The following is a 54,672-nucleotide window of genomic DNA, read 5'->3' as shown; positions in this document are numbered from 1 at the left end:
CATCACGCCGCCCTCCGGTCATCGATTTCCATCAGCGCATCGAGCGGCACGCGGTAGGGCTGCATCGCGTCGAAATCCTCGCAATTGCCGCAGTTCTGCACGATCGCGAAGGTGTCGCAGGCATCCTTGAGGATGACCCGGAAGGTGCCGCCGAGGCCCGAGGGCACTTCGTAGGTCCCGCCGATGAGATAATCCGAGGCCCGGCGCACGAAGACGCGGATGCTGTGGCCATCGGTGGCGAGCCGGATGGCCCCTCGCCCCCGGTCGATGAGCACCTGCACGTCATCCAGGATGTCGGTGTAGAACTGGCCGGTCAGATCGCGAAACGCCATGCGGCGCTGCGCCATCCAGTCGGTGTCTCGAAACGGGTTCATGCCATCGGCGAAGGCGAAGGAGGGATCGGCCTGCTCGGTGGTGACGATGCGGGTGGTCGTGCCATCGATGCCGTTCGAGCGCAGATGCACCCCGTTGCCCACGATGAGGATCAGGGCGGGACCGCCCACGGGTCCGTTCCATTTGGGCAGGAAGGTCTTGCAGGCGCGCGCATGTGCGATTTGCGCCGCAACGGCGGAGGCAGAGAACTTGAGAATAGCCATGGGGATGTCTTTCTGTTGGGTGTGGGAGGGTCAACCCGCGCGGGTGGCATGGCCCACGCGCGGGTCGCGTGATGGCTCAGGCCGCTTGGGCGACCTCGCTGTCAGGCTCCGGGGTTGCCTCACTGGGCTCCGCCTCATCGCAGGCGACACCGGCGGTCTGCATCATCGGCGGGCACCAGGCAGCCACGGCAGCGCGCTGCGCGTCCGTGAGTGTGGCGAAGGGCTCTGCGAAGAGCTTGTCACAAAAGGCGACGATCTCCTTCTTGCTCGACGAGGCCAGCGTCACCGCCTCCTGGGCCAGACCCAGATCCTCGCCGAGGATCTTCAGGAGCCAGGCCTTCTTGAAGCGGTTGAAGAGCGCCGCGTTCGGCGTCCAATGCGCGCGGATATCGGGCATGATCTCGATCTCGAACGCATGCATCAGGCTGTCGCGCCGAGGATCCCGCACGAAGCAGGACTGCGTGGTGCTGGCCGTGGCATAGGCCACGAGCTTGGCCTTCTCGCCGGCCTTCAGCGCGCGAAACGCCGCAAACTGATCGGCGGGCGCGCGGGCGTCATCGAGCCAGGACAAATCGAGCGCATCATGCGCCGCCGCCACCTGCTCGAGCGAGGTCTCGTCGATCTCGTCCATCTTGGCATGGCTGCGGTATTCCTTGCGGGCATCGATCTTGATCGCCTGCGTGACACTCATGCCGCTGGCCAGAACGTCACTGACCAGCTTGAAGAGCGTCAGATCCAGCGTGGCCTCGGGATGCAGCGCCATCGCGGCCCCCAGTGCCATGGCCCGCTCGGTCTTGAGATCCTCGGCCAGCGAGGCCGGGTAGCTGATCTCGCCAGCGTCGGGGGCCTCCTCTCCGGTGGTGTTGGTCGAGGAACTGGGCGCGCCCTCTTCTTTCACGATGTCCTCCGGGCGGACGAGGCCCACATGGAGCGTGATCTGCCCGTTCGACCAAGACGCAATCACGCCTGCACGGGCGAGGTCCTCGGCGCTGTAGGCCTCCTGCAGATCGCGGGCTTCCTCTTCCAGAGCGTCCACCCGGTCGTAGAGCGCATTATAAGCGTCGTCTTCGAGCCCCTCATCCTCCATCTCGAGCTGCAGTTTCTCAAGCTCGGCGGTGATCTCGTCGATGCGCTTCTGGGCCGCCTCATCTGGCTCGATCGGGCCGGGATAGACGCGGCCATAGTCGGCCATGGCCGCGTAATCATAGCGGACCATCGCATCGGCCCAGGCAAAGCCCAGCCTCATACGGGCCTCTTCGGCGGCGGCCCCAAGCTTCTCGAGCAGGATGGTCTCGACCAGCGCGGCGTCTTCCAGCACGGAATGCTCTTCCAGCAGATCGGCCGCAACCGCGCCGCCGCGGGCCTCATAGTCTTCACGCACAAAAGCCCCGATATCGTCACTTACCTGCACGCCGCGAGTCTTGAGCGCCTGTCGGACGGTATAGGCTTGCAGATAGCCGCCGTCTTTCGTGAGCGCCTCGAAGACCTCGCGTTGCGCCTCCTGACTAGGGTGCTCGGCAAAGGCTTTCATCGTGTCGAGCGTGATCGTCTTGGCCCGGGCCGCGGCGCGGATATCGGGGTGGATCAGACCGTAGCGCAACCGGCCTTTCACGGCCGCCACCGTGATGCCGAATGTCTTGGCGATCGTCTCGGGCGTCTGGCCATCGATCTCCATCATCCGGGCGAAGGCCTCGAACTCGTCGATGGCGTTCATCGGCGCCTGGGTGATGTTCTCGGCGAGCGACAGCGCCGTGGTCACGTCACAGTCCTCCGGCACAAGGCGGCAGTCTACCTTGGTCTTCGCGGTGAACCCCTTGGCGGCATTGTCTGCGACCAGCTCGCTCAGCGCGGCATGGCGACGGCCACCGGCGAGCACGGCATATTTCCCGTCGAGCTTCTGGACGAGGAGCGGCTGGAGCAGGCCCAGCACTGCGATGCTGGCTTTCAGATGTGCGATGTTCTCGGGATCATAGGTTTCTGGCGAGTTGCTGCGCACATTGGCGGGGTGAGCTGTCAGATCGCCGATAGCGACAGAGACGGGTTTGAAACTTGCGGTCATGGGATGTCCTTTTCGATGGGTATGGTGCGGCCCGCGCTCGTGCGTGACCAATCCCCGGCTTCGGGGATCACCACGACAAAAGGCCCACTCTCCCTTTGAAGGGTCAGTGGGCCTTCATCGGCTGCGATGTCAGGAGGAGGCGTCCCCTGCCCTTCTACCAGTCGCGCGCCAGCATGATGGTCAGCACGCGCGTGGTGGTCGTGGGGTTGTCCGGGGTCTCGGCCCCGTAGCGAAAGTCGGAATCCGCTTCATAGAGATCGATTTTCCAGAACACGGTCTCGCCCCGGATCTCGACCGCCCCGAAATCATGCCATCCCTCAGGGTCGTTTTCGGGTTCGAAAGTGGCAAACTCCCCGGCGGCTTTCACCGCCTCGGCCATGAAACCGTCGCCGGCCTCCATGAGCGAGCGGGTGACATGCATGCGGCCCTGAATGGGCTGCGCGGGCGGCACACCGAGACATGCGAGCTTGCGAAACGCGTCGTTCTGCGCCGCGATCACACTCGGATCTGGGCAGTCTGGCTGGGCTTGAACAGTCATGGACATGGGGATCTCCTTTGAGAAGTTGAAACACCCTTCCCAAAGCCCGCTTTTCCTTTTCCGCTTGGCGGATGAATCGAGGCCGAAGGCGCCCTACCCGAACAGCCCTTTGGGTCTGTAATTCGGGTTGGGGATGGTTTCGATCCAGCCGCCCTGGTCCGTGAAGCTCTCGAGCGCTGCCGAGAGCGGATAAGCGCCCTCGGACGGGCTCCACCAATAAGCCCCGCGTTTGAAGGTGATGATCTTGCGGCGGCCACCTTCGAAGCAGGCCACCCGCAGCGTCTTGGGTTCCTGACCTGACATGTGGGTTTCCGTTCTCCGTGTGTTCAGGCGGCCTCGGCACTGCGCCCTGCCCTACCCGCCTCTGATCTGGCGATCAGATAGTCGCAGGCGCGCTGCGCATCGGCGGCATGGCGGAAGATCGCAGTCTTGTCCGAACGCAAAACGCGCAACCAGTTGTGGAGATAGGCTGCGTTCAACTCGAGCGTATGCGCCGTGAAGCCAAGTTCCTGCCCCAAAAACACCGACGTCAACTCCGCCACGATTTCCTCGCGCGCGTAAGAGGTATTGCCGAACTTCGAGAGCCCGAAATCGCGGTTCAGTCGATGCCGGGCTTTTGTGGCATGGGCCAGCTCGTGCGCCCAGACCCCGTAAAAATTCTGCGGGTTCTCAAACTGCGTGATCGACGGCATGAAGACCTTATCCACGGGCGGCAGGTAGTAGGCTTCCGTCCCCGTGAAGACGGTTGTGATGTCGATGGCATCGAAAAACGCCTGCATGTGCGGGATGGGCTCGGAAGGCGGATGTTCAGGCACTGGCTCCGGGTCCGGATAGAAGCTATCAGGCAAGCCCTCGATCTGGCAGGCATTGAACACGCGGTAGGATTTCTGGAAGCGAAAGACGCGGGTTTCCTCGGAGCGATCATCGCCATCGCTGCGGTCGTCCTCGCCGCCCGCGTCTTTCCGGCTTTGGCCGTAATATACGACTACAGAGGATTTCTCTCCCTTGCGAACCTTTGCGTCCAACGCATTGGCCTGCGGCAACGTCATCCAGAAGGGAGAGCTGTGGCCCGCCATCACGGTGCGCATGGTCAGCAGGAAATTGTTCACGCCCTGGTAGGGCTCACCCCCCACGCGCAGAGGACGCGAGCTGCCACCTGCCGTCCAGGGTTTGCGCCACGGCAAAACGCCGCGCTCGATGATGCGGATGATTTCGTTTGTGATGGCCTCGGAGGCATCGAATTTGGGCGTGCGTGATCGGGCCATGGCTGACCTCCTTTCGAGTGTTGGTGAGAGAGAATGGTGATCAGGTTGACTGGCGGGGGCGCGGATCGTTGGCGATCCTGGCACCGAGAGCTTCGACCATGTCGATGTAGGTGTTCAGCGAGACGCACTTGCCAGCACCCGAATGCTCAGGGTCGAGCGATCCGTCCCGCGTCACCCGCGGCAGGTTGGCGAAGGCGATAACATCCGTGACGGGTCGGATATCGATGAACGGGGTCCCTCGTGCGACCGCAAGAGCGGCCAGGGGGAAGCGCTCGATAGGCGCGAGAGTCGACACGGTGGTCCAACCGAGATGGAGGAATGTCCCACCCTCCCCGCAGATCACATGCGCGTTTGGCAATGACGCCGCCTGTCTGAGATGGCCGAGATCACGCAGGACAGTCTCACGCTCGAGCCGTTGTGCCTGCCCCGTCTGGCCGGTTCGGCGTAGTTCCTTGTGTCGCCACCACGAGGCAGCGGTGGCGCGCAATACGCGCAAGACACCTGTTTGCATGGGAATGCCCTTCATCAGGAACGGCAGACCGGAACCCGGCCCGGACGCATCTGAGGGACCCCAAAGGCCCTCATTCGTCAGTCACAAAAACCGAAGGACACTTTCTCTTTTTCCGGCCCTTTTGGGCACACAACAAAACCGAAAAGCCCGGCACATCTGCCGAAGCCATTGATTTCATGCAGCAATTCAAGATCGGCAACGCATATCGGCAGAACCCTGCCCTTAATCAAGTAAAATGTCGAAATTTCAATTACTTAGAAAGCGCAGAAGATCGGCAAAAGGCTAGAAACGCCCGCCAGGATCGAACCCTGCTTCTTCGAGGAGCATATTCCTACAGAACTGGCAGACCTTTCGGTCGACATCCAGAGGGAAGCCACCGGGCTGGGACTTGGGTTGCATCCTGACAGCGCAGCCGAACTTGAGGAAGAAACCCGCCCTCTCGCCCTTGAGGCCCGGGCGCAGGTCATCGTTCAACGGGCCATCGATGAGATGCATCGCATAGGCACCCTGCCCCGCCCCACATCTGTGGAATTCCTGACTTGGGTCCATAAGAGCTTCTACGACGAGATGCCGGATGAGTTTCGGGTCATCGAACATCCCGACGGCACACAGAAGCCCATCGCTCCGGGACGCATGCGCCAGGATGACGATCGGGAAGCCGCAGTCGGGCGCCACCTACCTCCATCATCGTCGTGCGTTGCGGCGTTCATGGATCACTTTGACAAACGGTTTCAAATTGCGGCGCGGTCTTCGAGCGGACGGATCATCGCGATCGCGTCTGCACATCACCGGTTGAACTACATCCACCCTTTCCCGGATGGCAACGGTCGTGTCAGCAGACTGATGTCTCATGCCATGGCCCTTATCACGTGGGCTGGCCCGCAGGTTAACCGATCGGGGCGAGTACAAACGGATGACGAATCTGGCTGACAGTTCACGCCGCGGAGGCCGCGACGGACGGGGAATTTTTCAAAGGCGGCACTGAAGACGTTCAATGAATGACTCCTAAAGGTGACGCTCGACCAGATCACCCTCTCAGCAAGATTGTTCGATCTCTGTGGATTGGACCAAAGGTATCGACGTCTTGTTGCTGATACCATCGATGACAAGCGCGCTCCGGAGCTGATCTCGGCGGTTCTCCGGCATGGCTCATTGGAACGAGGAGACGCGCAGATTATGCTCAAGACGTCCGAGCGAACGGCACGCAATTCGCTCCGCAAACTCACCGCCGCCGGTTAACTGACCTCCGCGTCTCCGAAAACGCCGCTGGGGTTAGCGTTTCCACTGGACTATCGAGAGAGGCTCTTTCTAAACCTTTTTTGGTGATGGTGACCTTCCCGTGTGACTGGTAACTGCAGCACCCTGTTTCGGGCCAAGTCCGCAAGCGCAGCCTCTTTCCGTGTTGGAAATAAGTTCACAGCTGTGAACCATCCCGAGCTATCCTTCTTGTCAGCCAAGTTCACAGCTGTGAACTCATCATGCAGCATCCCGCCGCATCAAGGCCATGATCATCGGGCCACAGGAGAATTCCCCAATCGCCGCCTTTGAAGATAGGGTTCTCAAGTAGCCTCCAGGTGATCGGATATCTGCAAAGCGTTCAAGCATTGCAACAACGACAACAGACGCCTCTTCGGGCCCCATATAGCGTTTTGCCTCGTCCCAGGCGGAAGGCGAAATACCCATCATGGGTCTGACCACGTCAGCCACCCGGACCAAATCGTGCCAATGGCGCACAGGCTGCTCGGAATACGCTTTGAATTCCTGACAAGAGGCGAGGACCAAACCAAGCGGTATGTTCGGCATCAGTTGGTCGTCAGTAGTCGAGGTTGAGTTAGCCTCATCGTCAGAACACAGAGGGCTATCGGCGACTTCTCGGTTTTCACGCACAGCGTCTCCGCCCCGCGCTTTTTCTAAGCGAGGTTCAAGATCATAAGAGTCTTTATTTGAATTCTGATAGTGCTGCTCAAAAGTAGCGTCATTGGTGCTCATATCTTCTGCTTCACGGCCATCTAGAAGGTTTCGGGCGTGGTCCAAAGCCACCCCCAAAGCGTCTTCGATGCGCCTAAGGTCTTCCATTTCTAGTTTTCTACGAAGATCTCGAGCCGTTAGGGCCGCAAGATCAGAGAATTGGTCCCAGACGCCCTGATCCGGACGAAGTGCGCGCCCGTACTCGGCCAGCCCCGCTAGGTCACGCCGCATGAGGCTCACAGTGGCACGTAGGCGCTTGTAACGCTCCTCAGCGGCCCGGACGGCCTCGGCGGCCTCACAGACCTCCTGGAAGCGTCGAACAAGCGGAGAGAGGTCGAACCCGAACGCAACCTTTTCGTCGCCGTAGCGGCGGGCATAGCGCTTCCCATTGGGGCTATCGCGCCGGACGACAAAGCCAGTCTGGACAAGGTTGGAAAGGTGGCGCCGCATCGTCGAGCAGGGCATGCCGTTCAGGCGCTCGCAAATCGCCTTGTTGGACGGATGTACAATCAACTCGCAGTCATTGCCTCCGAGAATCGTCGCTTGGTGAAAGCTGACCAGTGCCTGAAGCACCGTCAAATCCCGATCGGACAAGCCGAATGCGACTCGAGCGGTAGCTAGCTCCCTCAGGACCTCCCACTTGTTGGCGCCGGCTGGGGGCAGGCCTTCCTGCGCCGCTGCCTGATGTTTTAGAATGGCAGCATCTATCGTTCGCCGAAACGGCGTTACGGGCGTGTAGTCCATTTTATCATTCACGAAGACAAAAATTTCCCGGCCCGCGAATCACTTTGGACTTGCGGAAAATGACTCCGGACACTACCTTGAAGGTGCTAGAAACAAGTTAGGGTCTCGTGGAGTGGTCGCTTTGCGGGACCTTTTCTTTTGCCTTTTCGTGCCTCCTTCTTTGATTTCTGCTCTTCCTCAGTCTTCCGACCGCTGCTTCCAGCGATCGTGAAGGTCTTCAATCATGTCATGCACTTGCGTCTCAACCCAATCGGCGAAGTCTCCGCTTGCCAGCTCGATCGACAGGCCCTTGGCAGTGCGTTTGACCGTGCCGCCGCGCTTGCCACCGATCTTCAGCGGGACACTGGAGGACGGAGCAGGGGAGGGAGCCTTCTCAGGTTTGAGTGCCTTCGCTACGGCTTTAGCCACCGCTTCAAACGCCTGGACGGATGGGTCATCAGTGGATACGGAATCATCCACAACTGTAGACTCGACACCCTTTCCACGCGCCTCCTCTGCAATCTGACTGAGGCGCTCGCGATCGAGGCCGTTCTCGTCGATGGCGCGGCCCAGAGCGTCCCAGCGAGGCCGACCTATGCCGTGGGCTGGCCCAATGGCGCGAACTAAATCTGAGCCGACGATGTCTACGATGGCGATGGCCATGGAGACCGCAGATTTCGTGACGGTCAAGATTTCTGCCACCTGTGATTGTGTTCCGAAGCCGGATGCCACGAGATCCTTGGCGAAAAGCGCCTTCTCAATGTAGGACAGATCACGTCGACCCATATTTTCGGAAATCTGCGCGCGCAAAGCACTGTCATCATCCAGATTGGCGACGAGAGCGCGGATCTTGGTCACCTTGTCGGACTGGCGTATCGCCTCCAACCGCCTACGTCCGTAGACCAGCAGGTAGCGGTCGGGGTCATCGGGGGCACGGCGCACAAGGATCGGAACGGTTTGACCGTTCGCCTCGATCGCATCGCGCAGGTCCAGAACATCCGCCGGGTCGAGGCGATCCTCCATGCGGTCATCCACGATGTTCGTCGGATCCAGCTCCCAAACGTGATGACCATCGACAGCATCGCGCGCGGATCGTAGCGCGCGGTTAGAGCTCATCATTGGCGTGACGGCGCTGGACTGCGGGGCAGGGGAGGGGGCTCCGGCCGACGCGAGACTGTCGAGCATGGACATCCGTTTCTTCTTGCTGCTGCTCATAGGCGCCCCCAAGTCTTCTGGATCAGGTCGGCGATCTCGTCATTCAGCGTGTTCAAGCTCTCGAGTGCGCGATCATAGGTGGAACGGGTGAACGCGCTGCGTTCCACCTCGTAGAGCGTCTGCTTGGTCAGGCCTGCATCGGAGATGGCTGTAGACTTCAACATGGGCGAATTCAGCACGGCTTCGCCGTACATTGTTCGCAGGAAAGCCACGATGCGGTTCTGCGGCGCATCCTGCGGCTCGTAGCGGGTCAAAACATAGCGCATCCAGTCATGAGACATGTCGGCGCCGCTCTCAGCGATCACGTCCATGAGGTCGGCTGTCATGCGGAGGAATTGCGACATGGACATCACATCAAGCATTTCCGGGTGGATCGTCACCAAAACGCCCGTGGCCGCGGACAGTGCGGACATGGTCAGAAATCCTAGCTGCGGTGGGCAATCAATGACGACCACGTCGTAGTCCTCGTCGACCTGGGCCAACGCCTCTTTCACGCGGAAGAAGAAAAGTCCTGCATTGCCCTGAGCCAGCGCGCGCGGGGTATCGTGCTCGAACTCCATCAGTTCGAGGTTTCCGGGAATCAGGTCCAGATTGGGGATATAGGTCTTGCGAATGACCGACCGGATCGGCTCTGGGTCCTCATAGCGGATCGCATCGTAGAGAGTGCCGCCATCTTCGAGGTCCAATTCCGGCTGAACGCCGTGCAGCGCGGTGAAGGAAGCTTGTGGGTCGAGATCAATGCCCAGCACACGATATCCGCGCAGGGCAAGCCGTTGAGCGAGATGGGCAGAGGTTGTTGTTTTTCCCGAACCGCCCTTGAAATTCATCACGCCGATGACCTGAAGATGATCACCTTCTCGTCGTCCGGGAACGTAATCACCCGGCTTGCGAGCGGTTTTTTCAAGGAGCACACGCAGCGCCTGGATGTCCTGCGCCGAGTAAAGACGACGGTTGCCGGCGGTCAGCTCGGGAGAAGGCCCTTTGCCATCTAGATTGAGTTTGCGAAGATAGGAATCGTTGACGCCGAGCAGCGCCGCAGCCTCACCAGAGGTGAATTTGCGCATGGTCTTCTCGGCATCGGGTGGAAACAGGCTCTCACGTTGCGAATGCAACTGGTTCGCCAGCCATTCCGAATGCTGGCGGATCACCGCGTTGAGATCCTCATGCTCAAAGGTATTATCCATCTGCCCTCTCGCTTCCGAGACATCGCGTCTTTGGCGTGTTCACGGAAATTGACGTTTTTCGCCTCGCTTCCGTGACTATTGGCGCAAGAGTCGGATTCGCGCAAGGTTTTTCCACATCTAGTGGGCGAGTCCTCACCGAACACAAGGTTGTTTGGTGTCCTACTGCATGGTGTAACGTACCGCATCTCACTAAAAGGGACAGGGCAGAACTCTTTTCAGAGGTGTCCAAAATGGCTTTTGAACGCACCAAGGCTTGCCTTTTGGTAGTTTTGGATATACATACGTGGATGTTTATCCATGCCTGAGAGGACAAGATGCAAGTTGCCAAATGGGGAAACTCCCTTGCCGTCCGGCTACCCGCGGATCTTGTGCGGGAACTCGGCTTAAAGGAAGGCGATCAGGTCGACCTGGTAAAGGACGATGGAACCATTCTTGTGAGACGCCAACCTCGCGCTGATGAAGTCCTACAGGGGCTAAGGCGTTTTCGCGGAAAACTGCCCAAGGACGCGCGTCTAAGCCGCGACGCCGCGCATGAGCGCTGAATTCGCAGATACGAATGTTGTGCTCTACCTGCTCGACGATGGTCCAAAGGCTGAGAGGGCAGAGGAAATTCTGGGGCAGGGACCCCGGATCAGCGTCCAAGTCCTGAACGAAGCGATGGTAAATTGCCGGCGGAAAGCTGGTCTCAGTTGGGAAGATACCGGAGCGTTTCTTGAGGGTATTAAGTCCTTATGCCCTGTCGAGGACCTCACGATTCAAACCCATCAAGTGGGTCGCGCGTTGGCGGAGAAATACCAGTTATCGGTCTATGACGCGATGATCGTGTCTGCCGCGCTGCTCGCTGGGTGCACGACGTTATGGACTGAGGACATGCACGACGGATTGCTAGTCGAAGATCGGCTGCGCGTCGTCAATCCATTTGCCTGACCAGCAACCCAAGTCGCTCCGCCCGTTCCAACAGCATTCTGACTGAGGAAGGCTGCCAGCTGGTGCGACCGCGAGGGGTGCGCTCACGCATGGATTCCAGTTGGTAGCAGATTGCCTGCAAGGTGATCTCGGGGTCAGCACCTTTGATTGCCGCGACAATCGCGGGCAGGCGATCGTCGGTTTCGCGACGTCCAGCGCGTCCAAGCACTTCAGCGGGCAGAAAGCCGTCGCGCACATATGCTTTCACGGCGCGGAGCAGGCGGCTTTGGGTCCAATGGCGATCTGGGGGCAGGGGGCCATTGATAATCCGCAGGACGTCTTCCCAAGCCATATCGGGGCGCAAGCGGCGCACATGGGGCACCCAATCTTGCGCGGTCTCGTTCAGGCGCTCCATGTAGCCGTCCTGTCGCGCCAGCCGCACCTTGCGCAGCGCGGCGGGATCCTTGGCGCTTAGCCCAGGATTGCCACCAACGCGACCTTTGGCGCGCGCAGAGGCCAGCCCGGCCTTGGTGCGCTCGCGGATCAGGGCGCGTTCGAATTCGGCAGCAGCGCCCAAAACCTGCAACGTAAACTTGCCTTGCGGCGATGCAGTGTCGATCGGGTCTTGGAGGGAGCGGAAGAAGGCTCCTTTGCCCTCCAGCCGCTCAATCACCTCCAGCAAGTGCGACAAAGACCGCGCAAGCCGGTCGATCCGTACGACAACCAGCGTGTCGCCGCTCTGGACGCGCTCGAGCACCCGCGCAAGCACCGGACGCGCGCGATTGCCGCCAGACGCGTGTTCTTCGAAGATTTCGACGCATCCTGCGGCTTGTAGGGCCTCAGACTGGGGCAGGGGGGTCTGTTCCTCTGTGGAAACGCGGGCATAGCCAATCAGGGGCATGAAAACGGGCCTTTTGCAATTTAAGATATCGCTAATAAACGACCGTTTGTCAACAAATGCAAGTAGGTGCTCTCTCTCGTCGTGCTCGTCCAAAAACCTTTGGTTTCCTTGCGCTGAAAGCGATCTGAGAGGTTTCACCTGCAGTCGCGCGCGCGTACTATATTAAGGGCGCAGGCAGCGGCCACAAAAACGCTTGGGCAATGTGCAAAAAATCAGTATTTTGCACACATGATGACGCAAGCCTCTTCTTTGACTGATGATTACGACGACCCCCTTATCACCATCGAGGAGGATGAAGAGGCTCACGAAGACGATCTCTGGTTTCTACCTAGGTCACTTGAAGAAGAACCGGATGATTTGCCTACAGGGCCACGGGCGGAACCGCCCGACACTGCTGTCGTCGAAGACTGGGCAAAAGCAGAAGGCGTTCACGCTGCGCGACTGGCAAGAGTGGCTGGACGCCTGGGAGCTCTGGATGACCGGCTGCTGCGTGGCCCGGAAGGCTGGCGGCATCGCCTCGCTCTTATCGAGGCAGCGGATCTCAGCTGGTTCGCAGGGGATCGGGTGAGTTCTGATCGTCTGGCGCTCTGGATATCGATGCGGCTGTCAGGTGCACAGGATGACCCAAATGCACTGGCAAGCGTTGGATGGGCTGTTCGGCGCCTAACAGGCGGTCCTGGACCGAAAGCTGACTTGGCCGCCTTCCTGGATCGCCGCGATCCCGAGAACATTGAAGACAGCGCTGAGCGTTTCGAGGATCGCGCGGGTGGGTGGCTGGACGTCATGGCAGCCGCAAAGGGTCTCCACCCGATCACGCGGGCGTGCATGGGGTATCACCTGTGGAGCTTGGCGGGCCTCGGACGCCACGGCGACCAGATCGAAGCTGCCGTCACCGCGTCTAGGATCGCGACCAGCGATGGAAGCGGTGCCATCTTCGCGCCGCTCGCTATGGCTGGGGCCGGGGGGCTGCGCGTTTCGGGCTTGCCACCCGAACGCTTGGCCCGCTGGTTGGATGGGATGAACAGCGCAATTCTAACGGCGATGCGAACACTTGATGATATTGAAGTGTGGATCGGGCGGGCAGAAAACGTCATGGCGCAATTATCTGGCCGCACGCCGGTTGCCTTGCGAAAGGTTTTCACGGAATGGCCCTTGGTCTCCGCCCCGATGGCTGAGGCCATGACCGGAGCCAGCCGCGCCGCCGTTCAGCGCAATCTCGCATGGATGGAGGCAAGCGGTTTGATCCGCGAGGTGACGGGCCACGGGAGGTATCGCATGTGGAAAGCTGACCTAGTATAGGTCATTTGTCGAGGCTGACACAGGCTTGACCTGGCACGCTTTAGTGCCGCCCCAGATGATCGTTTAAGCCACTTTCCGTTCGAATGCGACAGGGCTTTTCCAGCCCAAAGCGTTCGTTCGCCATTCGTCTCACGTTTTTGTGACAATTGATCGCTTGAAGCTCCAGTGGGTGAAGGTTGTAAACAGACGGAGGCACAACCGAAGGATTGATCATGAAGCTAATTAAGGACTCATCTATCTCACGTCGCGGAGCGCTGCTCGGTGCGGCCGCAAGTGGGGTGTTCCTAGGAGCAGGCGTTGCAACCGCGCAAACCACAGCACCACTTGGTACACCACCAGTGCGCCGCAATATTTCATCCTTCAGCACCTCAAACTGGCGGGATCACTTCGATAATCTAAACCACGGTGCAATCCTGTGCGACATTGATTCCCGAGCGGTGCAATATTGGTCAGAGGATGAAAGTGTCTATAAGCTGTATCCGTCGAGCGTTCCGGAATCCGAAGAACTGACAAAACGCGGATACACTAGCGTTATCAAGAAAGTGGAAGGACCAAGCTGGCGCCCCACGCCTTCGATGAAGATCCGCAATCCGGATTGGCCAGACTATTTTCCACCCGGTCCAGACAACCCCTTGGGCACACACGCCCTCTACCTTTCATGGCAATATTACCGCGTCCACGGAACGGGCGACACGCGGAAAATTGGCCGCCAATCGTCGAACGGATGCATCGGCCTTTACAACGAACATATCAAAGAACTGTTCGCTTTGGCTGAGGTAGGAACACAAGTGAAATTGTTCTGATCGCGCACCCAGCATGACTTGTTGAAGTCTTTTCTCGTGTACCGGCGTTCATTCAACGTTCACCGTTCGAAAGCCACAGCTTCATGAATCGAAGAAAATTCCTCCTTGCCGCCGGGGCTGTTGGCACTTTGGCCAGTCAGCCAGTTTCAGCCCATGTAGTGCTGCCAAAGTATGATTTACCGCCGGAGTATTTACCTCAAGTAGTGAGCATTCCAGAGGGCTCCGCTCCATACGAAATCCATGTTGTTCCAAGCCAGTTTGCCCTGTTCTGGACCCAACCCGATAACACTGCAATTCGCTACGCTGTCGGGATCGGTCGCCCGGGCCTTTACGAGGCAGGCGAATTCTATGTGGGGGCAAAGAAGGAATGGCCCAGCTGGACACCGACCCCGGGCATGTTGCGTCGTGAACCGAAGAAGTATGGACCGTTTCGGAATGGAATGCCTGGCGGTCTGAGCAACCCTCTAGGTGCGCGGGCCCTCTACCTTTTTCAACCGGGACGCGGGGATACCTTTTTACGTGTGCATGGCACAAATGACCCAAGCACTATTGGCAGTGCCGTTTCAAACGGATGCGCCAGATTGGTGAACGATCAGATTGTCCAGTTGTATGATATGGTTCCGCTGGACACGCGTGTGATCCTGTACCCCGCAACTTTCTAGGAAGTATTTAAGATGTTATCAGCGCGACGCGACCTTTCAAAAATTGTTCTTGCAACAGTCTTCACTGCATTTTCTTTCACTACTGTGGCCGCACAAGAACTCAATGAGGCAGATATTAAGCGTCTGGCGCTTGAAGCGATCTTGGAAAAACCCGAAATCTTGATCGAAGCGCTCTCAATCCTACAAGAACGTGAAAATGCAGCACTTGCTGAAGCGCAGTCTACAGCTTTAACTGAATTGCGCGACGACTTCGAACAGAACGCTCCCATCTTCGGAAATCTGGGTGGTAGCGTCACGCTAGTCGAATTTTTTGACTATAACTGTGGATATTGCCGCCGCGCAGCACCTGAAGTCAAAGCCGTGCTGGAGACAAGCAAGGATGTCCGCATTATTTATCGTGAATTTCCGATCCTAGGGCCCGGTTCCGAAATTGCGGCGCGCGCGTCACTTGCCGCGAGAAACCAAGGTAAATATCAGCAGTTTCACGAGGCAATGATGGCATTGAACGGGCAAGCCGTTGAAGCAAGCGTTATGAAAGTTGCAGGCGATGTGGGGCTCGATCTCGAAGTTTTGAAAACAGACATGCAATCAGACCTAGTGAACGATCACATTGCTGGCTCTCTGCGTCTGGCAGAAGCTTTGGGTATAACTGGAACGCCGACGTTCGTATTGGGTGATGAAATAATCCCCGGTGTGATCGAGCGCGGCACCTTTCTTGAAAAGATTGCAGCCCTCGTCCCCGAGTGAAACGGACGACGATTGTGAAATCGCACCTTAAAGTCCTTGACCTTCCGCCTGCTGGACCCTCTATCTCTGAAGTTGTCCGGAGCAAGAGGTCTCAATATCGAAAACGAAAAATCATTCACGTACGGCACTCAAAAGATGAGTTGTTCATCTTGTGTTGGCCGTGTGGAAAAGGCTTTGAGCGCGGTATTGGGTGTCTCTGAGACGCACGTAAATCTGGTGTCGCGTAGCCCTTAACTGTGAGATGAGAAATCCAACAAGATCAACGGCTGTCCTTTGCCCCTGAATATGAGATTTTGCTTTTTGCTCCGATATTCTTGCCCTTAATCCTGAGACAGAGTTCACAGACTTGTGCGGCAGATATCGATGGAGAATGATGGCGACGACTCTGTTGCCGATGGTGATGAGGAAGCGCGCGGGGCGGCCGTTTTGCGTCCGCTTGTTCAGGTATATCTCAAAAGAACTGGCACCAATTGGGCGGCCTTGGGTCACGCTGGCGATTGACGTCGCAACGCCGATATGGAAATAGCATGCCTGACCGCGATGCGGCACCTCGACGATATCCAGGCATGGTCAGCGCGGGCGGAAACCATGATGGCCCCGCTTTCTGGCAAGACACCACCAGCATTGCGCGCGGTGCTGACCGAATGGCCCGTCGTCTCCGCTCCAATGGCCGAGACCCTGACCGGTGCCAGCCGGGGCGCCGTCCAGCGCAACCTTGCTTGGATGGAAGCACAAGGTCTAATCTGCGAGGTGACCGGAAAGGAATGTTTCCGCATGTGGCGGGCGATGCCATGAAACACCTCTAAAGAAGCACTCGTTTTGGTGTGTAGCATCTGTTGATAGTTCAACGGAGGCCCAGAATCGTGACAGAACAAAAATATCAGACAGTCGATTTCGACGGCGGCTCAGCAATAGTGGTCAGATGGATTTGCAGTGTTTTCACCTATCTGTGATATCTAGGTGGATCCTCTAGTCGCTCTAGCCTCAAATTCTTCATTTCGAAATCACGAAAGAATAAGTCTCTTGGGCGCACAAACTGGGGCACGAAAATTGCGATTTCCCCGTGGACAAAACGGGGTCAGTTTATGGTGCTGGGCGACCGCCCCATGAGGCCGAAACAGCCGATCACCGCTCAGATCTTGATCAATGCCGCCGTCGCATACATGAAGGCGATGCCGCCCAGAAACCCGACCAGTACGGCTGGTGACATCAGCGCCGCCTGCCTGTCGGCGTTTTGACGTACAAGGTAGGCGCTGACCTCGACCATGACTTGCAGAATGGCACCGGCTCCGACAGCGAGCGCCAGTGCCGACCATTGCGGCGCATAGGCGAGGCTGCCCGCCCACATTCCGAGGATGGCCGGGCCACCGGCGAGCAGGGTAAGGGCGGCAAACGTCCAAAGCGTTGGCCGGGCACGAAGCATCGGGGCGGCGATGCCGATGCCCTCGGTGACATTGTGCAAGGCAAAGCCTAGGACGAGGAAAGTGCCAAGCCCGGCCGACCCGGCAGCGAATGCGCCGCCGATTGCCAGCCCTTCGCCGAAGTTGTGAAGCCCGATCCCGAGGGCAATGTAGAACGCAAGCGCGATGCCTTCCGGATTGCCGCGCCAGCGCCCGATAGCCATCAATAGAAGAAAGCTTGTAAGCGCCGCCAGCCAGACCATGGCAGAACCTTGGAATATCGCGGCCGCTTCTGCCGATAGCTCCAGTGCCTCGGATATGGTGTCGATCAGCAGGAAGGCCAGCAACCCGACCGTCAGCGCCAGCAGAAAGTTCATCCCCCTTCGCCCGACGCCCTTCATGGCCGGATAGAACATCAGGCCAAGCGCTACCGGCAAAAGGCCGACGATCGCCCCGATCACCGCCTGGAGCCGAAGTTGCCCCCAGGTGGGGCTTGGCGTCGAAACAGCAACCGCGATCTCGTGCCCAAAGGTCGCGCCTGTGTTCGTCAGCAGGTTGACATGGTGGGCCTCGCCAATAACCCACGGATAGGGAATACGCAGCCAGACCGCGTCGCCTCGGGCAATCGGCCCCGCCGGTTCCTGCGTGAAGGTCCAGTAGGCATCGTCGACTGCGACCTGCGCGACCACCATCGGCTCCGATCCGCCGGCGCGCGCCCTGAGCGATATCCCCGACCCATCGAGGATCGTCCGTTCGACGGTCAGCGCCTCGACCGGGGGGGCGCCGTTGTTGAAGCCGCGCAAGGGATCGAGCGAGGCGATCCAGACAAAGGCGCCCAGCATGACGGCCAGCGGCACGAGGACGAGAAGCAGACGGGTCATTGGCGGGCGGCTGCGTTGAATATGATCGGTCATGCTCCGGCCTCCCGCACGTCGAAAAAGCCCATCCAGCCAAGTTCGGTGAACTCGGCCTGGTGCGCATGGAACATATACATCCCGTCCTCGTGATCGGCGAAGCTGAACTCGAGGATGCCGCGCTGCGCCTGACACTGCATGATCACATCGACCGTGCGCAGGGTCGGCGTGAGCTGGGTGCCGGTGTCGTAATAGTCGAAGAAATTCCCATGCAGGTGGAACGAGTTGATCGGATCGAACTCGGTCGCATTCATGAGGTAGATACGTACCGGGCGCGACTTGTCGATCCGGATCGGCGCGTTCATGTAAGCTTGGCCGACCGTGTTTACGGCATAGACCTCGTTCTCACCATCGAAATTGGTGTCAAAGCCGTTCATCACCATCGCCAGTTCCTGCCATTCGGCGTTTTCCGGGCTGCCCAGCACACGCGACGCCGCAACGGCCGCAAATTCGGGGTGGCGCGCCGGATCCGGATCGACCACGAAAAGGCCGTACATGCCCTTGTGCATGTGCCGTTTCAGTGGCAGGGCATGGCAATGGTAGAGGTGGCAGCCGAAGGGCTTGGCATCGAATTCGTAAACGAACTCCTCGCCCGGATCGATCAGCCCGGCGCCTTGAACGCCGTCCATCCGCGCCGAGTGAATGCCGTGAAAATGCATGGAATGCGGGTGTGACCCGAGGTTGCGAAAGACGATCCTCAGTCGTTCGCCCTCCTTCGCTCGCAGGGCGGGGCCTGGCACGCGGCCGTTGAACGTCCAGGCGGGAAAGAAAACGCCGGGAGCGATCTCGATCTCCACGTCGATGGCGTCCACCTCGAACGTTCGCAACGTGCGCCCATCCGGCAGGACTTCGGTGCGACCGGTCTCCCAGTCGGTCAGCATGGCCGTCGGGTCGAACCCGTTCCGGGCGTGGTCGACCTGGCCGACCATCGTCATGTTGCCATGCGCCATGCCACTGTCATGGGCCGAATACGGATCGACCGCCCCGCCGGGCATAGCATGCCCCGCCATCGGGTCGGGCGTTGCCTGGGATTGCGCGCGGCTCGCGGCCACGGCCGCTCCGCCGGCAGCCACCAGACCGCCGACCAACAACGCGCGTCGCGACGCCGATACTGGCTCCGTGACCATCGCAGGTGGCGCTGTGGGCCGAGATGTCTCCACGGCGGACGACACATCGCGCCCTCGCTTGCTGGTATCGACAGGCATGGACGTTGTCCCCTCAGATGACACGCAGGCCAAAGTCCCGGCGCAAAAAGTTAGCTTCGGCTAATAATCATCGCTTAGGCTTTACGAGTCAATCCCGATCGTGCGAGGGTGACGGCATGACGGATGATGAGAACCTTGATTCAACCGAGGCAGAGGCACGTGCGGTCGAATCCCGCGCCGAGGCCTTCATCGGTGTGCGCGAAGCGCGGCGCAGCGAAGTGGCGGAAGATTATGTCGAACTGATCGCCGAACTCATCCACGAGAACGGCGAGGCCCGGCCGGTCGATATCGCGACACGGATGGGCGTGACTGCGCCGACGGTCGCAAAAACACTTGGCCGTCTGGCGCGGGACGGCTTGATCACCCGTGCGAAGTATCGCTCGGTCTTCCTGACCGAGGAAGGCCGGGCGCTCGCCAAGGAATGCAGGCACCGCCACGAGATCGTCTTGCGGTTTCTCCTGAGCCTCGGGCTCGACCCCGAGACGGCTGAACGCGATGCCGAAGGCATCGAGCACCATGTCAGCGAACGGACGCTTGCGCTGTTCGCGGCGTTTTCCCAGCGGTCATAGTCGGGTGGTTGCCGTTGAAGTAAGCGGGTTGACCTTAGACTTTAACTTACCAATCGAGGGGTCCTCGATGCAATGTTCTACAAATAGGCTGATAGGCGGTGTTAACCATTCTCCGGACGGACTTATTCCAAAGCTTCTGTGACGGGGATGCCAAGGGCGGTGTAGCTGTTGACGACTGCTAAGCGGAACTGAAGCTTCGCACCATGGCGGCCAAAGTCCGACGCGATGAGCGGCTGACCAAGCAGTTTCACACATTGCATCTTCGTCTCGGCGCGGCTTCGGCGGGGATATCCGCTCCATTGTCGCCAGAGCGCACAGCCCAGATACTGCGATGCCCGTATGGCCTAATTACGAGCCGCCGCTACAGCTATGATCTCCATCCAAGCTTTGCGTTCTTACGGGGTGAAATAACGGAATGAGAGCCGGAGCCAGAGATGGCATCGTAGTATTTGCGAGTGGCGTAAGTTCCGTGTGCCGTGACGCTCCCGATCTCATGGTCGCGATATCGAAGCCGCTGTGCCTAAATTTCCAGACAATCTGCGATTTCACGAAGTGTCGCTGCGCAACTTCGGACCAGGTATCGTGCGAGCAGTTTTCTCCTCCCAAGCAAACTGGAAACTGCCAGGATCGCATGTTTGCTCACGAAAATTTGCCCTTGAACCTCTAGCCACTAGAAGTCCTATCTATTCAATGAGAACACATACCGTTCTTGCCATCAATCGCCGGCGGGAACCGAAAGGGTACAAAATGCTGACAAGACGACACTTCATTCAGACAACAACGGCGCTTTTTTCGGTGACCGGTCCCGGTATGGCTTTTGCCGACACTTGGCCCACCGAGGCTCAGAAGGCTGAATGGGACGCACAGGTGACGCCTCAGGATTATGTTGCCGAGACTTCCAACCCATGGGGATTGCACCCGCGGTTCCTACCGCAACGTGTGGTCGCGAAGGCCGGTCTCGTGCCGGGAGATATCCATGTCGACGCGGTCGCACGATATCTCTACCACATTGAAGAGGGTGGAACCGCGATGCGCTACGGCGTGGCCATCGCGCGGGGGAACCTCTATGAGCCGGGTGTCTATATCATCAAGCGCAAGGTCAGGTGGCCGCACTGGCAACCGACACAGAGCATGATCAATCGCGACCCCGAACTTTATGCTGACATTGCCGATGGCATGGAACCCGGACCGGAAAACGCGCTTGGTTCAAGGGCGCTGTATCTCTACGTCGGGGATCGCGATACCCTTCTGCGCATCCATGGCACTCCGAGCCCACGGAGTATCGGTGGCCGCGCAAGTTCGGGCTGCGTACGGATGGTTATGGCCCATATCAATGACCTTTACCTGAACGTCGAAACCGGCTCTACGGCCTATCTTTACTCGGCAGAGGACAGCGTCACTGCCCGCAGCTAAGCCAAGCAGCGGTCGGCAAACGTAGCTAAGTTTCGCGAGGGGTGCAGATACGATTGCCGTTCGCCGTGCGCAGCGGCAGCAAGGTCGTTTCGACGGGGCCGCTGTGTTCGTACCAATAGCAGCCGTCTTCCGGCACCAAGCGCGCGGTCGCAACATTCTGATCCGGGGCAGCCATCGCAATCACGGCTTCGGGAACGTTGCCCGGCTGGTCTGCCGCGTCGCCCGGTCCAGTCGGCTGGACTGCGCACCCGGCCGTAAGCGACAGCGCCACTGCGACCATCATTTTTTGCTTCAGCATCAAAACCCGCATCAAGCTTCCTTTCATGTCTGTTTTTCTTTGCAGCGGCTGTTCATGCCTCAAGGCGTGATGGAGCCGGTCACCGCATCCTCTAGCAATAAATCAAACTGAATTACCACCGTATTTTGCTCTTGAAGCTCTAGCTACTGTAGGGGCTATGTCATGGTAAAGCACCCGAATCCAGAGGTCCATTCATGCCGTCCGACACCCATCGTCACGACCACGATCACGCCGAAGATGCCCAGACAAGCGGCGGCAGCTGCTGCGGGAGCGCCGGAACGTGCGGCGACACCGTTCCGGCGACCCCCGCGCCAGCGGGCGGGCGCAGTTTTCAGGTGTCCGGCCTCGATTGCGCCGAGGAGGTAGCAATCCTGAACAAGGTGGTCGGCCCGAAGATCGGCGGGGCCGAACATCTTGCGTTCGACGTGATCAATGGACGGATGACTATTCTCGACAGCGCCAAGAGTGTATCGAACGGCGAAATTGCAGAACTGGTCGCAAGCACCGGCATGACCGCCAAGCCTTGGGATGCCGAAAACGCGTCGGTCGACCAGGCGGCCCATCTTGCACGCCAGCGGCTGTTTACGGCGCTCAGCGGCGGCTTCTGGGCCGCGGGATTTCTGTGGCACATCATCGAGACCGGCATGGGGGGGGCACTCGGCCTCTTCGCAGGGCACGGCGAAGCGCCGATGCCACTGGTCGAGGCAGGGTTATTCGCGGTTGCGATCCTGTTCGGTGTTTGGCTCGTGGCGCCCAAGGCATGGTCGTCCGCACGGCGGCTGTCGCCCGACATGAACCTGCTCATGGTCATCGCAGTCGCGGGTGCAATTAGCCTCGGCGAATTTTTCGAGGCGGCGACGGTTGCGTTCTTCTTCTCGCTCTCGCTTTTCCTCGAAAGCTGGAGCGTCGGGCGTGCGAGGAATGCGGTTTCAGCTCTGCTGGACCTGGCGCCGCCGACGGCAAGAATTCTTTATGATGACGGTTCGGAAGCGGACGTACCGGCTTCCGCGGTTGCTATCAACGCACGTTTCGTCGTGCGCGGCGGAGACCGCATCCCATTGGATGGTGAGGTTGTCGATGGGGCAGGGGCCGTCGATCAGGCGCCAATCACCGGAGAGAGTGCGCTGGTCCCAAAGGAACGGGGCGACGAAGTCTATGCCGGTACGATCAACGGCGAAGGCACACTGACGGTGCGCGCCACGAAGGCCGCCTCGGACACCGTATTGGCCAAGATCATCCGCATGGTCGGTGACGCCCATGCCCGCCGCGCGCCGGTGGAGCAGTGGGTGGCGAAATTCGCCCGCATCTATACGCCTATCGTCATGGCTCTCGCCATTGCAATTGCCCTGCTGCCGCCGCTCATTTTCGGGGGGGCCTGGGATTATTGGTTCTACAATGCACTCGTGCTGCTGGTGATCGCTTGCCCATGCGCTCTGGTCATCTCGACACCGGTCTCCATCGTCGCTGCACTCACCGCCTCAGCGCGGGCCGGGGTGCTGATCAAGGGCGGTGCATATGTTGAGGCACCGGGCAAGACCACTGCACTGGCCATGGACAAGACCGGCACGATCACCATGGGCGAGCCCGAGGTGGCGGCGGTGCATCCGCTGGGCAAAGCATCGGCGCAAGATCTGATGACCCTCGCCGCTGGGCTGGAGGCACGTTCCTCGCATCCCTTGGCGCGCGCCATTCTTGCGCGGGCAGAAGCCGACGGCATCAAGGTATCCGCCGCGGAAGATACCCGAACCGTTCCGGGCAGGGGACTTGAAGGACGCACAGACGGCCGGTCGATCTGGCTGGGGTCGGACCGGTTTGCCGAGGAGAAGGGTTTCGGCGACGCCATTCCGAAGGATTTGCGCGACCGCATCGAAGGGGCTGGCAGCACCCTTGTTGCCGTGGGCGACGACACCGGTGTCACCGGCATCTTGGAATTGCGCGACCGTATCCGCCCGGATGCCAAAGGCATCGTGGCGCAGCTTCACGCGCAGGGTGTGAAGACCATCGTCATGCTGACCGGTGATAACGAGCGGACAGCGCGCGCTGTTGCAGCCGAGGTCGGCATCGACGAGGTCCGTGCCGAGCTTCTGCCCGAAGACAAGGTGACTGCCATCGAAGAACTGGTCGAAACGCATGACATGGTGGCCATGATCGGCGACGGGGTCAACGACGCCCCGGCCATGGCGCGCGCGCATTACGCCATCGCAATGGGTGCCGTTGGTTCGGACGCGGCAATCGAGACGGCGGATATAGCCCTGATGACCGACGATCTCGGCAAGGTGCCTTGGCTGATCGGTCATTCGCGCCGGACAATGTCGATTATCCATCAGAACATCGGTATTTCCTTGGCGACCAAGGGCGTTTTCGTCGTCGCTACTGCGTTCGGAGTGGCATCGATGTGGGGCGCTATTGCAGCCGATGTAGGAGTGTCATTGCTGGTGGTGGCCAACGCCCTGCGCCTGCTGAACAGCCAAGAGGCCAAGGCACCGCCGTCCGGCGGTGAGCAGGTTGGCGAAGGCTTGGCCAAAGGGGCGCTGGCACATGGTCATTGAACTGGGAGAACCCGGAAAGGAGCCGAGACGAGACATGAGCGTGAAGGGCAGGATGATGTGTCCGGTTTGCGAGGTGCCCTTGAGCATGACCGACCGCCAGGGGATCGAGATCGACTTCTGTCCCGATTGCCGGGGTGTCTGGCTAGACCGGGGCGAACTGGACAAGATCATCGAGCGTTCGGCACCCGATGTGGCGCCTCAGCGGGTGCCTGAGCCGCGCGGCTACGACGATGATCGCGGCTACCGGCGCGGAAAGCACGGCGGCGGCGACGGCAAGCACGGCTATCGCCGCAAATCCTGGCTTCACGAGTTGTTCGATTAAGGCTTGCCGTGGCCTCCCTGCCGGTCGCCCTCAAGGCGCTGCGGTAGGCCCGCAAGGCATTCAGCGGTGAGCAGGTTGGTCCAGAGATGGCAAAGGCCGCGCTTGCCCACGGACATTGATCACGCAGCATTTGCAAGGTAACGTAATGTCCATATCAGACCTCACGAAAGAGGCATCGAGCAGTGAAAACCATCCGATTTCCCCGCCGCGCCGTCCTGTTGGGCGGGTTGGCAGCGTTTTTGTCTGGCTGTGCCAGCAAGTTCCGCAGCTATGGCGGACCCGAGGTGACCCGTGTTCGGCTTTACAAGGGGCAGCGTTTGCTTGTTCTGGACGGAGCCGATCGCGTATTGCAAACCTATCCGGTCGGGCTGGGTTTCGCTCCTGAGGGTCACAAGCAATTCGAGGGAGACGGCCGGACCCCTGAGGGCGCTTACGTAGTCGATAAGCGCAACCCCGAAAGTACGTATCATCTTTCGGTTGGCATCTCCTATCCGAATGAGGCCGACATCGCCTTTGCTGAAGCGCAGGGCCTTTCCCCCGGCGGCGACATCTTCATCCATGGTGGTCCACGCCCAGGCATCGACCCAACGGACGTCCGCGACTGGACAGCTGGCTGCATCGCGGTCACAGATCGGCAGATCGAGGACATCTATGCAATGGTGAAAGACGGAACACCGATCGACATCTACGCCTGATGGGAGGAGATGATCTTCCGTCAGATCAGGCAAATCGTCGGCACAGGGCCACGTTGATCGCTTCGATGGCGATCACGGCCAAAGTGACGCTCGCCGCCGTGGGCCAGCGCAAGCACCCGGTACGCGTAAGGACACTACAATATGTGTCCAGCCGTGGCAGTGGCGAAACAGGCGGGCCCTAGCGGGGAAGAATACGTCTGGTATCATGTCGAATTCAATCTATCCGAGGGCATAGACGATGGTCACGACGGTAATCATGACAACCATGAACATGGCGAATGCGCCAAGGGCGAGGGTACGGCCCATGTCCCGGTTCGGCTTCTCTACTTTCAGACGCAGTTCCTCCGCGGTTTCCGGAAACTCGAGCGCCGCCGCATTCGATTGGCGCATCAGGTCGTAGCGGGACGTCCAGCGCCGTTCCTCCGCTGCGTTCCAGCCGTTCAGCACCAGGATGATTGCCACGATGAGAACCATCGACGACGGGACCCAGATTACGTAACCGCCGATTGTCTCGTCAGCCAGGGCGCGAAGTCGACCACCGCTCGCTGCGATGATTTCTGATCCATAGAGGGGCACCTCCTTGAGCGTTGTCAGGGAGCCCAGAAAGATGTTGGAAACGATCACCACGAACCCTGACATCAGTCGAGCACCGCGCCGCGCTCCTTCAGGCGGATCACGCGGATCGAACAGCATAGCAAAGTACCAAAGCCCCGCCAGCACCATAGACAGATGTGCCAGCGCTTCCATCGCCGCAATACGTTGTGTAAGGGCGTAGATCATCGGGATCTGCCAGACGAAAAGCGCGCCAATCAACAGGGAGGTGGCAGATGCAGGAAGCGCCAAGAATCGCGGGATGCGCGCACGCCCAATCGCGGCAAGGCGTCGGCGCCATTCCCTTTTCAATCCGGCTTGAAGGCCAAGCCAGGGCTGAGAAACCGCGATAAGAAGCGGTCCTACCAGTCGCAGAAGAAGATGCTCGACCTGATGTACAGAAAACAGACTGTGCCCCAATGGCGGGAGCGGCCCATTCGTCGCGACGAGGACGACCGCGAGGCCGACAAAGAAGACGGTTCGACGCCAGCCAGAAACCCTTCCGAGACAGCGAACGTGTATTTTGAGCCCACGCAAAAACAGCCATGCTGTAAGGCCGACAACAATGAGCGACACCGGTGACAGCGCATCGCCGAAAGGGTCGTAAAGAAAGAAGAGGTTCGTGATCATTCGCTCTGGCCCTCGCTCATCCGAGGACTGTCCGAGGTAGCCGGTGTGAGTCGCGAGATCCCGGAAGCGCCGCCACGGGCCAGTGACAGATCGGTCGACATGGCCAGGTATTCGCCTCGTATCCAGGAGGGAAAGAGATTGTCGTAGAATCGAGATAGCGGATGTCCCGACTGTCCGGTGGGCGAGATGTAGTATGATCCCGCTGCTTCCGATATCGACATGACCGCCTGAAAATTGCTTCCGGCACTCACAAGGAATGGACGGTCTTCTTCGACACCAAATGATGTCAAGAATAGCGTATACGGATCGCCTGAAATCGGCGCTTGAAGGGACAGCAGGTCGGTCAGCAACCCACGTGAACTGATTGGCGACCACTGCATGTCCAATCTATGCTCCTCCCCCCAGGTCCACGTCGAGGGATCGCGCCCATATCGATCGACCAGCCAGCCAAGGGCATCATCCAGGGCCACGCGAACCTGCTCCTCACATGTCTCGCGAGGTGAGGATAGGCGGATGTCGCACCAGATCGCGCTACCGCGACGATCGCTGAGTACCGCATAAAGAAAGTTTGGGTTCGGACGGGTCCAGAGTTGCTCCGCTGTCGGAAACTCGTCCTTCAAAATGCGCTGCTGCAAAGCCCGGACCCAGGTCCAGAACAGCAGAGGTTCCGGTGAATAGCGATCCATTTCGCCATTCCACGAGGCAAGCCTGTCCAGAAGCTCACGACGAAGGCTGTCCGCATCGGTGCCTTCGATGCTGTCTCTGGACTGCACGAACCAAAGCTCTTTCGCCATCAGGGGCAGGAGGGTTCGCGCCACGGAACTTACGGTGTCCCTTTGAACACCGATGGCGCCTTCCGTCGAGAAGATCGATTGCCGCGCTTCAAGCTCCGCCAGTCGAATGTCGCGAAAAGACGACGCCCGTACGGCCTCCGCTCTTGGCCATCGGGCAACGGTCTCTCGGTCAATGGCCAATGCCTCCATGCCCTTCGGCAACATGTCTGCGGCAACTCCGATGGCATCGATCGCGTCGGCCGAACGCGCGAACAGCTCCAGCATCGTCAGGAAACCTGCCGCCCGCACGGGTGACGGCCCCCTTGGTGCCTCCTCGTCTGGCACGGGAAATGACCGGAAGGCCCAGGCGACGCGCGCATTGCGACCGACAATAACGAAAGGTACGCCCGGTATTGTGGCCCCTATGGCCGGCCCTGTCGAAAATTGAAGATCTGCGAGATACCATTCCGAGGGAAGCGACAGGGAACCGCTGATATCGGCGGCTAGAATTGGCGTTCCGGTCGCTGTTCGGTCGCCGTCGATCGCCCATGCATCAAGGCGCTGCTCCGGATCAGTCGCAAACAGTTCGGGCACTCTCAGGCGATCCGCCGGTATAATGGCACCTGATATACTCGGCATTCCTTCCCGTGCGCTTCCCGGTCGCAGGCCATTCAGGAAAGACCGGGCAATCCTCAGGCTATCGCCGGGTGTCCAGGCCGCGATCGACCGTTCGTCTGCGATCAGCAGCTCCGGAGAGCCTCGGCCACGCCCGCCTTCCGACACTAGCTCCAGCCACGCATTAACGCCGGCGGCATAGGATGCGAGCGCGTCTGAGACCGCTGGCTCAAGGTCCAAGATCTCATCCGATGGCCACGAAGCTTCCGCTTTTCGCCTTGCCCTTAACAGTTGACCGAGCCTGTCTTGGGCGTGAACGAAGCCGGTCGCGAAGTAAACATCCGCAGCGGAAGCTGCGGAGATGTGCGGGACTGCCGAAGAATCTCGCAGAATGTCGACCGGTCCGCCTAAGCCTGCGACCGTGAAGTCCTCGTCGTAATCGGGAACGGATGCGCTCAGCAGAAAATAGACCAACCCGGAACCAACCGATACCGTGATGCAGATTGCCAGAAACCCGTACAGCAATATGTTGAAAAGCCGTCTCATGTCGGTGCTGTTTCGAAACCCTTCTTAAAAAAAGATGCGCAAGAGGACCACCGATATGAAATAGGTGAGAAGACCGAAGGCGATCGCCGAACTCGCCGCATACTGGAGGATATCCAGCCGGTTTCCTTTTCGGCGTCGCGCCAGATATCCACCCCAGATCGCACCCGCGACAATGCCCGCGATTACCAGCATGACTTTTTCTCCGTTCTTGTTCTCTTGTTGCACCGGTGTGTGCCGACCAGACCTGCAGCCAGTCCCACGGCCCAAGTAGTGAAGATGAGAGCCAGCAGCGCCCAGTCGCCGAAGCGCGCATAGAGCGTTGACGGATGAGCAGAGGGCAGAGCCGCATCTATGACACCGGTTTCTCCGTTGCCGAGCCGCGCGACGAGGTCACCGTTTGCGTCGATGATCGCGGAGATCCCTGTGTTTGCGGCCCGGACGATGGGAAGCCCTTCCTCGACAGCGCGCATGCGTGCGGAGGCGAGATGCTGCTCCGGTCCAATGCTGGTTCCGAACCAAGCATCGTTGGTCGCATTGAAAATCCAGTCCGGCCGGAACAGGTCGTCGACCACATGCCCTGGGAAGATGATCTCATAGCAGATCGCCACGGCGACCAGCGGCACACCCGGAAGCGCAAGCGTTCGCGGGCCCGGTCCGGGCGTAAAATCGCCCAGACCCGCCGTGAGCCGCTCGATGGGCAACCAGCCGCGGAATGGCACATATTCGCCGAAGGGTACGAGATGGTGTTTCGCGTATCCGGTCAGGATTTTGCCGGTATCGCCAAAAGCCTGGACCGTGTTGAAATATCGGGTGCCATCCTCGCTCGGTACACGGTCCGGCACTCCGGTGAGCAGCACGCTGCCTTCCGGTAGCGCAGTGGCAATCCGGGCCCGCGCCCTCTTATCCTCATCGAGGAAACCCGGAAAGGCGGTTTCCGGCCAGAGAAGAACGTCGAAATTGCCGGGGCGGGAAGAAAGTTCGAGATAGCGCGCGAAGGTCGCCTCGCGGTTCTCGGGCGCCCATTTCTCTTCTTGTGGAATGTTGCCCTGGACGATGCGCAGGTCGACACCGGGTGGCTGTTGTGCATCCGACTGGAGGCGAAGCGTGCCGACAGCCCACATCGTCGCGATGCCCGCCAGTGCCATGAGCGAAACGGTCAATCGTTGCCGCCCGGACGTCATGACAGCCGCGCCGGGAAGTGCCGCGACGAACACGCTGAGAAAGCTTAACCCATAGCTTCCGACCCAGGCGGCGGTCTGGCGAAGGGCGGCGTAGTCTACAAGTGCGTAACCGGCCAAGTTCCACGGAAACCCTGTCAGAACGTGACCACGCAACCACTCTGCCACGGTCCAGGAGGTCGCGAACGCGAGGCAGGCCAAGAGACTGCCCATGGTTCCGCGCCGCGCGATTTCGGCGAAGAGCGCTGCGGCAATGGCCGGGAAAATCGCGAGACCTGCGGACAATCCCCCGACGGCCGGGATTGCCATCGCCCCAAACCGCTCGGCCTCGACGTAGAAACTCTCTGCAATCCACGAAATCCCGAAACCGAACTGGCCGAGACCAAATGCCCAGCCGACGAGGAAAGCACGCCCGAAGGAGAGATCGCGAAGACCGACAAACAACGCGGAATAGGCAACGGGAACAAGAAGGAGAAGCGAGAAAGGCGGGAAAGTCAGAACCGTCAGCGCACCGGCGGCGAAACCAAGCGTCATCCGCGAAAGCAGAGGTTTGCGCAGAGCGATGCGGTTCAGAATTTCCATCTTCACGACTTGATCGGACGCCGCGCGCTGATCCATGGCGCGGCGAGCAAGAGCCCCACGCCACTGACGACAAATACATCGGCCATGTTGAAGGCAGGCCAATGTGTTGTGCCAATGTAGAAATCGAGAAAGTCTGTCACAGCCCGATACCGCACACGGTCGATGACATTGCCCAGGGCTCCGCCAATGATCGCGCCATAGGCAAGTGTTTCGACCGCATTTTCGGCGCGAATCAGCATAACCCCCAGCCAAACACAGATGGCAAGAGCGAGAGCGATGAGGCTCCACAACGGCGCGCCGCCCAGCATCCCGAAAGTCACGCCATCATTACGATAAAAGACGAGGTTGAATCCCGGAAACACGGAAATCCCGGCGCTTAAAGTGACGGCATTCGCAACGACAATGGCTTTGGTGATCTGATCGATCGCGAACGCAGCAAGCGCTGCAAAGACGCCGATCATCGGAGATACTTTGTATGATGACATTGCCTCATCCCAACCAGACATCAAGGAACAGCATCAGAACGAGCCCGACTGCGAGTCCGAGCGTTGCCCTGTTCTTATGGCCGCTGCGATGCGTTTCGGGGATAATCTCGTGGCTGATGACGTAGAGCATTGCGCCCGCGGCAAAGGCCAGTCCCCATGGAAGCAGCGGTTCCGACAGTGTGATGATGCCGGCCCCGAGCAGACCGCCAATCGGCTCGACCATGCCCGTTAGCGCCGCAATGCCCCAGGCGCGCAGCTTCGGATATCCCTCGCCCAGCAGAGATACAGCGACGGCCAATCCTTCGGGCGCATTCTGAAGCCCGATGCCGACAGCAAGCGGCAGACCGCCCTCCATACCTCCGGATCCGAAGCCGACCCCGACCGCGAGGCCTTCGGGGAAGTTGTGGATCGTGATCGCGATGATGAACAGCCAGACCCGCCGCAAAGACGCCGCTTCGGGCCCTTCGCGTCCCGTCTTGAAATGCTCGTGCGGCAGCTTTTCGTTCATCAGGGCGACAGCGCCCATGCCCAGAAGGATCGAGACGCATACGATGGCCGCAGGCATCGCGCCGTTTTCGAACATCGGCTCTGCCGCATCCAGTGCCGGGATAATCAGCGAAAAGAAGGAAGCGGCCAGCATGACACCGGCAGCGAAGCCGAGCGACAGATCGCGCGTGGCCCGGGACGGGATGCGCCCAAACAGCACGGGAGCTGCTCCGACTGCCGTGAGCGAACCGGCGGCGAGACTTCCGAGAAAGCCGAGCATTATCGGAGACAGATTTTCCATGGGCGGGCCAGATTATCCTTCGGCGTAGCTCGAAAAGACTTCCGTCGACCCGTCCTTGCGGATGAGGAAGACATCATAGGCCTCGCGGTCGTCTTCTGGCCCCATGCCGGGCGAGCCATAGGGCATCCCCGGAACGGCGAGGCCGACGGCGTCCGGGCGCTCCTCGAGAATGCGGCGGATGTCAGCGGCCGGGACATGGCCTTCGATCACGTAGCCATCAATGAGCGCGGTGTGGCAGGAGACCATGCGCTGCGGCACGCCGTTGTCGAGCTTGAAGCGAACCAGCGACCCACCGAACATGTTCTCGCCCGTCGGCGCAAACCCGTTTTCTTCGAGATGGTTCATCCAAGACAGGCAACAGCCGCAACCGTTCGTCTTGCGGACGTCGATCGCCGTTGCCTCTGCGAGGGCCTTTGCCGCTGGTAACAGGGCGAGGGTGATTGCCAGAGCTTGGGTCATGCGTTTCATGGGTCAGAGCCTTTCGGTTGTCGTTTCGGCAATCTCGCTGCCGAGGTTTTGATTCAGAAGCGCGCGCGCCTCGGCCAGACGCGAGAGCGCGGCGGTATCATCCGCTTCGCTCTCAGCTGCTTCGGCGAGCCGGTCGTCAGCGAGGGGGTCAGTCGGGCGCCCATCCACGAGGACTTCGTAGTGTAGGTTCGGACCTGTCGCCGTGCCAGTCGCGCCGACGCGGCCGATCACATCTCCCGCCGCAACGCGTTGGCCTTGTGCCAGGCCATCCGGCACGGCGCTCAGATGCGCATAGCGCGTCATGGTGTCGGAGCCGTGGGCGATTTCGACCACTCGACCATAGCCGCCTCGCCAGCCGATGAAACTGACCCGCCCCGGTGCCGTCGATTGAACCGGTGTCCCACGTGCCGCTGCGAAATCGACGCCGGTGTGCATCCGGACGTTGCCAAAGACCGGATGCGTGCGGCGTCCGAACACCGAGCTGAGGCGCGCACCCTCGACCGGCTGTGCGAAGACGCGCAGCACCTCGCCATCGACGTAGATCGTCGCCTGACCGCTGCCGTCGTCCGGCCATACGATCTCGTAAAGCGAACCGCCGATCTCCAATGCGGCAAAGGCAAGATCGGGTTGTCCGATCCTGTCCTCGCCCACACGCGCCTCGCGCCAAAGAAGCCTTAGTGTCTCGCCACCGGCCAACTCGCGGCGGAAATCCACGGTCCCACCCAGCATCTGCGCAAGGTCCACGGAAAAACGGGCGGGTATGCCGGCTTCGTCGAGTGCCGCGAAGATAGAGCTGTCGATCACGGCTTCGCCGGCAAGGGTTACGATCTCCGGATCCGGAGCCACTACCTGCGTAGACAACTGCTCGCCGAAAACCACCTCGATCCGAACCCCGTCCTCGACGGCGAGTGAGACGGTGCGGGGGCTGCCGTCCACGGTCGAAGCGACAGTGACCGAGTGCCCCGGCCGCAGCCGTCGCAGATCGTATTCCGCGCCAAGCGCGAGGGCAACTTCGGCTCTGTCAGGTGCCGCAAGTCCAGCTTCGGACAGCAAGAAATCGAGCGTCTCGCCAGGTGCAATGTCGCGCGACCACGTCGACAGCGGTGGCTCGATCGCCCTTACCGGCCTGTCGGCAAACGCGACCTGCAGAAGGGGCAGGGGGCCGAGGTCGGGTGCATCCTCTGCCCATGCCGTCGCGGGCAGCGTCACCAGGATGTCAACGTTTCTAGGGGCTTCAGGACCTTGGGGCATCCAGCTACCTGCCTGGGCAAGTTCCGGCGGCACGGGTTCTTTCGACATGAAATCAGAGATGGCGATAGCCGCTCCCGAAACCGTCCCCGCAATTGCGACACCCGCCGCCAAAGTTCTGAGCCTCATGTCGCCCCCTCCATTTCTTCTGCCAGCGCGCGGCGAATTTTCGGCACCGCGTATTCTCTGGCTTCGTGATAGTCGATCATGGTGACGAACCGCCCAGAGGCTGCGAACAGGAAGACGCTCGCGGTGTGGTTCATCGTGTAATCGCCGCTCTCCGTCGGTACTTGCTCGTAGGTGGCGCGGAAGCCGTCCGCGACGCGCGCTATCTGCTCCTCCGGCCCCGTCCAGCCGCGGATCGCCGGATGAAAGTAGCTGACATATTCGGCCATCGCCGCGACGGTATCGCGCTCAGGATCGACCGTGATGAAAACCACGTTCATCTTGTCGGCCTCGTCTCCCAGATCGTCGAGCCATCCCGAAATGTCCGAGAGCGTGGTCGGGCAGACATCGGGACAGTAGGTGAAGCCGAAGAACGCCATCGTCGGTCGCCCGATCAGGGTTTCCCGCCCGACCGCGTTGCCCTCATGATCCGTCAGACGAAAATCCATCTCGGTCAGGGCCACAGGCCGCTGCCCGACAGGTTCGGGTCCACCGGGTCCATCGACCTGCCACCAACCGACGAAGAGCATCAGGGCGACCGCCCCGACACCAGCCGCCCCGTACCCCAGGATCGCCCGTCGCCGCATCAGTCCTCAGGCCCCCGCGCGGCGATTCCGAGGATCGGCACCTCGACCGTCACTTCGCCTCCGTCGTCGAAAAGCAGGGTCAGCGGAAAGGTGTCCCCTTCCGTCATCAGTTCTTGCAGCCGCATCAGCATTGCGTGCAGGCCCCCCGGTTCGAGCGCGACGCTCTCGCCCGGGGCGATCGCGATCTCCCCCGCCGGGCTCATGGAACTCACACCTTCGGCATTTGTCTTCGTCTCGTGAATTTCGGGCATCATCGCGAGCGGTGTTGTAAGACCGATCAGCGTCACCGGCTCGTCGCCAGTGTTGCGGATCGTCATGTAGGCGGCCCCGGGACGGTTCATCCCGATGGAGGCGCGGGACCACGCGTTCACGACGACAACATCCTCGGGTCCGGCCAGCGCGGGCACCGAGAGCCCTCCAAGGGCAAAAAGCGCCGCCAGTGTGCTGGTCAAAATATACTTTCTCATCGTTCTGATCCTGCCCTTTCCATTCAGCTTTGCACTGCAGCGACTTCGGCGGCCACTAGGCGACGCAATTCTGCCTCTCCGAATGGATCGAGCGGCGTGCCGTTCACGAAGAATGTGGGCGTCTGGCGAATTCCCACGGTCTCGACGTCGGCACGATCCTGGTTCAGAATTGCTACGACATCCGGTGCCAGCATTTGCGTGCGCGCGGCGTCTGCATCGAGCCCGGCCGTGGCGGCGATCTGAAGGATTAGGCCGGGCTCCGGGGCACCGTGCGCCGCCCATCTCGGCTGTTCCCGCAGAACGGCCTCGAGCACCGGCACGTAAACGTCCTGCATACGCGCCGTCTCGAGCACGCGGATCGCTTCCTCGGATGCCGCGCCGTGGAAGGGCGTGTAGCGGATCACGACGCGGACAGCATCCCCATGCTCGGCCATGATGTCCTTCACGATGGGATGAAAGGCGCGACAGGCCTCGCAGGCCGGATCGAAGAATTCGACGATCGTGACGGGCGCTTCCGCAGGCCCGAGGATGGGCGAGTAGGGGCGGATCATCGCGTCCGCGAGTTCCGGCGCAACGGGCTCGGCTTCGGCCAACGGGCCGGGGCGGGTTGCAAACCAGGTCGCTCCGCCGAAACCGGCGACGCCGAGGGCGAGAACGGACAGGATCAGGCCGCGTCGGTTCATGTTCGTGTGTCCTTCAATGAAAGGGCCGACAGCGCTCCGATCAGCGCGAAGGCGGCGAGCGCCATCAGCGGGATCGGGATGCCGAAGACCAGTTGGTTGTCATCGGTGCAAGAGGGGCCGGTGGCCGTGCAGGGCTGGATGCGTTCGGGAACAAGACCGACGTACAGCCCCATGTGCCAGAGGGCGACTGCGCCGCCGCCAAGCGCCAATGCGATGCCGTAGCGCCCCACACGGCCGTCCCGCCACCAAAGGCCGAGCCCGAGGACAATGGCCAAGGGGAACATGAAGGCGCGCTGGAACCAGCACAGCACACAGGGCGTCTGCCCCAGCACCTCGCCGATGAAAAGCACGGCAAGTGAGGCGACGAGCGCGATGATCCACGCCAGCCCGAGGGCTGTTTCTCCGGATATGCGGTTCATGTCGGTCAGATCCTCTCTTCCAGATCGGCGAGGATCTCTTCGGCGGAGGTGCCGTAGGGCCAGGAGTCGGCGAAGCCCGCGTCGGGATCGAAGAGGAACAAATGCGACGTGTGGCCCATCGTGTAACCATCCGGCGCTGCGGCCTCTTCGACGCGCTCAAAGAAGATTGGAAACGTCTCGGACGTGGCGGCGATCTGTTCCGGCGTGCCCGTCAGCCCGATGATGCCCGCATCGAACAGCGGGACGTATTCGGCGAGTGCGGCGGGCGTGTCCCGTTCGGGATCGATGGTGATGAAAATCGGCTGGACCTTGGCGGCATCGTCGCCCAGACCGTCCATCACTGCCGCGACCTCAGACAGTGTCGTCGGGCAGACGTCGGGGCAGTTGGTAAAGCCGAAAAAAACCAGCATCCAGCGCCCTGCAAAGCCCTCCTCGGTTTGAACCATACCCTGGTGGTCCGTCAGTTCGAACTCAGCGAAAAAAGGCGGCTCGGCGTCAGTTCGGGCGCTATCGGCACGATAATCGGACCAGAGCAAAAGCCATACGAAGGCAAGCGCTGCCACGCCTGCCAAAACCCAAAGAAACTTCTGTGCTGATGTAAGGGACAATCCTGTTCGCCTGCTTTTGATTCTTATTGCATGTGCGGATACATCCTCTAGCAGCTAGAGGTTCAAGCGCGAAATCATGGTATAGCTTGAACTCACGCGTCTGTGAATCCGACACTTGTTTATTCCGACGGCAAAACCTACACAGACTGTATCTTTTTCATGGAGGCTAAAATGCTCACGATCGGTACTCTGTCAAAGAAGACTGGCACAAAAGTGCAGACCATCCGGTACTACGAACAGATCGGACTCATGCCCGAACCTGGCAGAACCGAAGGCGGACAGAGGCGCTACGACAATGCACAGCTCGATCGACTGTCCTTCATCCGCCACTCGCGACAACTCGGTTTCTCGCTCGATGCGATCCGCGAGCTGCTCGACCTCAGCGACCATCCCAACCGGTCCTGCCACGAGGCCGATGCCATCGCGCGTCGCCAGCTCAAACAGGTGGACCAGCGCATGGCGCGCCTGAAGGCGCTGCGCACCGAACTGAAACGCATGGTTCACGAATGCAGCGGCGGGCGGACGGGAGACTGCAAGGTGCTTGAGGTGTTGCGGGACCATTCGGAATGCCTGACCGAGCACGAGGAAATCGGGGCCTGAAGGAATTCAGCCAACATTCCGGCTGGAACGCAGATCAGCCGCAGAAGTTAATGTGTCGTACAACACAGGCTGGAACCACAAAATGGCTGCTAGACAAAATTCAATGGAGAGACGGACGCTTTGGATCGTTCTGGCGCTCAATATCGGTTTGGCCGTGGCCTTTTTCGCAACAGGCGCCTTCGGCGACTCAAGTGCCCTGATCGCCAACGGGCTCGATAACCTCTCCGACAGCTTCGTCTACGCGATCAGCCTTTTCGCTTTGTCCCGATCCGACAAATGGAAACGCGGGGCGGCGAACGTTTCCGGCGGGCTGCTGATCCTGTTCGCCGCTGGTATCCTCTACGATGCATGGCGCCGCTACATCGGCGGGTCAGATCCGCTCGGGACGATCATGATCGCCATGGCCCTGTTTGCGGCGGCGATCAACGCAGTCTGCGTCTGGCTGCTCGCTAAACTCAAAAATCCGGACGTCAACATCCGCGCGGCCAACACCTTCAGTTACAACGATTTCGCCGCGAACCTCGGAATCGTCTTGGCTGGCGGCCTCGTCGCCTGGCTGGGAACCAACTGGCCGGACCTCGTCGTCGGCGTGATTGTCGCCGGGATCGCGGCCTGGGGCGGTATCGATATTCTACGCGACGCCCACGGCGAACACCACAAAGCGGTTCACACGGGCAAATAGTTGCGGGAGATTCTTTCTAAAGTAAGGGTTGAAGCTATAGTGACTATAGCAATTAGGTTTGTTCCAAGACGATTCGAGGAGCGACTCCGTTGCAGATGACCGACCCTTTACTTGCACCCACCAAACTACTGGATTTTGAGGCCGCGCCTCTTGCGCATCTAATTGAGACCCGCGGCTGGCGCGGCTTATCCGAATACGATCGGACCGGAGCTGCCTATGATTTCGTTCGGAATGAAATCGCGTTCGGATACAATCGAGCCGACGACATCCCCGCCTCGGATGTGCTTTCCGACGGCTATGGGCAGTGCAATACCAAAGGGACGCTCTTGATGGCGCTGCTGCGTGGTGTTGGCATTCGTTGCCGGTTGCATGGCTTCACGATCCACAAAGGCTTGCAGCGCGGTGTTGTCCCTGAGCTGGTGTATCCGCTTGCTCCGCAGGAAATTCTCCACTCATGGGTCGAGATCGAATTTCAAGGTGCCTGGATCAACCTTGAAGGCTTCATCCTGGATGACGCTTTCCTCGATGTCCTGCAAACGTCATTCTCGAACACAGAAAGTCTCTGCGGTTATGGCGCGGGCACGGATTGCCTTGGCGCGCCTCCCGTCGCCTGGAACGGAGAAGATACCTACATTCAGAAAACCGGCATTGTGCAAGATTTTGGCGTGTACGATACGCCGGACGCCTTCTATTTGTCCCATGAGCAATCCTTTGGATGGCTGCGTGGCGCCCTTTACCGTCATATAATACGCCACTGGATGAATGCGCGCGTACGTGGTTTCCGCAGCGGCCGCCTGAAGACTGACCGACGCGCGACACACGCGCACGCGGAGCCTGCCAATGCCACATGACCACGGGCACGCGCATATCGATCCGAATTCTGGGGACCGGCGGGTTGCCATCGCCATCTGGGCAAACGGGCTACTTACCGTTGCGCAAGTCGTCGGGGGCATATTCTCGGGCAGTCTGGCACTGATCGCCGATGCGCTGCACAACTTTTCCGATATGGCCTCGCTTGTCATTGCCTTCGCCGCACGCAAGATCGCGCGCCGCCCGGCCGATGAGCGCATGACCTTCGGCTATGGCCGGGTCGAAATCGTCGCAGCCCTGATCAACTACACCACCCTCATCGTGATCGGCTTCTATCTGATCTACGAAGGTGGCATGCGCATGATTGATCCACCCGAAGTCATGGGGTGGACCGTCGTCATTCTCGGTGGAATCGCGCTTGTGGTCGACACGCTGACCGCAATGCTGACCTACTCGATGCAGAAGGGGAGCGTGAACATCCGTGCGCTTTTTCTCCACAACCTTTCGGATGCGTTGGCTTCAGTGGCCGTGATAGTCGGCGGGACGCTCATTATACTCTATGAAATGCGTTGGGTTGATCCGGCCATCACCATCGGCATCGCGCTCTACATCCTGTATCTGTCCTTCACCGAAATAGGCGGCCCAATCCGAACCCTGATGCTCGGGAGCCCGCCGGACATCGACAACGAGGCCGTCGTCGAAGCGATGCGGAAAGTCGAAGGCGTCGCCGACGTCCACCACGTCCATCTCTGGCAAATGCAAGAGCACGAGGCTGCGCTCGACTGCCATGTCGTCGTGGCAACCGAGGGCTGGTCGAAGATCGAAGAGATCAAGAGCGCGATCAAGAAGCGGCTGAAGGAAGAGTTCGGCATCAGCCATTCCAGTCTCGAATTTGAGCATGAGGATCGCGCTCATCAGAACGCCGATCTCTACGGCCACGGCAACGCAAGTGAAAAGGAGAAGACCAATGTTCAAGGAAACGCTGACCGAGCATGATGATGTCATCGGGCTCGTCTGCGAAGGCAAGTTGACAGAGGCAGACTTCAAGAAAATGCACGCGCTGCTTCATGAACGTCTTGGAACAACCGATAATCCGGGTCTGGTTCTCGACCTTACAAGTTTCGAGGGCTACGAAGAGCCTTCGGCGATCCTGGAAGTTCTGAAGATCGACACTACACGTGAACGATTTCTGTCGCATAGCGGTTGTCGGAGAACGCAGATGGATGGAATGGGGCGCACGGGTGGTCAACCTACTGACGGGCTCCGAGATGCAGTGGTTCGAATCCAGCGATACCGAGTCCGCACTTGCGTGGGCGCGTGACGGGTAGCCAACGATTCTGCAAGAAAAGGACTAACTGAATTGGATATGGAATAATGCTTCTGGCGAATCCGGACCTACTACGTAGCGACTTTAACCGGGTACTGTGCGCCGATGTGCGATTCGAGTGAAATGACATCCGCCTCAAGATCGTGAGGCTACAGGGACATCACGTCCAAGTTACAGAATATCGCTTGACCTCCCCTTACTGGAAGGTTGTAAAAACTGTTTATGTTCCGCGTTTTTCGCCTTGTTTTGATTCTCATGCTGACCTTCGGTGCAGTGACTGCGCCGGATGTGTCGTCGGCCAGGATGTCGGTCACGGCTATGGCGCAGATGGACCCCTCCGAGAGCGCGGATGGCCGTTGCGGCGGGTGCTATCCCACCGGATTTGCTGAGGGCACTGCCTGTGAAGGTGGGTGTCCTGTTCCTTGCGGCTCCAGCGGTACTTCTGGCCTCCTTGTCAATATGCCGTCAGCGCGGCTCACGAGGCCTTTTGGTACTGCCGTCCTGGGTGCCGAACCTCTGATCTCACTCGGCACGAATCCGTCGCTTGATCCATTCCCTCCCAAACTGCCTGTCTGAACCTGAAACCGGCCTCGCCTGCTGCGAGGCCTGATTGTTGCCTTGGCCGAAGCTGGCTGAGTGCGACCCTTTCAGATCAAGGCAGTTGCGATGATTCTCCACAGACCGACTTCACGAAGGCGCGTGCTTCGCACAGGTGCCGCATTCACAGCCCTATCCGCTCTGTCACCTGCACGAATGGCGATGGCCGATCCAACTGGGGACCCATTCGTCCTACGCGCGGCATCCGGACAGGCCGCCCTGCGCCCGTCACCATACGGCCCGACTAATGTCTGGAGCTATAACGGGTCCGTCCCCGGTCCTGAAATCAGGGTCCGGCAGGGCGACCGATTGCTGGTTTTGGCTCAGAATGGGTTAGATGAAGGGACCACAATCCACTGGCATGGCATCCGCACGCCCAATGCGATGGACGGAGTGCCGTTCCTCACGCAGGACCCGATCCCGGTTAATGGCAATTTCCTGTACGAATTCGATGCACTGGATGCGGGCACGTTCTGGTATCACCCGCACCAGCGCAGTTCGGAACAGGTCGGACGTGGACTCTACGGGCCGCTGATCGTCGAGGAGGTGGACCCGATCCGCGTGGATCGTGACCTGACCTGGATGCTGGACGACTGGCGCATGACGCGGGCGGGGCAGTTGTCGGATGACTTCGGCAACCGCCATGACGCGATGCACGGCGGTCGTATTGGCAATTCCGTGACCATCGACGGTGAGATCCCCGAACGGATCTCGGTGCAATCCGGTGAGCGCATCCGCTTGCGGCTAATCAACGCGGCGAACGCGCGGATATTCGGGCTGGATTTTGGAGATTTTGAACCAGTCGTGGTCGCGCTGGACGGTCAACCCGTGACGCCCCATGCCCCTGACGGCGGGGTCGTGGTGATCGGCCCGGCGATGCGTGTCGATCTGGCAATCGAAATGACCGGCAAACCCGGAGAGGCCGTCACGGTCACCGATGTCTTTTACGAAGGCCTCGAATACCGTCTGGTCGATCTCGTCTACGGGCCTGACAGGCTGCGGGACAGTGTGCCGGATTGGTCGATGGACCTGCCGCCCAACCCGCTGGCCGAACCGGACATGGCGTCGGCCGCGCGGCACCAGATCGTCTTCAATGGCGGAATGATGGGGCAGATGATGATGGGTGGCGACATGGGGTCGATGATGGATCAGATGCGCGAGGGCAACATGTGGTTCATCAACGGCGAAGCCGCGACGGGGCATATGATGGATCCCTTGCTCGTCCTGCCGCAGGGCACGTCGCACGTGTTCGAGATGGATAATCGCACCGCTTGGCACCATCCGATCCATTTTCATGGGCATTCGTTCCGTGTGATCGCGCGCAACGGGCAACCGACACAATATCGGGAGTGGCAGGACACCGTCCTGATGGCACCCGAAGAACGGGTCGAGATCGCCTTCGTGGCGGACAACCCCGGCGACTGGATGTTCCACTGCCACATCCTGGAACACCAGGCGGCGGGCATGATGGGCGTCATCCGCGTCGATCCCGGCACGACCAAAACCTGAAATCTCACAAACCAATGACCACGAAAAGGAACGAACCGATGGAAAAGATACTTGGATTTGCCAGCCTCGGCACAGCTGGAGTCGCCGCCGTCCTTGCGATGAGCCTGCATGCAGCCCCAGCCTCAGCGCAGGAGGCCACGCTCTACAAGAACCCGCAATGCGGATGCTGCGAAAGCTACGCGGATTATCTGCGCGAGAACGGTTTCACGGTGGAGGTGAAGCCGACCCACGATCTGGCGCAGATCAGCCGCGATGCGGGCATCCCGGATGACTTCCAAGGCTGCCATACAGGCTTTTTGGACGATTACGTCATCAGCGGCCACGTGCCGATTGATGTCGTCAACAGGCTGCTGGAAGAGCGCCCGGAAATTGCCGGCGTGACTCTTCCCGGCATGCCATTGGGGTCGCCGGGTATGGGCGGCGCGAAACAGGAGCCCTTCAAGATTTACACCGTCGAGGAAGGTGTGAGCCCGACCGTATATTCGGTCGAATGATCAATCGCGCGGTCTGGTGCGAACCCGTGCCAGACCGGTTTCAAGGGAAAACAAAGGATGGAATGCATGATGATGGACGGTGGAATGATGGGCGGCGGCATGATGATTGCGATGGGCCTCGTCTGGTTGCTGATCGTGGGTGTGCTGGTGCTCGCGGCGATCGCCTTGGTCAAATACATCCGCTCGGACAGCGGAAAATAGAAATGTGCCAGAATGCGGATTGAGGGTGCCAGCAGCGGCGATAGCCTGTTGTCGATGGGGTTGGTCTGGGCGCTTTGCGTCCTGCTCGTCCTGTCGTCGCTCGCGGCACTAATCGTCCTCTGTAGGTGGCTCGTAACAAGAAGGCGGAAACTTAGTGAAAAACACGATTAGGCTCTCGGCTGTCCTGCTCGCCACGACGGTTTTGCCCGTAGCGGCGCAGAGCGACGTGCTCATGGGCGAGCGCCTTTATCAAGAGAATTGTGCCAGTTGCCATGGGGCAAACCTGGAGGGGCAATCAGATTGGCGCACACGATTGCCGAACGGCAGGTTGCCTGCCCCGCCGCACGACGCCTCCGGCCATACCTGGCATCACCCCGACCGCGTATTGCTCGACATCGTGAAACGCGGACCGGCGGCGATTGTCGGGAACGGGTACGAAAGCGACATGCCCGGATATGAGGATGTGCTGACAGACGATGAGATCACGGCGATCATTGACTACATCAAGAGCACATGGCCCAACCGGATCCGCGCGTCGCAGGAAAGCCGATCCCTTGCCGATGAGCAGGCGCAGCCATGACGGAAGAGGTCGAGGGAAATGCCGACCCTGTGTCGCGACGCAGTATCTCCGGGTTCGTGCTGGTTCCGCTGATAGCTTTTGCCCTCATGGTCCTGTTCGGTTGGGGGCTTTTCAGGGGTGGCGACGACTTGCCGTCGGCACTTCTCGGCAAACCCGTGCCCGACTTCGCGCTGCCCCCGGTGCTCGGCCGAGAAGAAGGTCTTTCGACGCAGGACCTGATCGGACACGTGTCACTGGTGAACGTCTTCGCCTCGTGGTGTGTGCCCTGCCGTGCCGAACACCCGTTGTTCATGGAGTTGAGTGCAACCGGTGAGGTGCCGCTCTACGGAATCAACTACAAGGACCCGCCCGATCAGGCGCGCGCCTGGCTCGACGAGTTGGGTGATCCCTACGCGCGCATCGGGGCCGACATCAACGGACGCGCCGGTATCGAATGGGGCGTCTATGGCGTGCCCGAAACCTACGTCATCGCCGATGGCACCATCGCCTACCGCCATGTCGGTCCGATCACGCGAGCGATCCTGCAGGATACGCTGCTGCCGATCGTCCGTGACCTCAAAACCCAATCCGCCAAGGAGACAACGCCATGAAAATTCTGAAACCGGTGCTAATCGCCTGGGCACTGTCCGTCGGCGCGGCGTTTGCCGGGCCGCAGGGGTTTGCACTGCATGACACCCCGCAGCCTGTCGCCAATGTGCGCTACGAGAAAGAAGACGGCAACCGGGGAGACATGGAAGATTTTCGCGGCAAGGTGATCCTCGTGAATGTCTGGGCAACCTGGTGCGTCCCCTGCCGCGAAGAGATGCCGACGCTGGATGCGCTTCAGGCGGAACTTGGCGGCGACGACTTCGAAGTGGTCGCCCTTTCCATCGACCGGGCCGGATCACAAGTGGTTCGGCGCTTCTACGACGAAATCGGTGTTACCAACCTCAATATGTATGTCGATCAGACCATGCTCTCGATGACCGCGCTGCGCACCGTTGGCCTGCCGACGACAATCCTGATCGACGCGCAGGGGCGGGAGCTCGGGCGACTGGTCGGACCAGCCGAGTGGGACGACCCCGAAATGGTGTCCTTTCTGCGCGGATTTATCGAATGAGTTCCCCAGAAGACGTTCCCTCACCCTTGACCTTCCAGTTACTGGAATGACTATCTCACTAACATCGAAAGGATTTTTCGGATGACCGACATATCACCTTCCAGCATTGCGGGTGCCACCGACATTGAAAGCGCAGGCAACTGGCCCCGGTGGCTGACGCGCAGACGATTGCTGTTCGTCGGTGCGGCAACCGTGATGGGGGGCGGCATGGCCCTGAACTGGGGATGGCTCACCGCGATCGGGCTCGCGCCCGTTCTGGTCTCGCTGGCCCCCTGTGCCGCGATGTGCGGCCTGGGTCTGTGCATGAAGGGCGGGTCTGGAAAGGGCTGCTCCAAATCGCCGGACGGGGCGTCTCCCGACTGAGTTCTTTCGATAACCACACGATCAACCCAAGGAGAAAACCATGAGAAAAACACTTACAACTTTCGTCGTTGCGATGGCCCTTACCGCAAGTGCATTTGCCGCCAGCGCCCAGGAACAGACCACCCTGGAAACGGGCGAAATGATGCAGAATGATGATGCCATGCAAAGCGGCATGATGGACGGCGACATGGCGGGCATGATGAAGATGATGGCCGAAATGAAGCCCATGATGGAAGCCTGCACCGAGATGATGGCGTCCATGACCGAGAAAATGGACGGTGGCATGATGCCGTCGGAAAAATCGGACGGCTAGAGTTGCTAATGATGCCTGTTGGTCCACGGATCGGCAGGCATTTATTGTAAGGATATAAGAATTGACAGCACTGACACGGCGCGCCGCCTTGGCGACCATCGCGGCCACGATCTCCTCGCCGGCCTTCGCCAATCATCCGGGGCAAAACCTGGATGCGCGCATGTTCGAGATGGAGCCATACTTCCAGGCTATCGATGCAGCGCAGGCTCCGGGTTTCGAGTTGCAGGATTCCGAGGGGAATCCTGTGCGCCTGTCGGATTTCAGCGACAAGGTCGTCATCCTTCATTTCATCTACGCCGACTGCCCGGATATCTGCCCGCTCCATACGGACAAGATCGCGGCGATTCAGGCCTCGATCAACGACGGTCCGATGAAGGATCTTGTGCAGTTCATCTCGATCACCACCGATCCGGTGAATGACACGCCGGACGTGCTGCGCGATTACGCGGACCGGCATGGGCTCGATCCGAGCAACTGGGTCATTCTGACCAAACGATCCGATCAGGCCAATGACGCGACGCGCCTTCTGGCGCGGGAATATGGGCTGGAGTTCACGATGACCGCCGACAGCGACATGATGATGCACGGAGCGGTCACCCATGTCGTGGACATCGGCGGGCGGTTCGCTGCAAAATTCCATGGCATGGACTTCAAGAACGTGAACCTGATCCTCTATGTCAGCGAGTTGATCAACAACGCCCAGCATCGACGCCGGGAGCCCAGCTGGTGGGACCGGCTGACAGGTGTGTTTCAATGAGTGTCGTCGCGACTGGCGTCAGGCTGTCCTCGACAGACGGAGTTTCCCTGACAGCTCTGCGTCGGTATTTTGCGGTGATCATCCCGGCCAACTTGATCTGGGAGTTCGCGCATATGCCGCTCTACACGATCTGGAACGAGGGCACTTGGGGTGAGATTGTCTTCGCAGCCGTCCATTGCACGGGTGGCGATATCCTGATCGCCATGAGCGCGCTGATGCTTGCCCTCATGCTGTCGGGCCGGGGCTGGCCCCTGGTCGCCTCGACGCGGCGGTCTGTGACCGTCCTGACGGTGGTGTTCGGGCTCGGATACACGCTGTTCAGCGAATGGCTCAACATCGTGATCCGCGCGGCCTGGGCCTATTCGGACCTGATGCCGATCATTCCGATCCTCGATGCGGGCCTGTCACCTGTGTTGCAATGGATCGTGATACCGCTGGTCGCGTTCTGGTGGGTCTGGCGGCCTTTCAACAACGATCGTGATGTATGATGGATATTTCCGGCATCGGCATCTTCGCGGCCTTCCTGGCGGGTGCCATTTCGTTCCTGTCGCCCTGTGTCCTGCCACTGGTGCCTGGCTACGTCTCGTACATCGCAGGGCAACCAGATTTGCGCACGACGCGGTCGGTCGGCTTGCGGGCGCGCGCCGGGGCGCTCGGGTTGAGTGCCTGCTTTGTCCTGGGCTTTTCGACGGTCTTCGTCGCCCTCGGGGCCGGGGCCAGCGCGCTCGGATCCCTGCTGCTGACATGGCGCACCGAGCTGAACTATCTCGGCGGCGCGATCATCATTCTGTTCGGACTGGTCATGCTGGGTGTCTTTCGTCTCAATGCGTTCTCGCGCGATACCCGTTTCAATCTCGACATTCCCGGCGGTCGCCCGTTTGGGGCCTACGTGCTGGGACTGGCCTTCGCCTTTGGCTGGACACCTTGCATCGGTCCGATCCTCGGCGCAATCCTGACGCTCAGTTCGACCTCCGGCGGCATGTCGGACGGCATCTGGCTGCTGTCGATCTATTCCGCTGGACTGGGGGTGCCTTTCCTGCTGGCCGCGCTCTTCACCGACGCCATCGCCGCGCGGGTAAGGCAGATCGGCAAAGCCGGTCGCTGGCTCTACAAGGGCGCGGGTGTTGCCATGATCATCATGGGAGTTGCCATCATGACCGGGCAATTGTCACGGTTTGCCTATTGGCTGCTGGGGACGTTTCCCTTTCTCGCGACGATCGGGTGACGAATCTCGAACCAGCTCTAGGTGTGATGGCTGCAGTGTAGGGATTATCGCCGCCAAAGCCTTGTCCACCCGCCCGACGCAAGAGGCGCAGGACATGTTCTGCAGGGAAAGTCGAAGGGTATGCGAATCCGACATGGGTGACTCCTGATCCTGGTCCTCCGAGAGATAAGGGTTCCATTAGCTGGAAGGTCAACAGATGCATCGAGGAATTTTTTCGGGCATTGACCTTCCCATAGGGGGACGGCCTAGATGGCAGCAGTAAGAAGGAGATCGTGATGATCAGGTTCAGCGTGCCGGACATGAACTGCGGACATTGCACCGCGTCGATAGAGAAGGCCATTGTGACGATAGACCCACACGCGACCGTCACCTGTGACCTGACTGCGCGTTCCGTCGAGGTAGATAGCGCATTGGATGAAAGCGCTCTGAAGGCAGCGATTCACGATGCGGGCTACGGATCGCAAAGACTGAGTTAGTCCCGGCACTTCCAGTCATTACTGAAGTACTCACTACCATTTTCGCGTCTTCTGTCTGACTGGTGAACGTTGCTATGTATCTATTGCGCAACAGTTTTGAGCGCTCGCAGCGAGAATTCGCCTGCCTCGCTAGAATGTGCCAAACCTTCCCGCGCTGTAAGCGTTGACTAATTTGTCAAAACGTCCAAGTTTCCGTTCATGAGAATGCGTGTCGCCACTTCGGTATGGGTGAAATTCCTCACTTGCTTCGCTTTTGCGTTGGCATTGGTTCTGTCTCCACCTTCTGCGGCACACGCGGCCTCGGGAATGCATGATGGTCAGCATTCTGGATCGATCAGCGCCCTTCTCAGCGAACCGACAGTTGGTCAGGGAACTGATATCCACGCCGACCACATGAAACACCCGGCGACAGTTGACGTGGATGACATATCCTCCGACATTGGTGAAACAGAGCATCAATCAACTCAGTGTTGTAACGGAATATGCATTTCTGTCGTCATTCCAGACACAGACTTGGTATTCCCGGATCCTATTGCTGCGAAAGAATATATGATCCTGAGCGGTCAGACGCATTCCGTCGAAACATCAGGGTTTCTGCGGCCCCCTCGATTCCTGATCTGAAACGGCGCCCAATCCGGGTGTGAGCCTTGCGCAGACTCTGCGTGAGACATCGTTCATCAATCAGGTTACCTTCATGAAAATTCATCTACTTATGGGGGCTTCGGCCCTCGGGCTTGGCGCATGCGCCTATGAGCCTACCCCTTTGCCCTCCGTTGCGACACAACAGGCTGTCGTCAACGCGACCGTTTCGTCTCCGATCAGCTATCAAGATCCATTGGCTGGCTACACCTATCGTGGTCCGACGGGTCCCCGTGATTGGCGTTCCGTCAATCAAGAGCAGACGGAGGGCAACTGATGCGGCTATCGAAATTTCCTCTGCTATTCGGCTTTCCGCTAATTTTGGGTGCCTGCGCAACCGCTGTACCGGGCATCTACACGGAACCGAAAGCCGGCTTCGCTAACATTTCCAGCCAAGTCACACCGGCCATCGGCAAACGGACGGTCTTCGCCGAAACCCAGGCCGAAAACGAGGCTTTGAAAAAGCAGGTGCATGCGATGGTGCATCGCAAGACCATTTCGGCGGACACCGCCGTTCAGGTCGCGCTCCTGAACAATAAAGGTCTGCAAGCGTCTTACGCCAATGTTGGCCTGTCGGCCGCTGAGGCCTGGCAGCAATCGACGCCGGAAAACCCGATCGTATCAATTGGTGTTTTGGGAATCGGTGCGCCTGAGCTCGGTGCCTACAGAGCGATCGAAGGGCTGATCCGGTCGAACGTCCTCGATGCCACCACGCGCAAACAGCGCATGGCCATTGCTGATGCAAGCTTCCGGCAGGCTCAGCTCAATGCCGTGAACGACACACTTGCGCTGGCCAATCAGACGCGAAAGGCATGGGTCGATGCAGTCGCCGCCTTCGAGGCAGTGAGCTATCTGCGGCGCGCGAAAGCGACCTCTGACGCCGGCTCTGAACTGGCGATGAGGTTGGGCGAGACCGGCGCACTCAACAAAGCTGGGCAGGCCCGCGAACAGGCATTCAATGCCGAACTGGCGGGGCAACTTGCACAGGCACGATTGAACGCCACTCGGTCCAAGGAGGCTTTGACCAGGTTGATGGGTCTCTGGGGCACCGAAGTCGATTACTATGTGCCAGATGCCCTTCCTGCACTGCCGCGTTCTGTCGGCCGTGTGACCGACATCGAGGCCAAGGCGCTCCGAAACCGGGTGGATCTGCGTGTTGCCAAACTTGGCCTGGAAGCGCAGGCCAAGGCGTTTGGGCTGACCGATCAGACCCGCATTGTCAGCGATCTTGAGTTCATTGCCGGGTTCGAGGCGGAGCGGGAAATTGAGGACGGAGAAACGGAAACCGTGACCACCCCTCAGGTGGAAGTGGAGTTCGCGATCCCGATCTATGACACCGGCAAGGCCCGGATGCGCAAGGCGGAATTGTCTTATCTACAAGCGGCCAACGTGCTCGCAGAGAAGGCCGTGAACGTCCGGTCCGAAGCGCGCGGTGCTGAGACTTCCTATCATGCCGCATATAAAATCGCGCGCCACTACCGCGACGTTCTGGTGCCGCTACGCACGACCGTCGAAGAAGAGGGTTTGCTGTCTTACAACGGCATGATCACCAACACTTTCGAGCTGCTGACTGACGTGCGCGAGAAACTTGGCGCATCCCTGGAAGCGGCAAATGCAAAACGCGAATTCTACATGGCACAGGCCGATCTGACCGCCGCGATCTATGGCGGCGGCGAAGGCGGCGGTGGTGCTGGTGGAGAAGGCGCAACGCTTGCCGCCGGTGGCGGTGCAGGACACTGAAAGGAACTGACATGTTGAACAGACGTCAATTACTCGGAGCCGGCGCGGCAGGCGCAACGCTGGTCTCTTCAAAAGCCTGGGGTCAAACCCTGAACATGGGCCTACCCGAAGCCGCGCAGATGGACAGTGCGGCAACGGCGATTACGGCGCGTCCGTCGTCGGGGCCGGACTACACACCTGTGGTCACGCTGAACGGGTGGACCCTGCCGCACCGGATGAACAACGGGGTCAAGGAATTTCACCTCGTCGCCGAACCGGTAGAGCGCGAACTTGCCGACGGCATGATCGCGCATTTGTGGGGTTACAACGGCCAGTCCACCGGCCCAACGATCGAAGCAGTCGAAGGCGACCGGGTCCGCATCTACGTCACCAACAAGCTGCCGGAAGGCACGACAGTGCACTGGCACGGGCTCATCCTGCCTTCGGGCATGGATGGGGTCTCCGGGTTGAGTCATCCCAGCATCCCGCCAGGCAAAACGTTCATCTACGAGTTCGACTTGGTGAAATCAGGAACCTTCATGTATCACCCCCATGGCGACGAAATGGCGCAGATGGCGATGGGGATGATGGGCATGTTCGTGGTCCACCCCAAGGATCCCACGTTCATGCCGGTGGATCGCGATTTTCTGATCATGCTGAATGCCTTTGACATCGATCCCGGCACATATGTGCCGCGCATCATGACGATGACGGACTTCAACCTGTGGACGTGGAACAGTCGGATCTTCCCCGACATCGATCCGCTGGTCGTGAACAAGGGCGACAAGGTGCGAGTACGCGTCGGCAACCTCACGATGACAAACCACCCGATCCACATGCACGGCTATGACTTCAAGGTCACCTGCACGGATGGTGGCTGGGTGCCGTCAGAAGCGCAATGGCCGGAGGTCAGCATCGACATCCCCGTGGGCGGGATGCGCGCCTATGAGTTCGTCGCAGACCATCTGGGTGACTGGGCGATTCACTGCCACAAGTCGCACCACACGATGAATGCCATGGGTCACGATGTGCCGACGTTCATCGGGGTCAACAAGAAGCCGCTGACCCAGAAGATCCGTCAGTTCCAGCCGGAATACATGCCCATGGGCATGTCCGGCATGGGGGACATGGCGAAAATGGAAATGCCGCTGCCTGACAACACGATCCCGATGATGACGGGTTGGGGGCCCTACGGCCCCATCGAGATGGGCGGCATGTTTTCGGTCGTAAAGGTGCGGGACGGCATCGACGCGGACGATTACTCCGATCCCGGCTGGTACGAAAATCCTCCGGGCGAGATGGCCTACGAATGGACTGGCGAATTGCCCGAGTTTGCCTCGAACAACAGTCCCAAGACCATTCTCACACCAAAACCAAACTCGAAGGGCTGAACGGCCCTTCGTCGACTCCAACCAAACCAAACCTACAGGAAAACCAAATGAAAAAACTTCTTCTGAGCACCTCTCTCGTCCTTTTCGCTTCAACGGGGGCTTTCGCTGACGTTGGTCATGCCAAAATGGCCATCGGTATGCCCGGCCATACGGCAAAAGTCGACCGGACGATTGATGTAACCCTGCTTGAAAACGACGAAGGCGAAATGCTGATCGAGAGTGAGGAGATGACCATCAAGCAGGGTGAAACCATACGCTTCAACATCACGAACAAGGGTGAGCTGGAACACGAGTTTGTTCTCGACACGCTGGAAAATAACGCCGAGCACAAGATCGAAATGGCCAAGATGGACATGGAACACGACGACCCGAACCGTATCCGTCTTGATCCGGGTGCCACGGGCGAGGTCGTCTGGACGTTCGCGAATGCTGGTACGTTCGAAGCCGCGTGCCTAATCCCGGGTCACTACGAATCCGGCATGCACCGTGCGGTCTCGGTGGGGGACCAGATGGCTCAGGCTGACGTGGAATACACGAGCGGGACCATAAAGAAGATCGACGCCAAGGCCGGCAAGGTCACAATCATCCACGGCCCTCTGGTCAACCTCGATATGCCCGCGATGACGATGGTATTCCGCGCGGACGAAGCGATAATGGCCAAGATGGCAGAAGGTCAGGACATCGAGTTTGTTGCCGACCGGGTCAAGGGCAAGCTTACTGTCACGCAGATGAAGTGAAGACTGACCTTGGGGCCGAGGCGTACATGCCCGGCCCCAACGCTTTGAGGCAATTAAATCAAGCGCTACGGAGGTAGCCGAGCATTATGAATTTCCTGATAACCTGCACATGCGCCCTTGCGCTCGTCTTTCCGGCTTTCTCAGTGAACGCTTCCAGTGGCAAAGGTCAGCAACCTCATGCAGCAATACATGTTTTGCTGAAATAGAAGTATCGTCCAGCTTCACGTTCAATACGCGGATCGTCTAAAGCCTCAATCGCCGTAGTCTGAGCGCGTTCGCGATGACCGAGACCGACGAGAGGCTCATTGCGGCGGCGGCGAACATGGGCGACATCAACAGCCCGAATACCGGGTAGAGCACGCCCGCAGCTAAGGGCACACCGAGCGTGTTGTAGGCAAAGGCCCAGAACAGGTTCTGGCGTATGTTACCGATCGTCGCCACGGCCAGCGTCCGTGCCTTGACGATACCGTTCAGATCGCCGCTCAAGAGAGTGATGCCCGCGCTTTCAACCGCCACGTCCGCACCCGTGCCCATGGCCAGGCCGACGTCCGCTGCGGCCAGAGCCGGTGCATCGTTGACACCATCGCCGGCCATGGCGACCTTTTTGCCATTCGCGTGCAGCTCGTCCACCAGCGCCTTCTTGTCTTCCGGCAGAACTCCAGCCCGGACCTCGTCGATGCCGAGGAGCTGCGCCACGGCCCTTGCAGTGCGTTCGTTATCCCCGTAGCCATGATTATCCGCAGCCGCCTCGTGCAGTTCCTTGATGACCTCGGCCGTCGTTCCTTGATCGGGTCGGCGACGGCGACGATGCCGGACAGTTTTCCTTCTATGGCCACGAACATGGCCGTCTTGCCTTCGCTGCGCAGAACGTCTGCCGCCTCCTCTGCTGCGGAGGTGTCGAGGGACATGTCGCGCATCATCGCGGTGTTACCAAGCGCGACGGCGTGGCCCGAGACGGTTCCGCTCACACCCTTGCCGGTCACGGCTTCGAAGTTCTCGGCATTGCCGACTTTGATACCTCTCTCTTTCGCGCCTTCGACGATGGCCTCTGCCAGCGGGTGCTCAGAGCCTTTTTCCAAGGCAGCCGCGAGGCTCAGAATGGTTTCTTCGGTCTCGTCGCCCAGAGCGTTCACATCGGTCAGCTTCGGCTTGCCTTCGGTCAGGGTGCCGGTCTTATCGACGATCAGCGTATCGACCTTGGCCATGCGTTCCAGCGCTTCGGCATCCTTGATCAGGACACCCGCCTGTGCACCGCGCCCTGCAGCCGTCGTGATCGAGATCGGCGTCGCAAGGCCCAATGCACAGGGGCAGGCGATGATCAGCACTGACACCGCCGAGGCGATGGCAAAGACGAGCGCAGGTTCGGGCCCGAAGCCTAGCCAAGCGGCGAAGGAAAGGATGGCGACCACGACAACGGTCGGCACGAAATAGGAAGAAACCTTGTCCGCAAGCCCCTGGATCGGTGCGCGGGATCGCCGCGCGTTCGCGACCATCTCGACGATCTGGCTCAGCATCGTGTCGGCACCTACACGAGCGGCTTCTATGACAAGGGAGCCGTTCTTATTGATTGTGCCGCCGGTGACCGTATCGCCCGGACCTTTTTCGACCGGCAACGGCTCGCCAGTGATCATGCTCTCGTCGATTGATGACGTGCCGTCGACGACCTTGGCATCGACGGGGACCGCGTCGCCGGGGCGCACCCGCAACCGGTCGCCCTCCACAATGTTTTCCAGCGGCGCGTCATATTCCGTGCCGTCGGGCAGGATGCGCCGCGCCGTTTTCGGGGCCAGATCGAGCAGTGCCCGGATGGCATCGCCGGTCCGTTCCCGCGCCCGCAATTCCAAAACCTGTCCGACGAAAATCAGAGTGATGATAACGACGGCGGCTTCAAAATAGGTGCCGACTCCCGCGCCCATCCGGTAAGCCTCCGGAAACACGCCCGGAAGGAATGTGGCGACCAGCGAATAGATGTAGGCCGCGCCGACACCAATCGCGATCAGCGTCCACATGTTGGGCGAGCGGTTCACGATCGACGCCCATCCCCGCACGAAAAACGGCTTCGCTGCCCACAACACGATAGGCGTCGCCAGCAGGAACTCGATGTATGTCGCCAGCCGATGTCCGATCAAGTCCCGGACCGGCAAACCGACCAGCTCTCCCATAGTCAGGATAACCAGAGGAACGGCTGCGGCGGCACTGATCCACATCCGGCGGGTAAAGTCGGTCAGTTCTTCGCTGGGTTCATCCGACGGCACCATCGGTTCAAGCGCCATGCCGCAGATCGGACAGGCGCCGGGCTCGTCACGAACTATCTCGGGGTGCATTGGGCAGGTGTACTGAGTTCCGGCTTTCGGGGTCATGCTGTGATCCGATGCCGTACCTGAGGCATAGTAGATCGGATCGGCCTCGAACCTGGTCTGGCACTTATCGGAGCAGAAGTAGAAGGTTTCACCGTCATAATCCGCCTGACGGGCCTGCGGAGACATAGTGACGGACATGCCGCAAACTGGATCCTTGGCCTGATCGGATGACCGCTCTCGCGGGTGCGGTTCTGTTACCTGTATCATGCTCTTGCCCTCCAAAATGATGCCAATTCCTAAGATGGGGCTTCCAGCAACTGGAAGGTCAAGCTTGGATTGCTGATTAGCGAAGGAAAGCTGATTGATACTGCCAATATATTACATAATAAATCTTACCGGCCCAAAACCTGTAGCCGCAAAGCAGTAATGTCACCCATCGGCAAAGCAGAAGTGTCACTCTCGCCTGCAATGAGAACAGGCAGAGAGATCGGGCATGGGATGGGTGATGATGAGCGAGCGCGAGTTGAACCGCGTGGAGGTTTTGGCACAGGTCGATGACGGCCGGCTGACGGTTGAGAATGCGGCGAACCTGCTGGATCTGACACGGCGGCAGGTATTCCGGCTGCTGAAGCGATACCGCCAGGACGGCGCATCCGCGATCCGTCACAAGGCGCGCGGCAAGCCTCCGAACAACCGGATCCACAAAGCGAAGCGCGACTATGCCTTGGCGTTGATAAAAGAAAACTATGTGGATTTCGGGCCGACGCTGGCCGCGGAAAAGCTGGCGGAACATCACGGGTTCAAGGTGTCCCGTGAGACGCTGCGCAAATGGATGATTGAAGACGGCATCTGGCTGTCGCGCAAACAGCGCCGGACGTTCCACCAGCCGCGTCTGCGCCGGGAATGCTATGGCGAGCTGATCCAGATCGACGGCTCCGATCACCGCTGGTTCGAGGATCGGGGCGGTCCCTGCACCCTGCTCGTGTTCATCGACGATGCCACCAGCACGTTGATGGAACTGCGGTTTGTCAAATCCGAGAGCACCTTCAGCTACTTCGAAGCGCTTGAGAGCTACCTGCATACCCATGGGCGGCCGGTTGCATTTTACAGTGACAAGCACTCGGTGTTTCGCGTGGCCAAGAAGACGCCAAGGGCGGCGCGCGGATCACTCAGTTCGGGCGCGCTTTGAGTGAGCTGAATATCGAGATTTTGTGCGCCAACTCAAGCAGGCGAAGGTCGCGTGAACGCGCAACCGCACGCTTCAGGACCGGCTTGTCAA

At 59.7% G+C, this 54,672-nt stretch carries 62 protein-coding genes and 5 pseudogenes (1 of these 67 running past the window's edge); 37 read left to right on the top strand and 30 right to left on the bottom strand.

What is annotated here, in order from left to right; genetic code table 11:
• The 7 genes from ISM_RS17510 to ISM_RS17480 form a co-directional block, all read right to left on the bottom strand.
• A protein-coding gene (locus ISM_RS17510) for a DUF6927 domain-containing protein (protein ID WP_009815522.1) crosses the window boundary here: on the bottom strand, positions 1–3 show its start. Its footprint begins 651 nt before the window's first position; 3 of the gene's 654 nt are visible here — the first part of the coding sequence; its start codon is at positions 1–3; its stop codon lies off the left edge, out of view.
• Positions 3–596, bottom strand: a complete 594-nt coding sequence (locus ISM_RS17505) for a hypothetical protein (protein ID WP_009815521.1) — start codon at positions 594–596, stop codon at positions 3–5. The genes ISM_RS17510 and ISM_RS17505 overlap by 1 nt, the downstream gene beginning before the upstream one ends.
• Positions 597–672: 76 nt before the next feature.
• Positions 673–2,655 (bottom strand): ParB/RepB/Spo0J family partition protein, encoded by a 1,983-nt coding sequence (locus tag ISM_RS17500; RefSeq protein ID WP_009815520.1) that lies wholly within the window; start codon positions 2,653–2,655, stop codon positions 673–675.
• A gap of 154 nt (positions 2,656–2,809) precedes the next feature.
• Positions 2,810–3,199, bottom strand: coding sequence for a DUF3768 domain-containing protein (locus tag ISM_RS17495; RefSeq protein ID WP_040618655.1), 390 nt, complete (start codon positions 3,197–3,199; stop codon positions 2,810–2,812).
• A gap of 87 nt (positions 3,200–3,286) precedes the next feature.
• On the bottom strand, positions 3,287–3,496 hold the full coding sequence (locus ISM_RS17490) for a DUF6330 family protein (RefSeq protein WP_009815518.1): 210 nt from the start codon (positions 3,494–3,496) through the stop codon (positions 3,287–3,289).
• A 23-nt stretch (positions 3,497–3,519) separates the two neighbouring features.
• Positions 3,520–4,458, bottom strand: a complete 939-nt coding sequence (locus tag ISM_RS17485) for an ArdC family protein (RefSeq protein WP_009815517.1) — start codon at positions 4,456–4,458, stop codon at positions 3,520–3,522.
• A 40-nt stretch (positions 4,459–4,498) separates the two neighbouring features.
• A complete protein-coding gene (locus ISM_RS17480; RefSeq protein ID WP_009815516.1) occupies positions 4,499–4,984 on the bottom strand; it encodes a hypothetical protein in 486 nt (161 codons plus the stop codon).
• A gap of 378 nt (positions 4,985–5,362) precedes the next feature.
• Between ISM_RS17480 and ISM_RS18575 the strand changes: the two genes are divergently transcribed.
• Together ISM_RS18575 and ISM_RS18570 are read left to right on the top strand one after the other, a co-directional pair.
• On the top strand, positions 5,363–5,899 hold the full coding sequence (locus ISM_RS18575; protein ID WP_254655718.1) for a Fic family protein: 537 nt from the start codon (positions 5,363–5,365) through the stop codon (positions 5,897–5,899).
• A gap of 81 nt (positions 5,900–5,980) precedes the next feature.
• Entirely contained in the window at positions 5,981–6,208 is a 228-nt protein-coding gene (locus ISM_RS18570; RefSeq protein ID WP_009815514.1) for a hypothetical protein, read from the top strand.
• Between the two features lie 237 nt (positions 6,209–6,445).
• Here ISM_RS18570 and repC read toward each other — a convergent pair whose 3' ends face one another.
• The 3 genes from repC to repA form a co-directional block, all read right to left on the bottom strand.
• Complete coding sequence (gene repC / locus ISM_RS17470; RefSeq protein ID WP_009815513.1) at positions 6,446–7,681, bottom strand: plasmid replication protein RepC; 1,236 nt, start codon at positions 7,679–7,681, stop codon at positions 6,446–6,448.
• A 177-nt stretch (positions 7,682–7,858) separates the two neighbouring features.
• Positions 7,859–8,875 (bottom strand): plasmid partitioning protein RepB, encoded by a 1,017-nt coding sequence (repB, locus tag ISM_RS17465; protein ID WP_009815512.1) that lies wholly within the window; start codon positions 8,873–8,875, stop codon positions 7,859–7,861.
• Positions 8,872–10,059: a plasmid partitioning protein RepA gene (repA, locus tag ISM_RS17460; protein WP_009815511.1), complete on the bottom strand. Its 1,188-nt coding sequence runs from the start codon at positions 10,057–10,059 to the stop codon at positions 8,872–8,874. The genes repB and repA overlap by 4 nt, the downstream gene beginning before the upstream one ends.
• Before the next feature lie 314 nt (positions 10,060–10,373).
• Between repA and ISM_RS18110 the strand changes: the two genes are divergently transcribed.
• Both ISM_RS18110 and ISM_RS17455 read left to right on the top strand, forming a co-directional pair.
• Positions 10,374–10,601, top strand: coding sequence for an AbrB/MazE/SpoVT family DNA-binding domain-containing protein (locus tag ISM_RS18110; protein ID WP_009815510.1), 228 nt, complete (start codon positions 10,374–10,376; stop codon positions 10,599–10,601).
• Positions 10,591–10,986 (top strand): PIN domain-containing protein, encoded by a 396-nt coding sequence (locus tag ISM_RS17455; RefSeq protein ID WP_009815509.1) that lies wholly within the window; start codon positions 10,591–10,593, stop codon positions 10,984–10,986. Before ISM_RS18110 ends, ISM_RS17455 begins: the two co-directional genes overlap by 11 nt.
• Here the strand turns inward: ISM_RS17455 and ISM_RS17450 are convergent.
• Positions 10,970–11,866 carry a recombinase family protein gene (locus ISM_RS17450; protein ID WP_040618664.1) on the bottom strand — a complete coding sequence of 299 codons (897 nt, stop codon included), beginning with the start codon at positions 11,864–11,866 and terminating at the stop codon, positions 10,970–10,972. The genes ISM_RS17455 and ISM_RS17450 overlap by 17 nt on opposite strands.
• Before the next feature lie 228 nt (positions 11,867–12,094).
• On the opposite strand from ISM_RS17450, the gene ISM_RS17445 reads away from it, so the two are divergent.
• The 6 genes and pseudogenes from ISM_RS17445 to ISM_RS17435 all read left to right on the top strand — a co-directional run.
• Positions 12,095–13,165 (top strand): hypothetical protein, encoded by a 1,071-nt coding sequence (locus ISM_RS17445; protein ID WP_040618654.1) that lies wholly within the window; start codon positions 12,095–12,097, stop codon positions 13,163–13,165.
• Between the two features lie 212 nt (positions 13,166–13,377).
• Complete coding sequence (locus ISM_RS18105) at positions 13,378–13,968, top strand: L,D-transpeptidase (protein ID WP_083780975.1); 591 nt, start codon at positions 13,378–13,380, stop codon at positions 13,966–13,968.
• 83 nt (positions 13,969–14,051) lie between these two features.
• The gene (locus tag ISM_RS18100; protein WP_009815505.1) at positions 14,052–14,630 is read left to right on the top strand and encodes a L,D-transpeptidase; all 579 of its coding nucleotides are present in this window, start codon (positions 14,052–14,054) and stop codon (positions 14,628–14,630) included.
• 12 nt (positions 14,631–14,642) lie between these two features.
• Positions 14,643–15,377 carry a DsbA family protein gene (locus ISM_RS17440; RefSeq protein ID WP_276525082.1) on the top strand — a complete coding sequence of 245 codons (735 nt, stop codon included), beginning with the start codon at positions 14,643–14,645 and terminating at the stop codon, positions 15,375–15,377.
• Positions 15,378–15,512: 135 nt separating this feature from the next.
• Entirely contained in the window at positions 15,513–15,611 is a 99-nt protein-coding gene (locus ISM_RS18650) for a cation transporter (RefSeq protein ID WP_083780974.1), read from the top strand.
• 282 nt (positions 15,612–15,893) lie between these two features.
• Positions 15,894–16,172, top strand: a pseudogene (locus ISM_RS17435) (hypothetical protein); the annotation flags it as partial.
• A gap of 337 nt (positions 16,173–16,509) precedes the next feature.
• Here ISM_RS17435 and ISM_RS17430 read toward each other — a convergent pair.
• Positions 16,510–17,691, bottom strand: coding sequence for a ZIP family metal transporter (locus ISM_RS17430; RefSeq protein ID WP_009815502.1), 1,182 nt, complete (start codon positions 17,689–17,691; stop codon positions 16,510–16,512).
• Positions 17,688–18,896, bottom strand: coding sequence for a multicopper oxidase domain-containing protein (locus ISM_RS17425; protein ID WP_254655717.1), 1,209 nt, complete (start codon positions 18,894–18,896; stop codon positions 17,688–17,690). Before ISM_RS17425 ends, ISM_RS17430 begins: the two co-directional genes overlap by 4 nt.
• A gap of 116 nt (positions 18,897–19,012) precedes the next feature.
• Between ISM_RS17425 and mntR the strand changes: the two genes are divergently transcribed.
• Entirely contained in the window at positions 19,013–19,465 is a 453-nt protein-coding gene (gene mntR, locus ISM_RS17420) for a manganese-binding transcriptional regulator MntR (protein ID WP_009815500.1), read from the top strand.
• A 122-nt stretch (positions 19,466–19,587) separates the two neighbouring features.
• On the opposite strand, the pseudogene ISM_RS18565 reads toward mntR, so the two are convergent.
• Positions 19,588–19,964, bottom strand: a pseudogene (locus ISM_RS18565) (transposase); the annotation flags it as partial.
• A 248-nt stretch (positions 19,965–20,212) separates the two neighbouring features.
• Between ISM_RS18565 and ISM_RS17410 the strand changes: the two are divergent.
• A complete protein-coding gene (locus tag ISM_RS17410) occupies positions 20,213–20,878 on the top strand; it encodes a L,D-transpeptidase (RefSeq protein WP_040618651.1) in 666 nt (221 codons plus the stop codon).
• A 25-nt stretch (positions 20,879–20,903) separates the two neighbouring features.
• Here the strand turns inward: ISM_RS17410 and ISM_RS17405 are convergent, their stop codons facing one another.
• Positions 20,904–21,188 carry a hypothetical protein gene (locus ISM_RS17405; RefSeq protein ID WP_040618662.1) on the bottom strand — a complete coding sequence of 95 codons (285 nt, stop codon included), beginning with the start codon at positions 21,186–21,188 and terminating at the stop codon, positions 20,904–20,906.
• 182 nt (positions 21,189–21,370) lie between these two features.
• Here ISM_RS17405 and ISM_RS17400 point away from each other — a divergent pair, with 182 nt between their 5' ends.
• From ISM_RS17400 to ISM_RS17390, 3 genes are all read left to right on the top strand, one after another.
• A complete protein-coding gene (locus ISM_RS17400) occupies positions 21,371–23,725 on the top strand; it encodes a heavy metal translocating P-type ATPase (RefSeq protein ID WP_040618650.1) in 2,355 nt (784 codons plus the stop codon).
• 34 nt (positions 23,726–23,759) lie between these two features.
• On the top strand, positions 23,760–24,047 hold the full coding sequence (locus ISM_RS17395; RefSeq protein WP_009503851.1) for a TFIIB-type zinc ribbon-containing protein: 288 nt from the start codon (positions 23,760–23,762) through the stop codon (positions 24,045–24,047).
• Between the two features lie 182 nt (positions 24,048–24,229).
• Entirely contained in the window at positions 24,230–24,742 is a 513-nt protein-coding gene (locus tag ISM_RS17390) for a L,D-transpeptidase family protein (RefSeq protein ID WP_040618649.1), read from the top strand.
• A gap of 219 nt (positions 24,743–24,961) precedes the next feature.
• Here ISM_RS17390 and ISM_RS17385 read toward each other — a convergent pair whose 3' ends face one another.
• The 13 genes from ISM_RS17385 to ISM_RS17325 are packed head-to-tail and all read right to left on the bottom strand — an operon-like array spanning position 24,962 to position 35,538.
• Positions 24,962–25,963, bottom strand: a complete 1,002-nt coding sequence (locus ISM_RS17385) for a cytochrome c oxidase assembly protein (protein ID WP_009815494.1) — start codon at positions 25,961–25,963, stop codon at positions 24,962–24,964.
• Entirely contained in the window at positions 25,960–27,897 is a 1,938-nt protein-coding gene (locus ISM_RS17380; protein ID WP_009815493.1) for a penicillin acylase family protein, read from the bottom strand. The genes ISM_RS17385 and ISM_RS17380 overlap by 4 nt, the downstream gene beginning before the upstream one ends.
• A 24-nt stretch (positions 27,898–27,921) precedes the next feature.
• The gene (locus ISM_RS18460) at positions 27,922–28,089 is read right to left on the bottom strand and encodes a hypothetical protein (protein ID WP_009815492.1); all 168 of its coding nucleotides are present in this window, start codon (positions 28,087–28,089) and stop codon (positions 27,922–27,924) included.
• The gene (gene lnt, locus ISM_RS17370) at positions 28,080–29,693 is read right to left on the bottom strand and encodes an apolipoprotein N-acyltransferase (protein WP_009815491.1); all 1,614 of its coding nucleotides are present in this window, start codon (positions 29,691–29,693) and stop codon (positions 28,080–28,082) included. Before lnt ends, ISM_RS18460 begins: the two co-directional genes overlap by 10 nt.
• Entirely contained in the window at positions 29,660–30,118 is a 459-nt protein-coding gene (gene lspA / locus ISM_RS17365; protein ID WP_009815490.1) for a signal peptidase II, read from the bottom strand. The genes lnt and lspA overlap by 34 nt, the downstream gene beginning before the upstream one ends.
• 28 nt (positions 30,119–30,146) lie before the next feature.
• On the bottom strand, positions 30,147–30,929 hold the full coding sequence (locus tag ISM_RS17360) for a ZIP family metal transporter (RefSeq protein ID WP_009815489.1): 783 nt from the start codon (positions 30,927–30,929) through the stop codon (positions 30,147–30,149).
• A 12-nt stretch (positions 30,930–30,941) separates the two neighbouring features.
• Positions 30,942–31,397 carry a DUF411 domain-containing protein gene (locus ISM_RS17355; RefSeq protein WP_040618648.1) on the bottom strand — a complete coding sequence of 152 codons (456 nt, stop codon included), beginning with the start codon at positions 31,395–31,397 and terminating at the stop codon, positions 30,942–30,944.
• Between the two features lie 3 nt (positions 31,398–31,400).
• On the bottom strand, positions 31,401–32,774 hold the full coding sequence (locus tag ISM_RS17350; RefSeq protein ID WP_009815487.1) for a M23 family metallopeptidase: 1,374 nt from the start codon (positions 32,772–32,774) through the stop codon (positions 31,401–31,403).
• The gene (locus ISM_RS17345; RefSeq protein WP_009815486.1) at positions 32,771–33,397 is read right to left on the bottom strand and encodes an SCO family protein; all 627 of its coding nucleotides are present in this window, start codon (positions 33,395–33,397) and stop codon (positions 32,771–32,773) included. Before ISM_RS17345 ends, ISM_RS17350 begins: the two co-directional genes overlap by 4 nt.
• Positions 33,397–33,864, bottom strand: coding sequence for a copper chaperone PCu(A)C (locus ISM_RS17340; RefSeq protein WP_040618647.1), 468 nt, complete (start codon positions 33,862–33,864; stop codon positions 33,397–33,399). The genes ISM_RS17345 and ISM_RS17340 overlap by 1 nt, the downstream gene beginning before the upstream one ends.
• A gap of 23 nt (positions 33,865–33,887) precedes the next feature.
• Positions 33,888–34,547, bottom strand: a complete 660-nt coding sequence (locus tag ISM_RS17335; protein WP_009815484.1) for a DsbA family protein — start codon at positions 34,545–34,547, stop codon at positions 33,888–33,890.
• Positions 34,544–34,966: a disulfide bond formation protein B gene (locus tag ISM_RS17330; protein ID WP_009815483.1), complete on the bottom strand. Its 423-nt coding sequence runs from the start codon at positions 34,964–34,966 to the stop codon at positions 34,544–34,546. Before ISM_RS17330 ends, ISM_RS17335 begins: the two co-directional genes overlap by 4 nt.
• 5 nt (positions 34,967–34,971) lie before the next feature.
• Positions 34,972–35,538 carry an SCO family protein gene (locus ISM_RS17325; RefSeq protein ID WP_040618646.1) on the bottom strand — a complete coding sequence of 189 codons (567 nt, stop codon included), beginning with the start codon at positions 35,536–35,538 and terminating at the stop codon, positions 34,972–34,974.
• A 207-nt stretch (positions 35,539–35,745) separates the two neighbouring features.
• Between ISM_RS17325 and ISM_RS17320 the strand changes: the two genes are divergently transcribed.
• The 21 genes and pseudogenes from ISM_RS17320 to ISM_RS17230 all read left to right on the top strand — a co-directional run bounded on the left by ISM_RS17320 (position 35,746) and on the right by ISM_RS17230 (position 51,093).
• Complete coding sequence (locus ISM_RS17320; protein WP_009815481.1) at positions 35,746–36,174, top strand: MerR family transcriptional regulator; 429 nt, start codon at positions 35,746–35,748, stop codon at positions 36,172–36,174.
• A 103-nt stretch (positions 36,175–36,277) separates the two neighbouring features.
• The gene (locus ISM_RS17315) at positions 36,278–36,856 is read left to right on the top strand and encodes a cation efflux transmembrane domain-containing protein (RefSeq protein ID WP_009815480.1); all 579 of its coding nucleotides are present in this window, start codon (positions 36,278–36,280) and stop codon (positions 36,854–36,856) included.
• Positions 36,857–36,951: 95 nt separating this feature from the next.
• Positions 36,952–37,707 carry a transglutaminase-like domain-containing protein gene (locus ISM_RS17310; protein WP_009815479.1) on the top strand — a complete coding sequence of 252 codons (756 nt, stop codon included), beginning with the start codon at positions 36,952–36,954 and terminating at the stop codon, positions 37,705–37,707.
• On the top strand, positions 37,697–38,662 hold the full coding sequence (locus tag ISM_RS17305; RefSeq protein ID WP_040618645.1) for a cation diffusion facilitator family transporter: 966 nt from the start codon (positions 37,697–37,699) through the stop codon (positions 38,660–38,662). Before ISM_RS17310 ends, ISM_RS17305 begins: the two co-directional genes overlap by 11 nt.
• Positions 38,565–38,994, top strand: a pseudogene (locus tag ISM_RS18635) (SpoIIAA family protein). Before ISM_RS17305 ends, ISM_RS18635 begins: the two are co-directional and overlap by 98 nt.
• Before the next feature lie 752 nt (positions 38,995–39,746).
• A complete protein-coding gene (locus ISM_RS17295; RefSeq protein ID WP_254655715.1) occupies positions 39,747–41,099 on the top strand; it encodes a multicopper oxidase family protein in 1,353 nt (450 codons plus the stop codon).
• A gap of 38 nt (positions 41,100–41,137) precedes the next feature.
• Complete coding sequence (locus ISM_RS17290; RefSeq protein ID WP_040618661.1) at positions 41,138–41,593, top strand: DUF411 domain-containing protein; 456 nt, start codon at positions 41,138–41,140, stop codon at positions 41,591–41,593.
• Between the two features lie 66 nt (positions 41,594–41,659).
• Complete coding sequence (locus ISM_RS18620; protein WP_009503829.1) at positions 41,660–41,794, top strand: hypothetical protein; 135 nt, start codon at positions 41,660–41,662, stop codon at positions 41,792–41,794.
• A 202-nt stretch (positions 41,795–41,996) separates the two neighbouring features.
• Positions 41,997–42,374, top strand: coding sequence for a c-type cytochrome (locus ISM_RS17285; RefSeq protein WP_237267629.1), 378 nt, complete (start codon positions 41,997–41,999; stop codon positions 42,372–42,374).
• On the top strand, positions 42,371–42,964 hold the full coding sequence (locus ISM_RS17280; RefSeq protein WP_009815473.1) for a DsbE family thiol:disulfide interchange protein: 594 nt from the start codon (positions 42,371–42,373) through the stop codon (positions 42,962–42,964). Before ISM_RS17285 ends, ISM_RS17280 begins: the two co-directional genes overlap by 4 nt.
• Positions 42,961–43,473, top strand: a complete 513-nt coding sequence (locus ISM_RS17275) for a TlpA family protein disulfide reductase (protein ID WP_009815472.1) — start codon at positions 42,961–42,963, stop codon at positions 43,471–43,473. The genes ISM_RS17280 and ISM_RS17275 overlap by 4 nt, the downstream gene beginning before the upstream one ends.
• An 81-nt stretch (positions 43,474–43,554) precedes the next feature.
• On the top strand, positions 43,555–43,836 hold the full coding sequence (locus tag ISM_RS17270; protein WP_009815471.1) for a hypothetical protein: 282 nt from the start codon (positions 43,555–43,557) through the stop codon (positions 43,834–43,836).
• 40 nt (positions 43,837–43,876) lie between these two features.
• On the top strand, positions 43,877–44,149 hold the full coding sequence (locus ISM_RS17265; protein ID WP_156783514.1) for a hypothetical protein: 273 nt from the start codon (positions 43,877–43,879) through the stop codon (positions 44,147–44,149).
• A 61-nt stretch (positions 44,150–44,210) separates the two neighbouring features.
• Positions 44,211–44,906: an SCO family protein gene (locus tag ISM_RS17260; protein WP_040618643.1), complete on the top strand. Its 696-nt coding sequence runs from the start codon at positions 44,211–44,213 to the stop codon at positions 44,904–44,906.
• Positions 44,903–45,394: a hypothetical protein gene (locus tag ISM_RS17255; RefSeq protein WP_009503822.1), complete on the top strand. Its 492-nt coding sequence runs from the start codon at positions 44,903–44,905 to the stop codon at positions 45,392–45,394. Before ISM_RS17260 ends, ISM_RS17255 begins: the two co-directional genes overlap by 4 nt.
• Complete coding sequence (locus tag ISM_RS17250) at positions 45,391–46,131, top strand: cytochrome c biogenesis CcdA family protein (protein ID WP_009503821.1); 741 nt, start codon at positions 45,391–45,393, stop codon at positions 46,129–46,131. Before ISM_RS17255 ends, ISM_RS17250 begins: the two co-directional genes overlap by 4 nt.
• A 275-nt stretch (positions 46,132–46,406) precedes the next feature.
• Positions 46,407–46,607 carry a heavy-metal-associated domain-containing protein gene (locus ISM_RS17245; RefSeq protein ID WP_009815466.1) on the top strand — a complete coding sequence of 67 codons (201 nt, stop codon included), beginning with the start codon at positions 46,407–46,409 and terminating at the stop codon, positions 46,605–46,607.
• A gap of 204 nt (positions 46,608–46,811) precedes the next feature.
• Positions 46,812–47,228: a hypothetical protein gene (locus tag ISM_RS18085; RefSeq protein WP_254655714.1), complete on the top strand. Its 417-nt coding sequence runs from the start codon at positions 46,812–46,814 to the stop codon at positions 47,226–47,228.
• 294 nt (positions 47,229–47,522) lie between these two features.
• Complete coding sequence (locus ISM_RS17240) at positions 47,523–48,986, top strand: TolC family protein (protein ID WP_040618642.1); 1,464 nt, start codon at positions 47,523–47,525, stop codon at positions 48,984–48,986.
• A gap of 11 nt (positions 48,987–48,997) precedes the next feature.
• A complete protein-coding gene (locus ISM_RS17235) occupies positions 48,998–50,356 on the top strand; it encodes a multicopper oxidase family protein (RefSeq protein ID WP_152334942.1) in 1,359 nt (452 codons plus the stop codon).
• Between the two features lie 47 nt (positions 50,357–50,403).
• Positions 50,404–51,093, top strand: a complete 690-nt coding sequence (locus ISM_RS17230) for a copper-binding protein (protein WP_040618641.1) — start codon at positions 50,404–50,406, stop codon at positions 51,091–51,093.
• Between the two features lie 243 nt (positions 51,094–51,336).
• Here ISM_RS17230 and ISM_RS18555 read toward each other — a convergent pair whose 3' ends face one another.
• Both ISM_RS18555 and ISM_RS17220 read right to left on the bottom strand, forming a co-directional pair.
• Positions 51,337–51,849 carry an HAD-IC family P-type ATPase gene (locus ISM_RS18555; protein WP_254655721.1) on the bottom strand — a complete coding sequence of 171 codons (513 nt, stop codon included), beginning with the start codon at positions 51,847–51,849 and terminating at the stop codon, positions 51,337–51,339.
• Positions 51,850–51,872: 23 nt separating this feature from the next.
• Positions 51,873–53,579, bottom strand: a pseudogene (locus ISM_RS17220) (heavy metal translocating P-type ATPase); the annotation flags it as partial.
• A gap of 307 nt (positions 53,580–53,886) precedes the next feature.
• Here ISM_RS17220 and ISM_RS17215 point away from each other — a divergent pair.
• Positions 53,887–54,672 (top strand): annotated as a pseudogene (locus ISM_RS17215) (ISNCY family transposase); the annotation flags it as partial.

It is taken from the genome of Roseovarius nubinhibens ISM (genome assembly GCF_000152625.1).
In the GTDB taxonomy this organism is placed as follows: domain Bacteria; phylum Pseudomonadota; class Alphaproteobacteria; order Rhodobacterales; family Rhodobacteraceae; genus Roseovarius; species Roseovarius nubinhibens.
The sequence above is the reverse complement of the archived record's forward strand: the minus strand, read 5'-3'. Positions and strand labels throughout refer to the sequence as shown.

Coding starts and splice junctions, on each gene's coding strand:
- ISM_RS17505 (WP_009815521.1), bottom strand. CDS start 596: ATGGCTATTCTCAAGTTCTCTGCCTCCGCCGTTGCGGCGCAAATCGCA.
- ISM_RS17500 (WP_009815520.1), bottom strand. CDS start 2,655: ATGACCGCAAGTTTCAAACCCGTCTCTGTCGCTATCGGCGATCTGACA.
- ISM_RS17495 (WP_040618655.1), bottom strand. CDS start 3,199: ATGTCCATGACTGTTCAAGCCCAGCCAGACTGCCCAGATCCGAGTGTG.
- ISM_RS17490 (WP_009815518.1), bottom strand. CDS start 3,496: ATGTCAGGTCAGGAACCCAAGACGCTGCGGGTGGCCTGCTTCGAAGGT.
- ISM_RS17485 (WP_009815517.1), bottom strand. CDS start 4,458: ATGGCCCGATCACGCACGCCCAAATTCGATGCCTCCGAGGCCATCACA.
- ISM_RS17480 (WP_009815516.1), bottom strand. CDS start 4,984: ATGAAGGGCATTCCCATGCAAACAGGTGTCTTGCGCGTATTGCGCGCC.
- repC (WP_009815513.1), bottom strand. CDS start 7,681: ATGGACTACACGCCCGTAACGCCGTTTCGGCGAACGATAGATGCTGCC.
- repB (WP_009815512.1), bottom strand. CDS start 8,875: ATGAGCAGCAGCAAGAAGAAACGGATGTCCATGCTCGACAGTCTCGCG.
- repA (WP_009815511.1), bottom strand. CDS start 10,059: ATGGATAATACCTTTGAGCATGAGGATCTCAACGCGGTGATCCGCCAG.
- ISM_RS18110 (WP_009815510.1), top strand. CDS start 10,374: ATGCAAGTTGCCAAATGGGGAAACTCCCTTGCCGTCCGGCTACCCGCG.
- ISM_RS17455 (WP_009815509.1), top strand. CDS start 10,591: ATGAGCGCTGAATTCGCAGATACGAATGTTGTGCTCTACCTGCTCGAC.
- ISM_RS17450 (WP_040618664.1), bottom strand. CDS start 11,866: ATGCCCCTGATTGGCTATGCCCGCGTTTCCACAGAGGAACAGACCCCC.
- ISM_RS17445 (WP_040618654.1), top strand. CDS start 12,095: ATGATGACGCAAGCCTCTTCTTTGACTGATGATTACGACGACCCCCTT.
- ISM_RS18105 (WP_083780975.1), top strand. CDS start 13,378: ATGAAGCTAATTAAGGACTCATCTATCTCACGTCGCGGAGCGCTGCTC.
- ISM_RS18100 (WP_009815505.1), top strand. CDS start 14,052: ATGAATCGAAGAAAATTCCTCCTTGCCGCCGGGGCTGTTGGCACTTTG.
- ISM_RS17440 (WP_276525082.1), top strand. CDS start 14,643: ATGTTATCAGCGCGACGCGACCTTTCAAAAATTGTTCTTGCAACAGTC.
- ISM_RS18650 (WP_083780974.1), top strand. CDS start 15,513: ATGAGTTGTTCATCTTGTGTTGGCCGTGTGGAAAAGGCTTTGAGCGCG.
- ISM_RS17430 (WP_009815502.1), bottom strand. CDS start 17,691: ATGACCGATCATATTCAACGCAGCCGCCCGCCAATGACCCGTCTGCTT.
- ISM_RS17425 (WP_254655717.1), bottom strand. CDS start 18,896: ATGCCTGTCGATACCAGCAAGCGAGGGCGCGATGTGTCGTCCGCCGTG.
- mntR (WP_009815500.1), top strand. CDS start 19,013: ATGACGGATGATGAGAACCTTGATTCAACCGAGGCAGAGGCACGTGCG.
- ISM_RS17410 (WP_040618651.1), top strand. CDS start 20,213: ATGCTGACAAGACGACACTTCATTCAGACAACAACGGCGCTTTTTTCG.
- ISM_RS17405 (WP_040618662.1), bottom strand. CDS start 21,188: ATGCGGGTTTTGATGCTGAAGCAAAAAATGATGGTCGCAGTGGCGCTG.
- ISM_RS17400 (WP_040618650.1), top strand. CDS start 21,371: ATGCCGTCCGACACCCATCGTCACGACCACGATCACGCCGAAGATGCC.
- ISM_RS17395 (WP_009503851.1), top strand. CDS start 23,760: ATGAGCGTGAAGGGCAGGATGATGTGTCCGGTTTGCGAGGTGCCCTTG.
- ISM_RS17385 (WP_009815494.1), bottom strand. CDS start 25,963: ATGATCACGAACCTCTTCTTTCTTTACGACCCTTTCGGCGATGCGCTG.
- ISM_RS17380 (WP_009815493.1), bottom strand. CDS start 27,897: ATGAGACGGCTTTTCAACATATTGCTGTACGGGTTTCTGGCAATCTGC.
- ISM_RS18460 (WP_009815492.1), bottom strand. CDS start 28,089: ATGCTGGTAATCGCGGGCATTGTCGCGGGTGCGATCTGGGGTGGATAT.
- lnt (WP_009815491.1), bottom strand. CDS start 29,693: ATGGATCAGCGCGCGGCGTCCGATCAAGTCGTGAAGATGGAAATTCTG.
- lspA (WP_009815490.1), bottom strand. CDS start 30,118: ATGATCGGCGTCTTTGCAGCGCTTGCTGCGTTCGCGATCGATCAGATC.
- ISM_RS17360 (WP_009815489.1), bottom strand. CDS start 30,929: ATGGAAAATCTGTCTCCGATAATGCTCGGCTTTCTCGGAAGTCTCGCC.
- ISM_RS17355 (WP_040618648.1), bottom strand. CDS start 31,397: ATGAAACGCATGACCCAAGCTCTGGCAATCACCCTCGCCCTGTTACCA.
- ISM_RS17350 (WP_009815487.1), bottom strand. CDS start 32,774: ATGAGGCTCAGAACTTTGGCGGCGGGTGTCGCAATTGCGGGGACGGTT.
- ISM_RS17345 (WP_009815486.1), bottom strand. CDS start 33,397: ATGCGGCGACGGGCGATCCTGGGGTACGGGGCGGCTGGTGTCGGGGCG.
- ISM_RS17340 (WP_040618647.1), bottom strand. CDS start 33,864: ATGAGAAAGTATATTTTGACCAGCACACTGGCGGCGCTTTTTGCCCTT.
- ISM_RS17335 (WP_009815484.1), bottom strand. CDS start 34,547: ATGAACCGACGCGGCCTGATCCTGTCCGTTCTCGCCCTCGGCGTCGCC.
- ISM_RS17330 (WP_009815483.1), bottom strand. CDS start 34,966: ATGAACCGCATATCCGGAGAAACAGCCCTCGGGCTGGCGTGGATCATC.
- ISM_RS17320 (WP_009815481.1), top strand. CDS start 35,746: ATGCTCACGATCGGTACTCTGTCAAAGAAGACTGGCACAAAAGTGCAG.
- ISM_RS17315 (WP_009815480.1), top strand. CDS start 36,278: ATGGAGAGACGGACGCTTTGGATCGTTCTGGCGCTCAATATCGGTTTG.
- ISM_RS17310 (WP_009815479.1), top strand. CDS start 36,952: ATGACCGACCCTTTACTTGCACCCACCAAACTACTGGATTTTGAGGCC.
- ISM_RS17305 (WP_040618645.1), top strand. CDS start 37,697: ATGCCACATGACCACGGGCACGCGCATATCGATCCGAATTCTGGGGAC.
- ISM_RS17295 (WP_254655715.1), top strand. CDS start 39,747: ATGGCGATGGCCGATCCAACTGGGGACCCATTCGTCCTACGCGCGGCA.
- ISM_RS17290 (WP_040618661.1), top strand. CDS start 41,138: ATGGAAAAGATACTTGGATTTGCCAGCCTCGGCACAGCTGGAGTCGCC.
- ISM_RS18620 (WP_009503829.1), top strand. CDS start 41,660: ATGATGATGGACGGTGGAATGATGGGCGGCGGCATGATGATTGCGATG.
- ISM_RS17280 (WP_009815473.1), top strand. CDS start 42,371: ATGACGGAAGAGGTCGAGGGAAATGCCGACCCTGTGTCGCGACGCAGT.
- ISM_RS17275 (WP_009815472.1), top strand. CDS start 42,961: ATGAAAATTCTGAAACCGGTGCTAATCGCCTGGGCACTGTCCGTCGGC.
- ISM_RS17270 (WP_009815471.1), top strand. CDS start 43,555: ATGACCGACATATCACCTTCCAGCATTGCGGGTGCCACCGACATTGAA.
- ISM_RS17265 (WP_156783514.1), top strand. CDS start 43,877: ATGAGAAAAACACTTACAACTTTCGTCGTTGCGATGGCCCTTACCGCA.
- ISM_RS17255 (WP_009503822.1), top strand. CDS start 44,903: ATGAGTGTCGTCGCGACTGGCGTCAGGCTGTCCTCGACAGACGGAGTT.
- ISM_RS17250 (WP_009503821.1), top strand. CDS start 45,391: ATGATGGATATTTCCGGCATCGGCATCTTCGCGGCCTTCCTGGCGGGT.
- ISM_RS17245 (WP_009815466.1), top strand. CDS start 46,407: ATGATCAGGTTCAGCGTGCCGGACATGAACTGCGGACATTGCACCGCG.
- ISM_RS18085 (WP_254655714.1), top strand. CDS start 46,812: ATGCGTGTCGCCACTTCGGTATGGGTGAAATTCCTCACTTGCTTCGCT.
- ISM_RS17240 (WP_040618642.1), top strand. CDS start 47,523: ATGCGGCTATCGAAATTTCCTCTGCTATTCGGCTTTCCGCTAATTTTG.
- ISM_RS17235 (WP_152334942.1), top strand. CDS start 48,998: ATGTTGAACAGACGTCAATTACTCGGAGCCGGCGCGGCAGGCGCAACG.
- ISM_RS17230 (WP_040618641.1), top strand. CDS start 50,404: ATGAAAAAACTTCTTCTGAGCACCTCTCTCGTCCTTTTCGCTTCAACG.